General features: G+C 33.5%; 44 protein-coding genes and 1 riboswitch. Of the genes, 7 read left to right on the plus strand and 37 right to left on the minus strand.

What is annotated here, in order from left to right; all coding sequences use genetic code 11:
• On the plus strand, window positions 1–82 hold an 82-nt coding region (locus tag CRN98_RS17510; RefSeq protein ID WP_143331309.1), incomplete at its 5' end, for an IS3 family transposase.
• Window positions 83–185: 103 nt separating this feature from the next.
• Here the strand turns inward: CRN98_RS17510 and CRN98_RS14440 are convergent.
• The gene (locus CRN98_RS14440) at window positions 186–1,142 is read right to left on the minus strand and encodes a MerR family transcriptional regulator (RefSeq protein ID WP_097028135.1); all 957 of its coding nucleotides are present in this window, start codon (window positions 1,140–1,142) and stop codon (window positions 186–188) included.
• A gap of 215 nt (window positions 1,143–1,357) precedes the next feature.
• Here CRN98_RS14440 and CRN98_RS14445 point away from each other — a divergent pair, with 215 nt between their 5' ends.
• Window positions 1,358–1,819, plus strand: coding sequence for a peroxiredoxin (locus CRN98_RS14445; protein ID WP_097028136.1), 462 nt, complete (start codon window positions 1,358–1,360; stop codon window positions 1,817–1,819).
• 125 nt (window positions 1,820–1,944) lie between these two features.
• Here the strand turns inward: CRN98_RS14445 and CRN98_RS14450 are convergent, their stop codons facing one another.
• Window positions 1,945–2,634 carry a Crp/Fnr family transcriptional regulator gene (locus CRN98_RS14450; RefSeq protein WP_097028137.1) on the minus strand — a complete coding sequence of 230 codons (690 nt, stop codon included), beginning with the start codon at window positions 2,632–2,634 and terminating at the stop codon, window positions 1,945–1,947.
• A gap of 153 nt (window positions 2,635–2,787) precedes the next feature.
• Between CRN98_RS14450 and CRN98_RS14455 the strand changes: the two genes are divergently transcribed.
• The gene (locus tag CRN98_RS14455) at window positions 2,788–3,477 is read left to right on the plus strand and encodes a YjjG family noncanonical pyrimidine nucleotidase (RefSeq protein ID WP_097028138.1); all 690 of its coding nucleotides are present in this window, start codon (window positions 2,788–2,790) and stop codon (window positions 3,475–3,477) included.
• Between the two features lie 192 nt (window positions 3,478–3,669).
• Here the strand turns inward: CRN98_RS14455 and CRN98_RS14460 are convergent, their stop codons facing one another.
• Window positions 3,670–5,709, minus strand: a complete 2,040-nt coding sequence (locus tag CRN98_RS14460; RefSeq protein ID WP_143331308.1) for a sensor histidine kinase — start codon at window positions 5,707–5,709, stop codon at window positions 3,670–3,672.
• A 172-nt stretch (window positions 5,710–5,881) separates the two neighbouring features.
• Window positions 5,882–6,688, minus strand: coding sequence for a Gmad2 immunoglobulin-like domain-containing protein (locus CRN98_RS14465; RefSeq protein WP_097028177.1), 807 nt, complete (start codon window positions 6,686–6,688; stop codon window positions 5,882–5,884).
• A gap of 452 nt (window positions 6,689–7,140) precedes the next feature.
• Between CRN98_RS14465 and sstT the strand changes: the two genes are divergently transcribed.
• A complete protein-coding gene (gene sstT, locus CRN98_RS14470; RefSeq protein ID WP_097028140.1) occupies window positions 7,141–8,373 on the plus strand; it encodes a serine/threonine transporter SstT in 1,233 nt (410 codons plus the stop codon).
• Window positions 8,374–8,502: 129 nt separating this feature from the next.
• Here the strand turns inward: sstT and CRN98_RS14475 are convergent, their stop codons facing one another.
• From CRN98_RS14475 to CRN98_RS14630, 32 genes are all read right to left on the minus strand, one after another.
• A complete protein-coding gene (locus CRN98_RS14475; RefSeq protein WP_097028141.1) occupies window positions 8,503–9,453 on the minus strand; it encodes a hypothetical protein in 951 nt (316 codons plus the stop codon).
• A 240-nt stretch (window positions 9,454–9,693) separates the two neighbouring features.
• Window positions 9,694–10,644, minus strand: coding sequence for a 6-phosphofructokinase (gene pfkA / locus CRN98_RS14480; protein WP_097028142.1), 951 nt, complete (start codon window positions 10,642–10,644; stop codon window positions 9,694–9,696).
• Window positions 10,645–10,649: 5 nt separating this feature from the next.
• Complete coding sequence (gene larAH6, locus CRN98_RS14485; protein ID WP_097028143.1) at window positions 10,650–11,900, minus strand: nickel-dependent malate racemase, LarAH6 family; 1,251 nt, start codon at window positions 11,898–11,900, stop codon at window positions 10,650–10,652.
• Window positions 11,901–11,986: 86 nt separating this feature from the next.
• Window positions 11,987–13,012 (minus strand): inositol 2-dehydrogenase, encoded by a 1,026-nt coding sequence (gene iolG / locus CRN98_RS14490; RefSeq protein ID WP_097028144.1) that lies wholly within the window; start codon window positions 13,010–13,012, stop codon window positions 11,987–11,989.
• Window positions 13,013–13,029: 17 nt separating this feature from the next.
• Window positions 13,030–13,926 (minus strand): myo-inosose-2 dehydratase, encoded by an 897-nt coding sequence (gene iolE / locus CRN98_RS14495; RefSeq protein ID WP_097028145.1) that lies wholly within the window; start codon window positions 13,924–13,926, stop codon window positions 13,030–13,032.
• 25 nt (window positions 13,927–13,951) lie between these two features.
• Window positions 13,952–15,892 (minus strand): 3D-(3,5/4)-trihydroxycyclohexane-1,2-dione acylhydrolase (decyclizing), encoded by a 1,941-nt coding sequence (gene iolD / locus CRN98_RS14500; RefSeq protein WP_097028146.1) that lies wholly within the window; start codon window positions 15,890–15,892, stop codon window positions 13,952–13,954.
• Between the two features lie 16 nt (window positions 15,893–15,908).
• The gene (locus tag CRN98_RS14505) at window positions 15,909–16,703 is read right to left on the minus strand and encodes a 5-deoxy-glucuronate isomerase (RefSeq protein ID WP_097028147.1); all 795 of its coding nucleotides are present in this window, start codon (window positions 16,701–16,703) and stop codon (window positions 15,909–15,911) included.
• Window positions 16,704–16,787: 84 nt separating this feature from the next.
• Complete coding sequence (locus CRN98_RS14510) at window positions 16,788–17,759, minus strand: transketolase family protein (protein ID WP_097028148.1); 972 nt, start codon at window positions 17,757–17,759, stop codon at window positions 16,788–16,790.
• A complete protein-coding gene (locus CRN98_RS14515) occupies window positions 17,759–18,604 on the minus strand; it encodes a transketolase (protein WP_097028149.1) in 846 nt (281 codons plus the stop codon). Before CRN98_RS14515 ends, CRN98_RS14510 begins: the two co-directional genes overlap by 1 nt.
• 18 nt (window positions 18,605–18,622) lie before the next feature.
• Window positions 18,623–19,873: a phosphoglycerate kinase gene (locus CRN98_RS14520; RefSeq protein WP_097028150.1), complete on the minus strand. Its 1,251-nt coding sequence runs from the start codon at window positions 19,871–19,873 to the stop codon at window positions 18,623–18,625.
• Complete coding sequence (locus CRN98_RS14525; protein ID WP_097028151.1) at window positions 19,858–20,886, minus strand: type II glyceraldehyde-3-phosphate dehydrogenase; 1,029 nt, start codon at window positions 20,884–20,886, stop codon at window positions 19,858–19,860. The genes CRN98_RS14520 and CRN98_RS14525 overlap by 16 nt, the downstream gene beginning before the upstream one ends.
• Window positions 20,887–20,938: 52 nt before the next feature.
• Entirely contained in the window at window positions 20,939–21,958 is a 1,020-nt protein-coding gene (locus tag CRN98_RS14530; protein ID WP_097028152.1) for an ABC transporter permease, read from the minus strand.
• Between the two features lie 4 nt (window positions 21,959–21,962).
• The gene (locus CRN98_RS14535; RefSeq protein ID WP_097028153.1) at window positions 21,963–23,456 is read right to left on the minus strand and encodes a sugar ABC transporter ATP-binding protein; all 1,494 of its coding nucleotides are present in this window, start codon (window positions 23,454–23,456) and stop codon (window positions 21,963–21,965) included.
• 87 nt (window positions 23,457–23,543) lie between these two features.
• Complete coding sequence (locus CRN98_RS14540; RefSeq protein ID WP_097028154.1) at window positions 23,544–24,536, minus strand: sugar ABC transporter substrate-binding protein; 993 nt, start codon at window positions 24,534–24,536, stop codon at window positions 23,544–23,546.
• Window positions 24,537–24,823: 287 nt separating this feature from the next.
• Entirely contained in the window at window positions 24,824–27,193 is a 2,370-nt protein-coding gene (locus CRN98_RS14545; RefSeq protein ID WP_179632173.1) for a helix-turn-helix domain-containing protein, read from the minus strand.
• Window positions 27,194–27,436: 243 nt separating this feature from the next.
• Complete coding sequence (gene bioA / locus CRN98_RS14550; RefSeq protein ID WP_097028156.1) at window positions 27,437–28,792, minus strand: adenosylmethionine--8-amino-7-oxononanoate transaminase; 1,356 nt, start codon at window positions 28,790–28,792, stop codon at window positions 27,437–27,439.
• 16 nt (window positions 28,793–28,808) lie between these two features.
• On the minus strand, window positions 28,809–29,537 hold the full coding sequence (gene bioD, locus CRN98_RS14555; protein ID WP_097028157.1) for a dethiobiotin synthase: 729 nt from the start codon (window positions 29,535–29,537) through the stop codon (window positions 28,809–28,811).
• Entirely contained in the window at window positions 29,530–30,513 is a 984-nt protein-coding gene (gene bioB / locus CRN98_RS14560) for a biotin synthase BioB (RefSeq protein ID WP_097028158.1), read from the minus strand. Before bioB ends, bioD begins: the two co-directional genes overlap by 8 nt.
• A 24-nt stretch (window positions 30,514–30,537) precedes the next feature.
• Window positions 30,538–31,092, minus strand: a complete 555-nt coding sequence (locus CRN98_RS14565) for a biotin transporter BioY (protein ID WP_097028159.1) — start codon at window positions 31,090–31,092, stop codon at window positions 30,538–30,540.
• A 263-nt stretch (window positions 31,093–31,355) separates the two neighbouring features.
• The gene (mgtE, locus tag CRN98_RS14570) at window positions 31,356–32,699 is read right to left on the minus strand and encodes a magnesium transporter (RefSeq protein ID WP_097028160.1); all 1,344 of its coding nucleotides are present in this window, start codon (window positions 32,697–32,699) and stop codon (window positions 31,356–31,358) included.
• Between the two features lie 238 nt (window positions 32,700–32,937).
• A riboswitch (M-box (ykoK) riboswitch) is annotated at window positions 32,938–33,099 on the minus strand.
• 147 nt (window positions 33,100–33,246) lie between these two features.
• The gene (locus tag CRN98_RS14575; protein ID WP_097028161.1) at window positions 33,247–33,948 is read right to left on the minus strand and encodes an ABC transporter ATP-binding protein; all 702 of its coding nucleotides are present in this window, start codon (window positions 33,946–33,948) and stop codon (window positions 33,247–33,249) included.
• Window positions 33,932–34,723 (minus strand): ABC transporter ATP-binding protein, encoded by a 792-nt coding sequence (locus CRN98_RS14580; protein ID WP_097028162.1) that lies wholly within the window; start codon window positions 34,721–34,723, stop codon window positions 33,932–33,934. Before CRN98_RS14580 ends, CRN98_RS14575 begins: the two co-directional genes overlap by 17 nt.
• On the minus strand, window positions 34,720–35,595 hold the full coding sequence (locus tag CRN98_RS14585; protein ID WP_097028163.1) for a branched-chain amino acid ABC transporter permease: 876 nt from the start codon (window positions 35,593–35,595) through the stop codon (window positions 34,720–34,722). The genes CRN98_RS14580 and CRN98_RS14585 overlap by 4 nt, the downstream gene beginning before the upstream one ends.
• A gap of 17 nt (window positions 35,596–35,612) precedes the next feature.
• The gene (locus CRN98_RS14590) at window positions 35,613–36,485 is read right to left on the minus strand and encodes a branched-chain amino acid ABC transporter permease (protein WP_097028164.1); all 873 of its coding nucleotides are present in this window, start codon (window positions 36,483–36,485) and stop codon (window positions 35,613–35,615) included.
• 108 nt (window positions 36,486–36,593) lie between these two features.
• Window positions 36,594–37,763, minus strand: coding sequence for an ABC transporter substrate-binding protein (locus tag CRN98_RS14595; RefSeq protein ID WP_097028165.1), 1,170 nt, complete (start codon window positions 37,761–37,763; stop codon window positions 36,594–36,596).
• A gap of 79 nt (window positions 37,764–37,842) precedes the next feature.
• On the minus strand, window positions 37,843–38,625 hold the full coding sequence (locus CRN98_RS14600) for an SDR family NAD(P)-dependent oxidoreductase (RefSeq protein ID WP_097028166.1): 783 nt from the start codon (window positions 38,623–38,625) through the stop codon (window positions 37,843–37,845).
• A 20-nt stretch (window positions 38,626–38,645) separates the two neighbouring features.
• Complete coding sequence (locus CRN98_RS14605; protein ID WP_179632175.1) at window positions 38,646–39,623, minus strand: sugar phosphate isomerase/epimerase family protein; 978 nt, start codon at window positions 39,621–39,623, stop codon at window positions 38,646–38,648.
• A gap of 74 nt (window positions 39,624–39,697) precedes the next feature.
• Window positions 39,698–40,885, minus strand: a complete 1,188-nt coding sequence (locus tag CRN98_RS14610; RefSeq protein ID WP_097028168.1) for a trans-sulfuration enzyme family protein — start codon at window positions 40,883–40,885, stop codon at window positions 39,698–39,700.
• Window positions 40,886–40,905: 20 nt separating this feature from the next.
• On the minus strand, window positions 40,906–41,937 hold the full coding sequence (locus CRN98_RS14615; protein ID WP_097028169.1) for a 2-hydroxyacid dehydrogenase: 1,032 nt from the start codon (window positions 41,935–41,937) through the stop codon (window positions 40,906–40,908).
• A 17-nt stretch (window positions 41,938–41,954) separates the two neighbouring features.
• Window positions 41,955–42,608, minus strand: a complete 654-nt coding sequence (locus CRN98_RS14620; protein WP_097028170.1) for a class II aldolase/adducin family protein — start codon at window positions 42,606–42,608, stop codon at window positions 41,955–41,957.
• 20 nt (window positions 42,609–42,628) lie between these two features.
• The gene (locus tag CRN98_RS14625) at window positions 42,629–44,170 is read right to left on the minus strand and encodes an FGGY-family carbohydrate kinase (protein WP_179632177.1); all 1,542 of its coding nucleotides are present in this window, start codon (window positions 44,168–44,170) and stop codon (window positions 42,629–42,631) included.
• 21 nt (window positions 44,171–44,191) lie between these two features.
• Window positions 44,192–45,133 (minus strand): sugar-binding transcriptional regulator, encoded by a 942-nt coding sequence (locus CRN98_RS14630; protein ID WP_097028172.1) that lies wholly within the window; start codon window positions 45,131–45,133, stop codon window positions 44,192–44,194.
• A 416-nt stretch (window positions 45,134–45,549) separates the two neighbouring features.
• On the opposite strand from CRN98_RS14630, the gene CRN98_RS14635 reads away from it, so the two are divergent.
• The 3 genes from CRN98_RS14635 to CRN98_RS14645 all read left to right on the plus strand — a co-directional run bounded on the left by CRN98_RS14635 (window position 45,550) and on the right by CRN98_RS14645 (window position 49,121).
• Window positions 45,550–46,236, plus strand: a complete 687-nt coding sequence (locus CRN98_RS14635) for a response regulator transcription factor (protein WP_097028173.1) — start codon at window positions 45,550–45,552, stop codon at window positions 46,234–46,236.
• An 87-nt stretch (window positions 46,237–46,323) separates the two neighbouring features.
• A complete protein-coding gene (locus CRN98_RS14640) occupies window positions 46,324–47,751 on the plus strand; it encodes a HAMP domain-containing sensor histidine kinase (protein WP_097028174.1) in 1,428 nt (475 codons plus the stop codon).
• 71 nt (window positions 47,752–47,822) lie between these two features.
• Window positions 47,823–49,121: a TolB family protein gene (locus tag CRN98_RS14645; protein ID WP_097028175.1), complete on the plus strand. Its 1,299-nt coding sequence runs from the start codon at window positions 47,823–47,825 to the stop codon at window positions 49,119–49,121.
• Between the two features lie 115 nt (window positions 49,122–49,236).
• On the opposite strand, the gene CRN98_RS14650 is transcribed toward CRN98_RS14645, so the two are convergent.
• Window positions 49,237–50,373 carry a DEAD/DEAH box helicase gene (locus CRN98_RS14650; RefSeq protein WP_097028176.1) on the minus strand — a complete coding sequence of 379 codons (1,137 nt, stop codon included), beginning with the start codon at window positions 50,371–50,373 and terminating at the stop codon, window positions 49,237–49,239.
• Window positions 50,374–50,547 lie beyond the last annotated feature (174 nt).

Below are 50,547 nucleotides of genomic sequence, written 5' to 3' on the forward strand. Positions count from 1 at the left end.
CTATAACAATTATAGGTATCAGTGGGGACTAAACAAAATGACCCCTGTACAATACAGGGATCATCTCCTTAAAACCGCTTAGTCTTTTTTATTGTGTCCTTGACAAAGGGTACATTTTACTATTGATATGGGTTTACTTATGGTCATATTAACAAGCATAGCATAATTCATATTGCTTACTATACTTACTTTGATGAGTTCATTAAATTTTTGAAGAAATCCTCTAAACTTACTCCAAACTCATTTTTAATTTCCTCACTTGCTTCTTTGTTTATTTCCTTACCTATCTCTCTATACCTTTTATAGTCCTCATTTAAAATTTCTAAGTATGCATCGAAAGCATTGTCTGGTGCTCCAATATCATTAAACATATTCTTAGATTTTATAATAGACTCACTAACATTTTTCTTAAGCTCTTCATTTTCATTTATAGATTTTACAAATGAAATAATGGTCTTTTTATATTTTTCCTTAAAATTAATATCTCCATTTAAAAAATTTATGGCATTATTTTTAGACTTTTCTTTATAACCCTCAATTTTATTAATATCTATATTACTCATACCTTTTATAAGTGGATTACTATGGTCTAATTCATCTAAGTCATCCAAAAACTCTACAAGTTTTAGCCATGCATCTTTCTTTTCATTATTATCTATAGTGATATTTAAAAATGGTTCATAACAGCTTACAAATATTTTTCCAAAGTTTCCTGGAAAAATTCTTATGAGCGTATTGGATATGAACTCCTTTTTTTCAGCTATAGAAAGTTCTAAAGTCTCTCTCAGTGTTCTAACTTGCTCACCAATACTATAATAATCCTCTGTTTCTTTATTAATAATATTACTAATAATAAGTTTAGTTTTTTCTAGATTATTTATAGTTTCAGTTACTTTTTTCAAGGTATCGTTCATAACTTCCTGCAGACTTTTATTTCCCTCTACTAAACACTTTATTTCGCTTATTGGTATTTCTATAGCTCTTAATGCACCAATTAAGTTAAGCTTTACAATATCATTATCTGTATACTCTCTATAATTGTTATCATTATTTTTCATAGGATTAATTAATCCTTCACTCTCATAATACTTAATGGCTTTTTTTGTTAATCCAGTTTTATCCGATACAATTTTAATATTCATTAGTAACACCTCCAATAAAATTAAAAGTTAGCTAACCTTTAATTTAACTATAATGCTGCCTGTAAGGTACAAGTCAATAGTTTTTTATAAATTAAAAAACTGTTTATAATACAACATAGATATAATTATTAAAATTCCACAAATTACATAAATCCTACTTATCCAGAGCATCCTATATTAATACACATATATATTATAGAGAGGAGATCAGAATAATGAAGCTTATCGAGGTAGGTAATGTTGCACCAGACTTCACAGTAAAGGATAATAATGACCAAAACATAAATTTGTCAGACTATAGAGGAAAAAAAGTATTGCTCTCTTGGCATCCCCTTGCTTGGACACCAGTTTGTACTGATCAGATGAGAGCACTAGAGAATAATTGGCAAACGTTCCAAAAGCTCAATACGGTTCCACTTGGATTTAGTGTTGACCCCACACCTTGTAAAAAAGCGTGGGCAACAGCAATCCTAATTAATAATGTAAGTCTTCCTTCAGACTTTTGGCCACACGGAAAGGTTGCAAAAGAATACGGATTATTTAACGAAGAGTACGGAGTATCAGAGCGAGCAAACATTATAATAGATGAAAATGGCAAAGTTAAATGGGTAAAAGTTTATTACTCTCAAGAGCTACCTGATATAAATGAGGTTATACAGGTATTATCCAATATGTAGATAACAACAGCTTTCTATAGTTCACCTGCTTTATAAATTTTAAGGGGCTTCTCAAAATGCACAAATCGCATCCGACAAGCCCTTTTTTTATTGCATTTGAAGTAGCCCCTATTTTCCATGCAGCATTAGAGTGATTGCATATACAAGTTTTTAGATAATTCTCGGAGTTTATCCTCATCTAATATATAAATTGTTTTATCTTCACATTTTATAATTGATTTTGATTCAAGTTCATTTAGAGTTCTACTTAAGTGTCTATAAGTAGTTCCTAAAAATTGAGCAATTTCTTTAAAGGATGAATTTAAAACTATATAGTTTTTATCTGTTATATGTTCAACCAAATAGCTAGCTAACCTATTAACAAGCGGATATACAAAGTTATATGAGCTATTATTAATGGTTGCATTAAGTTTTTCGCTTAAAGATTCTATTAAATGATGTAAAAAATTCAGGTTATTTATATACTTTTCTCTAAGTATATTTGAAGGTATTGCAATTAAATAAGTATCTTTTATAGCTTCAGCATTACATCTTATAGGCAAATTCTTTAAAAACTCTAAATCTCCTATAGTATTAAATTCTTTATAAAACTTTAAAAGCATTGATTTACCATTTTCAAAAAGATAAGTTATTTTTATTTTCCCATCTACAAGCAAATAGTAATATTCAAGCTCAGACTCCGCTTCTAATATAACTTCATCTTTTTCATAAAAATGAAGTTGTGCATAGTTTACTATATTCTTATCAAATATATTTTCTATATTATACTTAACAAAATAATGATTCAAGAGATTGTTATTTAAAATTCTTTTCATAAATCCTCCTTAATAAGACATAGGTCCTATGGAAATTCATATCAATATGGTAACTTATATATTAAGCAATGTAAAGCAAGACAAGCTATTTTTCATTATCTAAAATATCAAAAAGTTATAACCATATAAATTAAGTTTATTAGGAGGATTATTATGAAGTACGAAGTTATAATATTTGATGCAGATGAGACTTTATTTGATTTCAAAAAATCTGAAAGAGAGTCCCTTAAAAATACTATGCACGAGTTTAATATAGAATATGATGAAAATTTTCATTTAAAAGTGTACAAGGATATAAATACTGCTATATGGAAAGAGCTTGAGGATGGCCTTATTACTCAGAAAGAATTAAAGGTTGAAAGATTTAAAAGATTATCTCGTAGTTTAAATGCTGAATTTGATGAAATTCAATTTGCAAAATCATATATGAAACATCTATCTTATGCTTCGTTTTTATATGATGAAAGTATAGCTCTTGTAGAAAGTTTATCTAAAGATTATAGGCTTACTATAATTACTAATGGTCTTACGGATGTTCAGGAGAATAGAATAAGAAAATCTATTATAGGAAAATATTTTGACGATATTGTAATATCTGAGGAGGTTCAAGTATCCAAGCCAGACTCTAAAATATTTGAACACGCTTTAAACAATATAAAGTATACTGACAAGAGCAAAGTATTAATGGTAGGAGATAGTTTAACCTCTGATATACAAGGTGGAATAAATTTTGGTATAGATACATGCTGGTTTAATCCTAAAAAAATTGAAAATAAAATAGAAATAAAACCTACTTATGAAATTTCTAGTTTGGTGGAACTTAAGGATATACTTGAAAAATAGATCATTTAAAGTACTATTCTTAAACTATAGATTTAATAACAATTATAAAATAAAAACTATAGAAATTTATCCCCTATAAATTCCTATAGTTTTCTTCCCAAATTTTGTGTCATTTATTATTCACTTTAGTAACGTGTAATCAATTACTACATAATTATAACTTTTAATTTGTCACTTGCCATGTGAGTGGCGCTACTTATATATATCAGAGAATTCAATATCAAGCACTTCCGCATAATTTTGCTTTTTGTTTATACTAGTAAAATTTTTGTTATATTCCTTCAATAAAATATTTACTGGAAGTTCTATTATAAATTCACTTCCCACGCCTACCTCACTTAATACATTAACTGTACCACCATGCATTTCAACAAAAGACTTAACAATGGAAAGCCCGATGCCGCTTCCTTCATTAGTTCTTACCATTGTATTCTCCACCTGAGTAAATCTCTCAAATATATCATTTATTCTATCCTGTGGTATACCAATCCCAGTATCTTTTACTGAAATTATCACGCTTGTCCCTCTGTCATAAACATTTACAAAAACATTTCCATTTTTACCTGTAAACTTAATGGCATTAGAAAGTAAATTTAGAAATGTCCTTTCCAATCTATCTGGATCTAAAGCCATTATTTTCTCTTCAATTTCAGTATCAAATTGTACATATATATCCTTCCCTCTTGCATATTCCGCAACTGAAAGGGTGATATCTTCCACTATGCTTACTACATTTACATTTTTAAGTTTTAACTCAATAAAACCTGCCTCTATTTTAGTTATGTCAATAAGGTTGTTTATAAGCCTCAATAATCTTTGACAATTTTGCTTCATAGCTTTCAAATGTTCATTCCAATTTAATGAATTCATATCTGAACTTTTTTTCAAATATAACTCAAAAAGTTGGATTGCACTAAAAATAACATTTACTGGTGTTCTTAATTCATGGGACATGTTTGCAAGAAACTGGCTTTTTAAAATATTCGCCTCTTCTGCTGCTGACTTTTGTTTTTCTAGTTCCTCTTCCCTTATCTTACGTTCATTAATATCTCGAGCAGATAAAAACACTCCCTTTACCTGTCCACACTCATCCTTATAAACTGAAGCATTACAGATAACTGTAGTTACATATCCATCCTTATGCTTAAGTTCAAGCTCACATTCCTCAATACTTCCCAGCTTAAAAACTTGCTTATGTGCATTCCTCGATTTCTCAGGATTAGTAAAATAATTAAAAATATATTTACCTATAAGCTCTTCCCGTGAATATCCAGTAGATTTCTCTGTTGATGAGTTCACATCTATAATCCTGCCCTCTGAATCAATTGCCACAAGAGCATCCAGACTAGCCTCAATCATACTTCTGTTATAGGCACTTACCAATCGTATTGCTTCTTCAGCCTTTTTTCTCTCAGTCATATCTATGAAGGTAATACAATTCACCTCACCAACTACAGTAGCATGTATACAAACCTGTTTTATGGAGCCATCTTTGGTAGTTATATTAACTTCCATAGGTTCAATTTCTGACTGATTTTTCATTGCTTCTGCAAATCTAGTATCCCACTCCTTTGACACAAATTCACGATACTCAGGATCTGGGTATGCAATAGGCCACCAATCTGATATATTAAAAAGCTCATCAAAAGTATAGCCGAAGAACTCTATAAATCTAGGATTTTGATAAATCATCTTTTGCTCTATTCCCGAAGAAAGTATTATTGCCACTGGCAAACGATCTAGTATCTTACGGCAGTTTACGTCAACTTTTCTAAGCATTTCTTCAGAGTTCTCTAGCCCTCTTTCTGTCTTGCTGCTTTTTTCCTTAGTATTTTTGCCTTCTAAAATATCAGATATGGTCATGTTAAAGTATATCTTTCCATCTATGCACATTTTTAAAAATATTACTTTTGAATCTTTTATGGAGCCATTTGATAATTTATGTGTTAAATAGACTTCAGTATTTTTAGGCTCTAAAGTTTGATTAAAAATATGGTTCATTTCTTCTAAATCATCTATTTTACTTATATCATATATCTTTAATTTTTTTATTTGTTCTTTAGAATATTCATAAAATCCACAAGCTGTTTTATTAGCATTTACAATTTGGCCATTGTCACCATCTACTATAACTTGAATGCCATTACTATTTTCAAATAACTTTTCATAAAAAGAGTCTGTCGTATTGTTTATATCTATCATCATTTTTCCAGCACCTTCTATAATGTTCAAAAATATTCCATATTGCCTTAGATTTATATCAATATTCGATATGGAATTGTTGATTTTTTCTATTTATTACATTTAGTTTAATATGATGCAAATTATATGTCAAAACAAATTATCTGACATAGTTCTACAATAAATGTATTATAGACATTCTTAACAACTTCTTACTACATTTCTACCATTTAACGGGAATAATCACCATGTTTATTGGACTTCCATCCTTCATGCTTTCTTCGAAAATCTCTAACTGTCCCTTCCCCGCTGAGGATGGTTTAAAAGTAAGCTCAGCTTCGAAACCTCCACGTTCTGGAGCACCTGACTCAGCTCTGGTTGAACCCTTGGCTAAAATATTACCATTGGAATCTTTCAGACGAAAGCTTACAAAAGCTTCGAATACTCTGGCATTGCCTTTGATTTTAAAAGTACTTTTTACAGTTTGCCCAGCTATAGGTGAAGTGACCCAGATGGCAGGCTCATATACAGGGCTGAGATTCCTCTTAAAAGGCTGTTCATAAAGACCCACGTGTCCCCACCACCCCATAGCATTTTCAGCTTTGCCTTCCACTGTGAACTTTACCCTTTGGATAGTGGGAAACTCTGTAAGGGTATTTACGATGCTTAAAATACCCAGCATTTCTCCACTAGAACCAACATTAGCCTTAAGCACCTCTTTTGAGAAATCCACTGTTGCCAATCCATTTTCAATTTTGATCCCTAAAATCTTCGTATCTTTCGGTAGCACCTTAAAAGCTCCTGAAGTAAGCGGCTTCCCTAAAATCAATTCATTGAGAGCTGCCCTAGCTACACCCTCGCTTTTCGGGGTCTTGTGTACTTCTCGAACAAGGTACATTTCATTATTGCTATCTTTCAGATAGTACACAATAGCATCCATAGTCTCCACAGATGGAGGAGCAGCCACCTTAGTTTCCGTCACAAGCTGCTTCTGTGATTGACAACCAGTAAATCCTACTAATACAAACATTATTATAAATGAGGCAACTATTCTTAAAATCTTCACAATAAATAACCTCCCCTAAATATTATCTTAAAAAATCTCCTTCTACTTGCTATTTAAGACCTATACTTTTTCCTGTTATTAATACATATGCTGCTCACAGCAATTTTGTTTACTAATTCATGAAAATACCGAAACATATATTTTTTCGCTGGTTGTATTATTTTTATTATATTATATTAAATTTTACTAGTGGAATATATCTACTTAAACAAAAAAATATCCTTTATTTCATCTGCTGAAATCATCTCTTGACTTAATATTTAATTACTTATTTATTATATTGTTGACAAGCTAGTCGAAAAATGTTAACATTTATCGTATTTAGAGAGTGTACAAGTGTATATATGTTAAAAACACAAACAGAATTTTATATAAAAATAATATTATTACCACATTAATACAAGGGGGAAAAAATTATGAAAAACCTAATAAAAAATTGGAATAAATTGAGCCTTGTAAAACGAATAATTATAGGCTTGTTTATTGGTATTATATTGGCTAGATTTCTTCCAGAAACAGCAAAACCAATCGTTATTTTCGGTTCTTTATTTGTAGGTGCTTTAAAAGCCATTGCGCCTATATTAGTGCTCTTCTTAGTAATGTCAGCCATCTCTCAACACAAGAGTGGTCATCAAACTAATATGAAATCTATTATCGTACTTTATCTTTTAGGAACATTCTTAGCTGGACTTGTGGCAGTTGTTGGAAGCTTTATATTCCCAGTAAGCTTAACGCTTGCAGGTGGTGCTCAGAACGTGACTCCTCCTGGCGGTGTGACAGAGGTTCTTAAATCATTACTGTTAAACCTTGTTGATAACCCAGTAAAAGCGCTTTTTAATGCAAACTATATTGGTATATTATCTTGGGCAGTACTTCTTGGCTTAGCTTTAAAAAATGCGCAGGATACTACAAAAACAATGATTTCTAATTTTTCAGATGCATTGTCTCAAATGGTTGTATGGGTTATAAATTTTGCTCCAATAGGAATCATGGGACTTGTATTTGATAGTATTGTTACAAGTGGATTTGAATCATTACTAAGCTATGGAAAATTAATTGTACTTTTGGTTGGTTGCATGGTGTTTGTAGCTATTGTTGTAAACCCAATCATAGTGTACTTATATATTCGTCAAAACCCATTTCCACTTGTGCTTAAATGTTTAAAAGAAAGTGGTATTACAGCATTCTTTACACGCAGCTCTGCTGCAAACATTCCTGTAAATATGAGTTTATGTAAAAAACTAAATTTGGATAAGGATACCTATTCAGTATCTATTCCATTAGGTGCTACCATAAATATGGCTGGTGCAGCTGTTACTATTTCTGTTTTAACCCTTGCAGCGGTTCACACTCTTGGTATTCAAGTGGATATTGGTACTGCGTTAATTCTCAGCGTATTGTCCGCTGTATGTGCTTGCGGTGCTTCAGGAGTATCTGGTGGTTCATTATTACTTATTCCTCTAGCATGCAGTCTTTTCGGAATACCAAATGACATTGCTATGCAGGTAGTTGGTGTAGGCTTTATCGTAGGTGTTATACAGGATTCTTGCGAAACAGCACTTAACTCATCCACAGACGTACTTTTCACTGCTGCAGCTGAATTTGCTGAGTGGCGTAAGGAAGGAAAAGAAGTTGCTATCACTAAATAGAAACTGAATTACGGTGCTTTCTTTACACTTATTATACAGTAAACAGGAGTCGGAAATAAATTTCCGACTCCTTTATTTTTAGAAACCTCTGCACATGCATAAAATTAATCATGAGCTTTATAACTTTATTTAAGAGAATATTAATCCTCTACATGGAGTTATTACCACATCTGGACCTTCAACAAATCCTATAACATTATCAGCTGCATCAACAGCTGTTGCCATATTAAATGAAAATGTTCCTGCAATTGGGAAATTACCTGTTATCATATACATAAACTGCTGAGAAGCACCTGGTGCTTGATTAGTTACAGTGAAATTTCTTATTTTATCATCTAGAGTTACAAACTGTGCATTAACTACATCAGTAATGGTATAAGATAAAGTTTGATTTGATATATTTGTTGCTGTAATTGTAACAGTAAAAGTCTGTACTTCACAGGTTCTACCTGTTAAAGGAGTTACTGTCTTTACTAATCTTACCTTTTCTTCAGATGGTGGTGCACCTCCACATAATGCAGGATTATTTGAATTACCAGGCTTAGTATATGGGGGAGGCAGCTCTTTATTTATATTATTACCGTTAGTTGAGGTAAATCCACAAAATATATGCTGATCATTAAAAAAGTTGTCAGGGAAACAACTAAGAGGAACTCTAAAATCTAAAAAGAAATCTGGATCTCCTCCAAAATTGGAACCAGCCAGACTAACGAATACATTTGTTCCCAATTGTATATTCTGCTGACATATTGGACTTCCTACAAAAGCGTCCTTACTATCATCTGAAAACTCTGCTTCAAATACTTGAACCTTGTTAACATTACCACTTGCATTTACTCTTATGCTAAACAGTGGTATTCCTGCTAAATCTTTTATCAAAATACCCCATGCAAAGTTGTCCAGTTTTGTTGGATCATTATTCGCTCTTGGATCACAATTGAGCCTCATTCTAAAAAAAACAAATTCATTGTTAATATCCATAAAAAGTGCTGGATTTGCATTATTACCTACTATATCTACTGAACATGGAGATACATCCCCAGCTAAAAGTGTATTTGTATTTATAGGTTGAAACGCCATTATCTATCTACTCCTTTTATCATTGCTTTTTTAATTGAAATCCACTAATATCTTTAATTAGTAACATCTAATAATAAGAATCTCTTATTATTGATATCAAAAATCTCATATATATTTAGCATCCTTCTATCTTATAATATGCTTCGGTTTTCACATAGGTGACAAGCTAGAAAAAGCCTAGATGCATACTTAACTACATCTAGGCAAAACTTATACTTATTTTTAGCAGCTTCCACGATATTATAGAAGCTCCTTTAACAAATCATATTCCTTTTGTTTATTATCATTTATATTGTTTATTTCGCTAAAGTCCACATCTATTATTTTATTATCTCTAATTCCTACAAATCTTCCTGTGGAGCCATTTCTTAATAATTCTACAGCTCTAATACCCATTTTACCTGCCAGTACTCTATCAAAAGCAGATGGATTTCCTCCCCTTTGTACAAATCCTAGAACCGTACTTCTTATGCTAATATTAAGCTTTTCCTCCAAGTATTTTTGAAGTTCTTCTATATCATACATTCTTTCAGTTATTATAATTATATTATCATTTTTTCCTTTACTTATGTTTTCACTTAATTTTGTGCATATAGTATCAAAATCCAGCTTCATTTCAGGGGTAGATATTATTTCTCCTCCACCAGCCAAAGCAGAATATAAGGCTAAATCCCCGCAGTATCTTCCCATTACTTCTACAATAGTTGTTTTTTCATGAGAGGAATCTGTATCTTTTATTTTGGCAATGCACTCTAGCACCGTGTTTAAAGTTGTATCAAATCCTATACAGTAATCAGTATAGGCTAAGTCATTATCTATAGTCCCTGGTAATCCGATAGCCTTTACTCCTAGTTTTTTAAGCTTTTCTGCTCCTTGAAATGAACCATCTCCTCCAATTACAACTAGTCCATCTATTTCAAACTTTTTCAATGTTTCTAATGCCTTTTTTCTTCCCTGCTCTTCCATAAATTCTGGGCACCTTGCTGTTTTTAATATAGTTCCGCCCTTTTCTGAAATTCCATCAACATCTGAGCTAAGTAATGGAACTAATTCCTCATTTATTAGACCTTTGTATCCATGTTTTATTCCCATAACTTCTATACCATTATGAATTGCTGACTTTACTACTGCCCTTATTGCAGCGTTCATTCCTGGAGCATCTCCTCCACTTGTTAAAATTCCTATCTTCATCTATTTCACCTACTTATATATGGTAATATGGAACCTCCATGTGGAATTAAAATAACCTTTGCATCCTCACCTATAATTTGCAGTGCACTGTCATAAGCACTTTGTACATCCTGATAGGGTTCTAGAAATATATTCTTTACAAAATCCGCTTGAAGTTCAGATACTAAGAAAACTCTTGCCTTATTAAGTACCATAGCTATAGCCGCTGCCTTGTGCCCTCCAAGCTCAAACTTTGTCTTAACTCTATCTATTAGATCCTGTGGTTTTTCGGCCGCCATAATCCAGTCCTCAAAGACTTTTTCTCCCAGGCCTTCCCTGCAGGAAGCTACAAGTATTATTATTCCTCCATCTTTTACAGCATGTTTAGCATTATCAAGTGCCTTTTGTGCCTGATACAAATTTATATCCTTAGGAAATCCACCTATAGACGATATTACCACATCAGCTTTTTCTCTTAAAGATATTTTGTATAAATTATCAAGAAATCTGCATCCTTCTCTATGAGCATCTATATAATGGCCTGCAACAGCCTTGATTATTTCTTTATTCTCATTTAGCACCACATTCAATATAAAATCTATAGGAACAAACTTTATAGTATCTTCAATGTCTATTCTTACAGGATTTGTTTTTAAATTACCTGCATGGGCCTTTTCATCTACCATTCTGCTGTGATTTGCCTGTATAGCTGCCCTGGTAGAAACTCCTGGCATTATAGCTTTAGCTCCCCCGCTGTAACCTGCAAAGTAGTGAAATTCAATATTTCCTAAACATATTCTTCTGTCAGCTTCTGCCACAGGTCTGAAAATGTCAATAGGAGTATTATTCTTAGTGTATCCAAAATGAACAAAATCCTTTGAATCGCTGTCAATACATTTTATTCTATTATAAATTTCTTCACCTACTAAATACTTTTTTTCCTCTTCAGTATGTTTTCTATGGCTTCCTAATGCGAAGACAATTGTTATATCATTATCTTTTGTACCTGCTTTTTTTAATTCTTCAAGAATATATGGAAGTACTAGCTTACTTGGCATAGGTCTTGTTATATCACTTGTTACTATTGCAACCTTTTCCCCTGGTTTAACTATTTCCTGTAACCCTCTTGAATTTATCGGATTATCAAGGGCTCTTTTTACTTCTTCTCCTCCAGTTAAAGGAGCTTCTACATTATTTGCATGCAGTATTCCTAAAAGATTCTTATCATGAATTTCAACTTCCATAGTGGTTTTAGCAATTTCTACACTATACTTCATTTATATCCCCCTATATAACAAGGTAGGGCGTAACCAAAGTTAGGCCCTACCATATCCTCAATTTATTTTTCTAAAACTACCACTTCTTATACTTCAAATTCATCCATCTTAACTGGTCTTCCTTCTAAGTAGGACTTCTTTGCAGCCATGCCTAATAGTACTGGCTTTAAGCCATCAATACCTGATACTACGGTGTCTGTATCATTTATTATTGCACTAAAGAATTCCTTCATTTCTTCAGCAAAGGACTCCATATATCTTTCAAGGAAGAAGTATAATGGCTTTTCAGATTGAACTCCATTTTCTGTGCTTAACACGACAGTAGAAGGAGTATCGTTTGATGCCTCACAAGATCCCTTTGAGCCAAATACCTCAACCCTTTGATCATAGCCATAAGCTGCTTTTCTGCTATTATCTATAATTCCTATTGCTCCATTTTTAAACTTTAAGGATATTAATGCTGTATCCACATCTCCTGCTTCTCCTATTGCTGGATCCACAAGAACAGCTGCATTTGTGTAAACTTCTTCTACTTCACTTCCACTTAAATATCTCGCCATATCAAAATCATGTATAGTCATATCAAGGAACATTCCTCCAGATACTTTTGCATATTCTGCTGAAGGAGGTTCTGGGTCTCTTGCAGTAACCTTTACTATATGGACGTCTCCAACTTTGCCTTCAGAAACAAGCTCTTTAACCTTCTTAAAGTTATGGTCAAAACGTCTGTTAAATCCAACCTGGAACTTAACTCCTGCTTTTTTAACTGCTTCTAATGCTCCAGCAATTTTTTCTAAATCGTAATCAATTGGCTTTTCGCAAAATATATGCTTTCCTGCATTTGCTGCTTCAACGCTTATTATTGAGTGAGTATTTGTGGATGAGCAAATTATTACTGCATCTATAGTTGGATCATCTATTATTTTCTTATAGTCATCATATATATTTTCTACTCCTAAACCTTTAGCCCATTCCTTTACGCTGTCGCTTAAAAACACATCAGCTATGGCTACAAGTTCTGCCTCAGTTCCAAATCTCTTTGCTATGTTTTCAGCATGAATTTTTCCTATTCTTCCTGCTCCAATGACACCTACTCTTATTTTTTTACTCATTATTATGTCCCCCTATCCTATAATCCAGTTTTTTCGTTTATAAATTTTCTAGCCTTTATAGCATACTCAAGTGGATTTGCCAGTGCAGGATCTTGTTCTGCTTCTACAATAAACCAACCTTCGTAGTTATTTTCCTCAAGTACTTTAAATAATGGATCAAAATTAATCATTCCATCTCCAGGCACTGTGAATACTCCAGCCTTAACACCCTTCAAGAAACTTAACTTTTTCTCTTTAACCTCATATAAAACTTCTTTTCTTATATCCTTAAGATGAACATGTTTAATTCTGTTTACATATTTCTTAAGAATTTCTTCTGGGTTTTCTCCTGAGAATGTGAAATGTCCTGTATCAAATAATAAGTAAACTAAGTTTTCATCAGTCATACTCATAAGCTTATCAACTTCCTCAGTGGTTTGAACTCCAGTACCCATATGATGGTGATATACTATTTTCATGTCCTTTTCTTTTGCCAGTCTTCCAAGCTCCTCAAGGCCTCTTGCAAGTCTTTCCCACTCTTCTTCCGTAAACTCAGGCTTTCCATCAAATACTGGTGTTTCCATTTGGCCTTGAACACTGTGCCCTTGCTCAGCAACAACTATAACCTTAGCTCCCATTTCATGAAGAAAATCTCTGTGCTTTATAAAAGCTTCAACGGTTTCTTCTACCGGTTTAGTTGTTAAGAAAGAGCTGAACCAAGCACTTGCTATGTTTATTCCTCTAAGCTCAAGAGCTTTTTTAAGTACATTTGTGTCTCTAGGATATTTATTTCCAACCTCGCTGCCAGTGAAGCCTGCCAATGCCATTTCACTTACGCACTGCTCAAAGGTATTTTCTCCACCTAATTCTGGCATATCGTCATTAGTCCAAGCTATTGGTGCAATACCAAGCTTTACTTTTTTATTGTCAAACATAATGTTTCCCCCTTCACCTTACCTATTAATATTGTCTAGCTTTATCGATATTTTCTCTTAATTTTTTATATGCCTCTTGTATCTTTTCCTTATTGGATACTTCTGCGGTTCCTACTCTCCACCAGGAATTGTAGCCATGAACCATGGTTTTAGGAAGTACCTTTACATCTATTAATGTAGAAACCTTCTGCTTTTTAGAGTCAATTATAGCTTCCTTTAATTCTTCTATTGTTTTAACGGTATAGGTTTTACATCCATAAGAAGCTGCATTCATAGCAAAATCTATAGGAACAAATCCACCATCAAACTTTCCTGTTTCTTCATTTCTAAATCTAAATTCAGTTCCAAAGCTTCCCATTCCATTTCCTATTTGAAGGTTATTTATACAACCAAAGGTCATGTTATCAAATAGAACTACATTTATCTTCTTTCTTTCTTGAATAGAGGTTACAAGCTCTGAATGAAGCATCATGTAGGAACCATCTCCAAGAAGTGTATATACTTCCCTATCAGGCTCAGCCAGTTTTACTCCTAAACTTGCATTGACTTCATATCCCATGCATGAATAGCCATACTCCATATGATATGTGTTAGCTCCCTTTGCTCTCCAAACCCTTTGCAAATCTCCTGGAAGGCTTCCTGATGCTCCAACAACTATATCTTTATCAGTGAGCATTTCATTAAGTACACCTAATACTCTTGACTGAGTGAGGCTGGAACCAGTAATCTTTTTAAACTCTTCAAATACAGTCTTTTGGTCAAGATCATCATCCACTTCAGGAACAAAGTCTTCACCACTGTGTTCTACGCTGTACACTCTATCCACTTCTGCAATTAATGCATCTTTAGCAGTTTTTATTTCAGTTTCGTATGCTGATTTATATCCTATTTTTTCGAGCTCATCTGTCAAGTCTTCTAGAGCAGCTTTAGCATCAGCTGTAATTCTTACACCATCTAACTTGTAAGCATCAAAAGCTGCTATATTGATATTTAAGAAGCTTACTTCAGGATTTTGGAATAACCATTTTGATGATGTGGTAAAATCCGTATATCTAGTACCTACACCAATAATAAGGTCTGCTTCCTTAGCAATAGCATTTGCAGCTAGGCTTCCGGTTTCTCCTATTCCACCTAGATTCAATTCATGGTTCCATACTATTGCACTTTTCCCTGCTTGAGTTTCCCCAAAGGGTATGTTGAATTTTTCAGCAAAGATTTTAAATGCCTCTGCGGCTTCTGAATATCTTACTCCACCACCGCATATAAGCATTGGTTTCTTTTTATTTGTAATAAGTCCCACTGCATCCTTTAGCATTTCTTTTGTTGCAGGTCGTCTCTCTATTCTATGAATTCTCTTTTGGAAGAAGTATTCGGGATAATCATAGGCTTCACCCTGCACATCCTGAGGAAGTGCTATTGTAACTGCTCCAGTATCTGCAGGATCTGTAAGTACTCTCATAGCATTTATACATGCTGTCATAAGCTGCTCTGGTCTTGATATCCTATCCCAGTATTTGCTTACTGCCTTAAAGGCATCATTTGTACTGATGTTTAAGTTATAAAACTGTTCTACCTGTTGAAGAACTGGATCAGGCTGTCTTGTTGCATACACATCTCCTGGCAGAAATAATACAGGAATTCTATTTGCAGTGGCAGTAGCTGCTGCAGTTACCATATTTGCTGCTCCTGGGCCAACAGATGAGGTACAGGCATAAATCTGTTTTCTGTGTTTTTGTTTTGCAAATCCCATAGCTGCATGAGCCATACCCTGTTCATTTCTTCCTTGGTGAACTATCAAATCACCTGGATTCTCTTCTAGTGCCTGCCCAAGTCCTAGTACATTTCCATGTCCAAATATGGTAAATACCCCTTTTACAAATTTGTTTTCTACTCCATCAAATTCTACATACTGATTATCTAAAAACTTAACAAGAGCTTGTGCCATTGTAAGCCTTATAGTCTTCATATTTTCACCTCTATTTTTATTTATCTGGCCAAATTTTTGCATCTTTATCTGTAAGCCATAAATGCTCTGGAACAAATACTGGAGTTATATATGGATTTCCATCTATGTGTCTTATTACCCATATATAGTACATTGCATATCCCGGTGCACTTACCTGCGGATGAGTTACATCATCTAATATTTTTACTGCATCGTTGTTTTTAAGTTTAACCACGTCTTCGCCAAGCTCTGAAAAACCATATCCATTTTCCGGGTTAAACTTATAGAAATATATCTCTGGCTGTGGATGGTGATGTGGAGGATAACTTGACCACTTACCTGGATAATCTATATCTTCTCCTATAACCAAATTTGAATAGTCCGCAGTTGAATAGTCAAAAACTGTTCTTACCACTCTTGTACAAGCCTCATTCATTGTACCTGCTCCACGATTTTCACTTCTGCATTCTTTGTTTGTGTAAAACTTTGATTCAAATACAGTATCATTGGTAGTTTTAGTAACGCAAATTTCTGTATCAGGAGAAACTCCAGTAATTTTTACTTCTACGCCTTTAGGTACATGAAGCACCCAAGGGTCTTCATCAAAACATGAATTTCTAAGTGCTTGCTGCTTCATATGATTCCATTCAAAAGTTACTTCTCCTTTAATTAGAAGAAAAACTCTTTCTTTTTCATCTTTATCTATGTGAGCTTGATCTTTGGCAAGTCTTAATATTCCAAAGTCCATCATAGTATTGTCTTCTGTTTCATCCATAGTAGTTATTGAATTATATCCAAATTTAAAACCCTCATTCTGTCTAATTCTAAGCATGTTAAAGTCACCTCTTTGTAATAATTTTAGTATTTTCTAGAAATCTCTAATTTCTTAATTGCAAAGCATAATTCTATATGGATTTTATTTTCCTTTTCTCTCTATTACTCTCTTAACCTTTACCATAATATCCTTGTAAGTAAGGTTATATTGCTCTTTTAAATAATCTACAGGTCCAACTTGACCAAATTTGTCATAGACCCCAACTCTTTCTAAAGGTACAAGCATATTTTCTGCTATAACTTCTGCTACTGCAGAGCCAAGGCCATTTATGATACTGTGATTCTCAGCAGTGACTATTGCACCTGTTTCCTCTGCACATTTTACTATAGCTTCCTTATCTATTGGCTTTATTGTGAACATATTTAATACTCGAACTTCAATACCTTCTCTATCTAATTCTTCCGCAGCCTTTAATGCTTCATGTACCATTATTCCTGAAGCAAATATAGTGACATCACTTCCATCTCTTAAAGGTACTGCCTTTCCTATTTCAAAGGTTGAACCTTCTTCATAAATCTTTACAGCATTTTTTCTGAGTAGTCTTGTGTAGAAAACCCCATATTTATCTGCAATTTGTGCTAAAACATCCTTAAGCATAGCATTATCTACAGGTTCTATTATTGATATATTGGGAACGTTTCTGAGTATGCCCATATCTTCAAAGGGCATATGAGTTCCTCCATTGAAGGCTGCGGTAACTCCAGGGTCGCTGCCAGTTATTTTTACATTAAGCTTTGCATAAGCACAGGATAAGAAAATCTGATCAAAACATCTTCTTGTTGCAAAGGGCGCAAAGCTGTGTGCAAAGGGTATTACTCCTACAGCAGACATACCTGCTGCCACTCCAATCATATTTGCTTCTTGAATTCCCACATCAAAGGTTCTTTCTGGATAAGCTTTTTGAAAGGGCATCATTCCCATGGAATTCATTAAATCAGCGTCAAGTGCCACTATATTTTCATTTTTAGAAGCAAGATCCATTAGAGTTTTACAATATATATCCCTCATTGCGGTTTCTTCATTTACTCTTTTTTCAGCTAACTTTACGCTCATTATCTCACCACCTCCTCAAGCTTTTTTTCTAGCACTTCTAAAGCTTCCTGCATCTGATCCTTACTTACATTCATATGGTGGTTGTTTAATACTCCTTCAGCAAAGCCGCACCCTTTTCCTTTTATTGTGTCTAATACTATTACTGATGGCTTTCCTTTATTTTCTTTAGCTTCTTCAATGGCATTGTAAATTTCTTCTACATTATGACCATCAATAGTTTGCTCATGCCACCCAAAGCTTTCAAATTTACTGCCTATATCACCTAGATCATTTATGTTCTTTGTATATCCATCAAGCTGCTGCTTATTACAATCAACGAAGGCTATGAGATGATCTATTTTCTGATGTGCAGCACACATTACAGCCTCCCATACCTGGCCTTCCTGTATTTCTCCATCTCCTAGTATTAAGTAAGTATAATTATCTTTTCCCTTTAAGCGATTTCCAAGAGCTACTCCCAGTGCCGTAGAAGCACCTTGTCCTAGAGAGCCTGTAGTCATATCAATACCTGTAGTTAAATTTCTATCACAATGGCTTGGGAAATGGGTGCCAGGCTTATTTAGTGTTAAAAGTTCTTCTTTATTAAAATATCCCCTTAACGCTAATGCTGAGTATATAGCTGGACCGGCATGCCCCTTTGAGCACACCAGCCAATCTCTATCTTCCCATGCTGGATTCTTTGGATCTATATTCATTGTTCCACCGTAAAGTACTGCTATGGTATCAGCTATAGACATAGCGCCTCCAAGATGCCCAAACCCTAATGTACCAATAGCTTTTAGTGTCTCTATTCTTATATTTAAAGCAAATGCCTCTAATTTTTTTACTTTTTCTTCACTTATCATGCTGCACCTCCAGAGCTTTTATTTAGCATTTTTCATTGCCTCTATTAAAGGAAGTTTTACTCCAGAAAGGAATCTAACCATGGCACCTCCAGCAGTACATACATAATTTATTTTGCTGGTGTCAATGAAGCGTTGTGCTGCACTTACTGTGTCTCCCCCTCCTATAACAGAATAGCCCTTTGCTTCTGCTATAGCATTCCATATGGCCTTAGTTCCATCTTCAGATGTCTTATTTTCATATACTCCTGCAGGTCCATTAACAAAAATTGTTCCTGCCTTAGATAGTTCTTCCTCAAATATTTCTATAGTTTTATGCCCTATATCCATAAACAATTTATTAATTGGCAGAGCTTCTATACTTATTTCTTTTCTTTCACCATTTTCTTCATAAGCTAAATCCACAGGATATATTATTTTTTCTCCATGCTTTTCTAAATAATCTTTAGCTGGTTTTATAAACACATCTAACTTTTTATCCTTAATGAACTTTTCATTAGCCTCTCCTAGGTCATAACCCTTTGCCATTAGCATGATATGTCCTGTTATTCCAGAGCATAGTATTTTGTCAGCACTGCCATTTTCTAAAACCTGTTTCATCATTCCAAAGGCATCAGATATTTTAAGTCCCCCAAGTACAAATACTGAAGGCTTCTCCGGTGTCTCCATAACCTTTGTAAGTGCACTTATTTCGTTAAACATTAAGTCTCCTGCTGCACTAGGAAGTATTTCCTGGAAAGCTACCATTGAAGGAGCATTTCTATGGGCTGCTGCAAAAGCATCATTAATATAACAATCTACAATGGGTGCTAAACTTCTAACTAAATAGGTGTTTAGCATACCCTTAGGCTCAAGCTTTACAGCATCCTCAAAGGTTGATATTTCTTCTGATAAATATCTTAAATTTCCTAAAAGAATGAGTTCTTCAGCTTTTAAATTTTTTACTGCTTCCTGTGCTGCCGGGCCGCAAACATCATCAATATACTTAACTTCTCTTCCAAGTTTTTCTGTCAGTTTTTCTGCATGTTCTTTCATAGATATTAAGTTGTGATAGTCTAAAGTATCGCCCTGATGAGCTATTATAGCAATTTTAGCTCCCTGTTCTATTAGATAGTTTAGTGTAGGTATGCTTTTCTTTATCCTGTTTTCACTAACTATCTTCTTTGTATCAGGATCAATTGGTGAATTTATATCAAGTCTTAAAAGTACTGTTTTGTCTTTATAATTAAACTCTCCCATTGATCTTATTTTAGTTCCTATTTTTCCATCCATTTTCCCAACTCCAAATATTTATTTGTTTGGTAAACACCTTCTGCTCCATCAGTTTGCATTTCCATAGCTGCTCTTATAGCATCTATATTTTCTGGTATAACTACAGCTTCCTGTGGAATGTTTATTGCAAACATTATATCTTTACCTGATTTAACTACAGATTCTTCAAATAGTGCTATTTCGTACATATCTCCTCTTGGATTTCCCAGGTCTCTTGCATATCTAAATAGGGAAGCATTTCCTTGGAATCCATCTGCAAGTCTTACCACTCTTATTCTTGGGTGCTTACTGAAGGCTTCTAATAACTGTTCCTTTGATATATCTTCTTTGGGTGTAGCAACCACAGTAATTATGTGTCCATGTGTTACTGGTGTATGAACTAATATTCCAGTAGCCTGTACATGAGGCATTATTGTCATAAGGTCTAGTGCTTGATGGCTTGGTGCCTTGTCTACTTGAAGTGCATTTGTAAGTCCTCTGTGATAATCTCCTGGGTCAGCCACACGTCTTATGATTGTAATTGCAACTTTTTCAACCCCAACTAGTTTGTCTAAGCAGTCAACTGCTCTTATAAGTCCTGTTGTGTTACAGGATGTTAATTTTAAAAATTGTTTTCCAACACCCTTTTCATAGTTGGCATAGCCATGGAAGAATACATCAGCAACGCTGTTTTTCTCTCCCCCTTGAAATATTGCCTTTTTATTATACTTTGCATAAATCTCTTTATTTTTTGCTCCAATTCCTGCACTGGTTGCATCAAGCATTATATCTACCTTTTGTACTAAATCCTCTAACGTTCCGCTTATTGGTATTCCAGCTTCATCGAATAATTTTTGATTATCTGGAAGGGAATTATATAAAGCATAAGGCATTCCCTTTTCCTTTAATGCTCTTACAGACAGTGTAGGTGCAACATCTGCAACTCCCACAAGTTCCATGTCCTTTTGCATGGCAACCCCATCTGCTAGTCTTTGTCCAATAACTCCATATCCTGCAACTCCTACTTTTATCATATTTCATACCCTCCTAAAAATTTTTATTTATTATTAAACACCTATTTTGGTGCTATGCTGCTTGAGTTTTTGCTTTCTTTTCAGCCTTTCTTCTTAATACATCTACATAAACAGCTCCAATTATAACTACACCAATTGCTATAGACTGAACATCTGCAGATACGCCAAGAAGATTAAGTCCATTTCTTAATACTGCCATTATCATAGCTCCAATAAGAGTTCCCCATACTGTACCTGACCCTCCCATAAAGGATGCTCCACCTATGATACATGCTGCTATTGCATCTAATTCATAATCAAGACCTGCCAGTGGGAAAGTTGCATTAACTCTACCTGTAAGCACTATTCCAGCTATAGCTGACATGGCTCCGCAAAGTACATAAACAAGAACCAAAGTTTTATCTGTGTTGATACCTGAAAGCTTTGCAGCATCAAGATTTCCACCAACTGCATATATATATCTTCCCTGTGCAGTTTTGTTTAGAAAAACTGAAAAACCTACAAACACAATTATTACTAAAATAAAGCTTATTGGTATTGGTCCAATAAAACCATTTCCTAAAAATTGAACTGACTGGGGAAAACCTGATAATGGAGATGCTCCTGTTAAAATAAGTGCAAGTCCTCTTGCTATATTTTTAGTTCCTAGTGTTGATATAAATGGATGTGGAAGTCTAAGTTTTGTAAGCAATATTCCATTTAAGTATCCAAGTCCAGTTCCAGCGGCAAGACATAGTGCCATAGCTAGATATGGATTCATATGCCATTTAATTATTGCAACTCCCATAATGCAAGTTGAAAGAGCAAGATTTGATCCAACTGAGTTATCTATACCAGCGGTTAATATTACTAAAAGCATACCTACTGATATCAAACTATTAATAGCTGATTGTCTGGCAATATTCATAACATTTGTTAATGTAAAAAACTTTTCTGAAGCAATTGCCAGTATAATACATAAGATGATTAATCCAAGTAAGGAACCAAACTTACTAATTATATCTTTTGCTGACTTTTTATCAGAGCTTTGAAATCTCTCTTTTTTTTCATTTTCGAGTCCAACATTATTCATCTACCTATACCTCCCCTGATGCTGCACGCATTATATTTTCCTGATTAGCATCTTTTCTATTTATTTCAGCTGTTATTTCTCCTTCATGCATAACATAAACCCTATCGCTCATTCCAAGTATCTCAGGAAGCTCTGAAGAAACAATGATTACTGCACAGTTTTGCTCTATAAGTGAATTTAAAACATTATAAACCTCAACCTTTGCTCCAACATCAATTCCCCTTGTAGGTTCATCAAATATAAAAATATTAGCTTTTGTGTTAAGCCACTTTGCTATAACCACCTTCTGCTGGTTTCCTCCGCTTAATTGCCTTACAATAAAGTTTTCCATAGGAGGATTTATGTTTAGCTTCTTTATATTTTCTCTAGTTAGTTCTTTAAGCTTCTTTATATTGAGTAATATGCCAGATGAACTTTTATCATAAGAAGCTATATTAGCGTTATAATCTATCGTATTATCAAGTACCAACCCTTGTCCCTTTCTATCCTCAGTCAAAAATGCAATCCCATTTTTCATAGCATCCTTTGGGCAGGTTATCTTAACTTTTTTATCATTTATATATATGTCCCCAGAGTCATACTCATCTGCTCCGAAGATAGCTCTCATAACCTCTGTTCTCCCTGCACCTACAAGGCCTGATAATCCTACAATTTCCCCTCTTCTTATATTAAAAGATATATTTTTAAACGCTCCTCTTTTGCTTAAATTTTCAACTCTTAATGCCTCTTCATTAGGCTCTGTTTCTATTTTTGGATACTGCTGCTCTAAGTTACGTCCAACCATAAGCTTAATAAGTCCATTTATATCCACCTTATCTATGTCTAAAGTTTCTATCTTTCTTCCATCTCTCATTACAGTAACCCTATCACATATTTCCATTATCTCATCCAGTCTGTGAGATATATAAATAACTGCAATCCCCTTATTTTTTAGCTCTTTAACTGTTTTTAATAATTCCTTTACTTCTCTCTCCGCGAGGCTTGAAGTAGGTTCATCCATAATTAAAAGTTTAGTTTTTACGCTGAGTGCCTTGGCAATTTCAACCATCTGCTGCTGACCGATACCAAGCCTTGCAACATTCATCTTTGTATCAATTTTCTGCCCCAGCTCTTCTAAAAGCTGTCCAGACCTTTGTCTCATTACATTTATATCTAAAAGCCCTTTATTTCCATTTTTCTTAATTTCCCTGCCTAAAAACACATTTTCTGCTACAGAAAGCTGCTTTACTATATTAAGCTCTTGATAAATAGCTGTTATTCCATAATTCATAGCATCTCTTGGCCCCTTGATGCTTGCCTCTTTGCCCTCAATAATTATTTGTCCTGCTTCGTTTTTATGAGCACCAGTAAGTATTTTTATTAAGGTTGACTTACCTGCCCCATTTTCACCCACAAGTCCATGTACTTCTCCGGGATATATTTCTAAATCAACTGAATCTAGTGCTCTAACTCCAGGAAAAACTTTAGATACACCCTTTAATTCCAAAAATGGCTGCATATAATCTAACACCCCAATCATTTATTATTTGAACAATTGAATCCAAGTTATTAAAGCTTGGATTCAATTTAGTCAAATTAGTTCAAATTATTTTCCTAGTATTTTGTCAAGTTCAGCTTGAATTTTATCAACATTTTCACTTGTAACCATTGTTGTTCCTGTATCTATTCTCTTATCTATGGTTTCTCCCTTAGCTACTTTAACTGCTGCTTCAACACCAAACTTTCCAATATTGTATGCACTTTGAGCCACTGAACCTGTAAGTTCTCCAGCCTTTATTGCCTTTAATGCATCTGGTGATCCGTCAAAACCTACAACTATAATGCCCTTCTTTCCTGCCTGGCTTAAAGCTCTAGAAGCACCAAGAGCCATTTCATCATTTGAACAGAATACGCCCTTAATATTTGAATGAGTCTGAATTAAATTTTCCATAACTGACATAGCCATATTTCTATCACTGTTTGCTGGCTGCACAGCTACAATTTTTAACCCAGCATCTTCCATAGCCTTTTTAGCTCCATTGGTACGTTCGTCATGAGTTCCATCTCCAAGGGCTCCTCTTAAAATTACAACCTCGTCTCCCTTTTGAAGCTTTCCTGCTATATACTTTCCCCCAACTTCTCCACCTGCAAGATTACCAGTACCTATAAAGGACTTCTTCTTATCCCAATTAGCATCTGTATCTATTAGAAGAACTGGAATTTTTGCTTGATCTGCCTTATCAAAGATAGCTACTGCTGCACTTGGCTGAGATGGAGCTACTACTAAAGCAGATGCCTTCTTAACTATTTGATCTTCCATAATAGAAGTTTGTCCTGCTATATCCGTTTCAGCATTTGGTCCAAGAACGTTTACCTTTACTCCAAGTGCTTTACCTGCATCATCAGCTCCTGCCTTAACTTGTTTCCAATAATCACTGTTTACTGCCTTTAAAACCACTGCTATTGTTGGTTCACTTTTTGCTGTACCCTTCCCGCTGTCTGTAGTAGTTTCTTTTGACTTACCGCAACCTGATAATGAACCTATTATGATTGTAGACACAGCTGCAAGACTAAGTACCTTTAATAAGTTTTTTCTCATTTTAATATATCCCCCTTATTTAATTGAATGTTTTTCACATTTGTTATATCTCCTGCCGTCAATATAATTTTAAAACGTTTTCAAAAAATAACATAGTTCAAATATTTATAAAACATTTAATTTTCTAACTATTTTCCGTATTTAAAATTCGATTATTTGTTTAAAATTTAAAGCATTGTTAAATAAATACCAAAATACCCTTAAAAAAGTTAAATATAGAGAAAGACTTAGTATTAAAGCAATGCTTATACTAAGTCTTTCTCTATATTTATGCTATACTATTTACCCTACTCATATATACTGTTTATATTATTTCTAAATTGATTTGGGGACACACCATAGTATTTTTTAAAAGCTGTGTAAAAATAATTGAAGTTTTCAAAGCCTATTTTTAGTGAAATCTCCTTTGCTGTAAGCTGTGTTGTCTCTAAAAGTTCTTTAGCCTTTTCAAATCTAACCTCATTTATATAATTAGAAATTGACTTACCTTCACTTTCTTTAAATATGCTTCTTAAGTAGTTTGGGGAAAATCTCATTTCACATGCTATAGCCTCTAAAGATAATAGCTGATCAGAGTAGTTTTCAGTTATATATTTTTTTACATTTTCAATTACATCATTTCTTCTGTTGGATTTTTTTTCTTTAATCTGGATTACAACATTTTTATATAGGTTTAAGAAGTAATCTTTAACTTCATCTATGGTTTCAAACTGTGCTAAATTGTCAGTGAGTTCTTTAATATCTATATAAGCATTTTCCTTACCCATCTGATAAATATTATTTATAACCTTTTGAGAGTTAATGCCAAACTGAGTAAGAGAAATTACCATATCACTATAGGACATTTTCTTCATTATATCAAATACTTTATCAAGCTCAACTTCTACATCATCAAGATTCCCTAGCTTTACAGCTCTGAAGAGAGCTTCAGAGAGGGCATCTTCATATTTACTTTCCCTGGAAATATCCTCAGTTATTCGCTCATTGAATAGTATTGATTTAATTCCATATTTAAAGCGATAATTACTATAGTCTTTGGCAGTCTTGTAGGCAATTGGTACTTCCTCAAGTCTTCTTGCATATCTTCCTATTGATGCTGAAAGAGAAATATTTAAGTTATTAGCTGCTTTTTCTTGACTTTCTTCAATTAACTGGGCTATTTCATTTGTTAATCCCTGGTCTATTTTCTCTTTAACCTTTATAATAAGACATATCTCATCCTCCTCCAAGCCTACAACTTCAGAGTCAAAATATCCTTGAGATATATTAGAAAGTTCCATATACAAATCATATTTTAAATTTTTAAGTTCCATGTCTCCCTTTTCTTTTAAAAGCTTTTTATAAAAATCTATCTTAAATAATACTATAGCCATACTGCTTCCATCTGCATCAAATTTAGCTTCCTTTAACTTGACTTTAAAGCCTTCAAATTCTATAACCACATTTAAAATCAGAGCTTTTAGCAGCTGATTTCTTATAAAATATAAATCCTTATCTGCAAGTTTTGCAAAGGATATAGGCTTATTCATAAGAGTATCCACTACCTTTGTAACATATTCCATTTCATTGCTTGCATTCTCTTCAATACCTAATTCCTTACTTATATCTTCATCAATATCTAAGTATCTTTTAACTGAGCTTACTGTTTCAGCAATTGGTTTGTATATTTTTGTAGAAGCAAATATTGAAAATACCACTCCAAGTAAAAACAGCATAATAAAGGTTAAAACCAAAATTTTAATCATCCCTCTAATACTTTCAAGCAAGGTATCATACTTTACTATGCTTAAAAAAAACAGATCCAATTTCTCACTATATCTATAGGTTACTATTGATGGCTTTCCTTCAATGCTGGATAAAAAACTTCCTTCTTTATTTTCTGAGGCTATTATTTTATTAACGTAATCAAATTTTGATATATCCTTCAAAAACATATCTTTATCTGAATTCAAAATTACTTGTCCTTTTTTATTTATAGCCATTAAATTATAATCATTTTCTGACATATTATTAAAGTAAGCTTGTACCCAATTAGCATTAAGATTTAAAACTATAGCTCCATATGGAGTCCCACCTGCATCTGCCTTTATATTTGACAAAAATAAAGTAAGTACATTCTTTTTATATTCCTTTCCATCTATAGGCACTGTTATCTGCCTTGAAATAAACTTTGTGCTAAATGATTCATTGGACTTTTTAACAATCTTCATTACATCACTATCGTAAAACAAAGAATAATAAGATGAGTTCCCATCTGATGAATATATCATCTTGGTATTGTTATTATAAACGTATACAGATTGAATAGATGGAATCATGGTGGCAGCTTGCTTGATTTTTAAATATGGAGCAGAAACTATGTTTGAATTGCTACTGGAATTAAACATTAAACTATAAACCTGTTCATCTAAATACAATTGATATATGTAAGACTTAGCCCAGTCAAGAGTATATCCAGTGTAATACTCTGCTTGATTTATGATATTTTCAGATACTCTGCTGGATTGTTTAACAATTTGCTTTTTATAACCTCGATACAAAACAAGCATGGTTGTTAAAAGAAAAAGAACTATGAAAATAACGTAGGAAAGCATTAATTTATGAAAGGTATTTTTTACTTTTATATTCTTTTTAAATTTTTGATATATATCGTCCATATATATCCCCCCCATTTAGCATTAACATATAACAATACAAAACCCTTCCCCTAAATTCTCGAAAATGTTTACATATATTAATATTATATTAGTTTATTTATAATTTTTCAATAAATTGTAATAGTATAACAATTCATTCCACAAAAATTGATAAAAAAAGAATAGGTTATTAGGACTTTACTCTAAATACCTATCCTTCTATTTATTCTTAGTTCCCATTCAATTAGTTCATTCACATGCATATTATAACTTATTTTCTATGAAATATTCTTCTATACTCTGGAAACAGGTATTTACCATAAACTCTATTTCCTCTTTGTTAATAATATATGGAGGAATAAAATATAACACATTTCCCATAGGTCTTAGTAGTAATCCTTTGCTAAGAGCAATTTTATAAATTTCATAGCCTACTCTCATTTGCCAAGGATAGCTTTCTTTTGTGACTCTATCTTTTACTATTTCAATGGCTGTTATCATGCCTATACTTCTTACTTCCCCTATATGTTTTGAAGCCGCTGCCTTTTCAAGAGTAAGTTTTCTTATTAGTTTACCCTTTTCCTTATTGTTTTCTATAATATTATCTTCCTCAAATATTTTTAGGTTTTCCAAAGCAATTGCACAAGCCATGGCATTGCCTGAATAAGTATGACTATGAAGAAATGATTTTCGCTCATTATAATCACCATAAAAACAATCATATACTTCATCCGTTGTTAAAACTGCGGACATAGGCATATACCCAGCAGAAATCCCCTTTGAAAGGCACATGAAGTCAGGACTTATTCCAGCATGATTACAAGCAAACATCTCCCCAGTTCTGCCAAATCCCATTGCAATTTCATCTACAATAAGGTGTATATCATATTTATCACAAAGCTCACGCAGCTTTTTTAAATAAATGGGTGAATAAATCTTCATACCTGCTGCTCCCTGAACCATAGGCTCAACTATTACAGCACTTATTCCCTCATGGTTTTCCATTATGCACCTCTCCATAACTTCAAAGCACTCTGCATTACAATTATCTCTAGTACAATTGTATTTGCATCTATAGCAATCAGGTCCATCCACTCTTATAGTATCTAAAAGCAAAGGCTTGTATACCATATTAAATTCATCAATATCGCAAACTGACAAAGCACCTAAGGTTTCTCCATGGTATGCATCACTTAGAGCTACGAACCTTCTCTTTTTAGTATTTCCCTTTTGCATGTTATAATGAAAACTCATCTTTAAGGCTATTTCCACCGCTGAAGATCCATTATCAGAAAAAAATACCTTCTTAAGCTTGTTTGGTGTTATATTTACGAGCTTTTCTGCTAACTCTATAGCAGGCTTATTTGAAAAATTAGCAAATATAACGTGTTCAATGCTATCTATTTGCTTTTTTATAGCTTCATTTATTCTCTTATTGCTGTGTCCCAGGGTATTTGTCCACCAAGATGATATGCAGTCTAAATATTTATTTCCGTGAATATCATAAAGCCAAACCCCTTCTCCCTTTTCTATAACAATAGGGTTAAGTTCCTCATAGTCCTTCATTTGTCCACAAGGGTGCCATATATACTTTAAATCTTTTTTTATATAATCATTCATATCCACACCTCCCCCTTTATTTAAGTTCTTCCATACATTCTATTATCTTCTCAATTTTAAAAGTCTTTTCAGCATTTGCTTTTATAGCTTCTGTCATATTATCATCTAAGTTTTCAATATCTTTAAGCTTGCCTATAATAGGTACTTTCGTAATCTTTTCTATGATTTTAATATTATCATCACAAACAAGATCTTCTTTATAGTTGTTTATTATAATACCTTTAATATTAATTCCTAAGTTTTCTATAGCTCTTACTGTAAGCACTGTATGATTTATTGTTCCAACACCAGCCCTTGCAACAATAATAACGCTCATATCTAAATCCTTAATAAGATTCTCCAGGGTATATAACCCTCTTTCGTCATCTATCAATGGACACACTATTCCACCGCTGCCTTCAGCAATTATAAAATCATACTTTTTCTTTAAAAAAGCATATTTTTCTCTTACTATATCCAAATCTATAGGGTTACCTTCTAGTTTTGCTGCAAGATGAGGTGATACTGCTGTCTTATAAATATAGGGTGTGATGTTTTCATAGGACTCTTCTAATTTACTCACTTCACTTACAAGCTTAGTATCACCTGGAATAAGTTTATCCTCTATTTCTAAAGCACCGCTTAGTGCTGCTTTAAAATAAGTAGCATTATATCCATTGCTTCTAAGAACATGCATAAGTCCAGCAGTTACAACAGTCTTTCCAACATCAGTATCTGTTCCAACTATAAATACTCCCTTAGCCATTTTTTCTAACCTCCAGCTTTAATTCACTTACCATTTTCTTATCATCACATATTTTATTGCCTGATGTTGTCAGGTAATTTCCTGTGATTGTAGCATTGGCCCCTGCATTAAAACAATTTTTGCCGTATTCATCAATGAGGTTTCTTCCTCCAGCAAGTCTTATAAGAGCCTTAGGATCCACAAATCTAAAGATGGCAATAGTTTTTAATATTTCATCTTGACTTAATCTTTCTTGATTTTCTAAAGGTGTTCCTTTCACTGGATTTAATACATTTATAGGAATGGACTTAACCTCTAAGTCTCTCAGCTGAAAAGCTAACTTCACTCTGTCCTCTAAGCTTTCTCCAAGCCCAATAATTCCCCCTGAACAAACAGCCATACCAGCTTTTTTAGCTGCATTTATAGTATCTATTCTCTCATCATAGCTGTGAGTGGTACATATTCTTTCATAATAATCTCTGCTGGTTTCCAAATTATGATGATACATAGTTATTCCAGTTTCTCTTAGGCTGAGAAGCTCACCATATCCTAGTATTCCTAATGATGCACATAAGTCCATTTTTACTTCTTTATTTAGCTCTTCGTAAATCTCTAAAACCTTCTTAAAATCACTGCCAATAATTCCTCTGCCGCTGGTCACTAAGGAAAATCTATTCACTCCCTCATTTTCATTTTCCTTAGCAAGCTTTAAAGCTGCTTCCTTTGAAACTAAATCATATACATCTACATCGGTTTTATAGTGGGCAGATTGGGCACAAAATTTGCAGTCCTCAGAGCAGTGTCCTGACTTTGCATTCATAATACTGCAAAGATCCACTTCCCTGCCACAAAAAAATTCCCTTATGTTATTAGCACTGTTACATAGTTCTGCTATATCCTCCTTTCCTTCAATGCCTGCTAATTTCATAGCTTCTTCAAAACTTATAAACTGTCCTCCTAAAACCTTTTCCTCTAAACCCTTAATAAACTCTTTCATTTTATACTTCCCCCTTATTATTTTTTAAACAATATGTCCACTTTTTCTTAATATAGGTAATATCTTTACTGAAATATAGGCCGCAAATACTGTTAATACTAAATCTCCGCCTATACAAACTACAAATCCATAAAAAAATACAAAATAAAATGAAATGCTTTGTCCTAGATATAAATTATAACTAATGTACAAATATATTACTCCAAGCAGGTATATAAAGAACAGACCAGAAAGCAGCATAAATATTGCCTTAGTAAAAGTCAGCTCCTTAACATTTTCTCTAATTTTACCTATAACATAAGCCGCTATGATAAATCCTATAAGATATCCAAAGGTAGGTTTGAATACATAGTTAAAACCACCACCTTCAGTAAACACAGGTACTCCTAAAAGTCCAATAGATACATAAACTATTTGTGATAAGGCCCCTAGTCTTGAACCTAAAATCACACCCGCCAATGCGCAAAATAGATATTGAAGAGTAAAAGGTACATATGGTACTGGTATCTTAATAAATGCTCCAATTGCCGTTAAAGCTGCAAACATAGCCACCAAAATTAAATTTCTTGTATTTCTCATAAAATATACTCTCCTTACAATATTTGCTTTCTTGTATCAATAATAATAAAAAAATTTTCTATTGTCAACCTAATAATTGAATTCAGTTTACAATTAACTTGCAAAAAAGAAGCAATGGATTGCCCTATTGCTTCTTTTATTTCTCACATTATAAACTGATAATGATATTTATTGGAACATCACTTTTACCAAAGGTCCATACAGCGGTTCTTATATATTTCTAACTGTATAGCATTTTGAAATAATGGTATTATAGTGTATATTTACATTAAAAGAGGTAAAAACATTTTTGATAATCCTAAAAAGATAAAAAAACCAAAAACATCCGTCGCTGTTGTTAAAAATATAGCCGAAGCTAATGCTGGATCTATACCAAATACCTTTAGTGATAAAGGGATTAAAAAACCAAAAAATCCTGCTATCACTAGATTTCCAATCATGGCAGCAAAAATAATTAATCCAAGATAAGGGTTATTATACTTCATATAAAGTATAATACCTGTTAAAATCCCTGTGGCTGCACCATTTATTACCCCCAGGGCAATTTCTTTAAATACTAGCTTCCAATTCTTTTTCAGACTAACTTCTCCAAGGGCAATACTTCTAATTACAACTGATAAAGTCTGAGTACCTGCATTTCCTCCCATTCCTGCAACAATAGGCATCGCAGCAGCTAAAGCTACTACCTGAGCTATAACATCTTCAAATAACCCTACAGTAAAGGAAGCTAAAAAAGCAGTTCCCAAATTAATAAATAACCAAGGTAGCCTCTTTTTAATAGAGGTTTTGAGTGTACCATCCACTCTCTCTTCTTTACTTACACCACCTAACCTTAGCATATCCTCTGTTTGTTCTTCAACAATAACATCAATTATATCGTCAACTGTAATAATTCCTAAAAGACAATTTTTATGATTAATAACTGGAATAGCCTTTAAATCATATTTTGAAACAAGTAAAGATACTTTTTCTTGGTCCACTTCAGGATTAACAGAAATTACATTATCATTCATTATATCAATTAACCTTTTATCTTCAGATGCCAGCAATATATCTCGTAAATCTGCTGTTCCAATTAACTCTTTATTTTTATCTACTACAAATATAACTTCGATTATTTCTGTTTTAGGGCCAATTTCTCTAATCTTTTTTAAGGCTTCCTCTATGGTCAAATCGCTTTTTAGTGCAATATATTCCGTTGTCATGATACCACCAGCACTGTCTTCATCATAACCTAGCAATTCTTGAAGTTGTTTGGTATCATCTTTCTTCATCATTTTTAATAAATCTTTTCTAATTTTAATGGGAAGGTTTCCTAAAATATCAACGATATCATCATTGGACATATAGGAAAATAAATCTACAATATCTCGAAAATTAACCAGTTTAATAATTCTAACTTGCAACTGATAACTAGATTGTTCCATAATCTCAGCCATAAGCTCATTATGTATTAGTCCATAAAATTTGAATAAGCTTTCATCATCAAAATCTTCTAAAACTAGTGCAATGTCTATGGGATACATATGATTAATAGTTTCATATATTTTGTCCTTATTATTTTCTAATAAGCTATTTATTAATGCGTCTTGTTTTTCTTGGAACATATTTCTTCACCTCTGTCGTATTTCAGCTTTATTTGATAGTTCATATTAAATTATCTTATCCCGGTGAAGAGATATTAGTACAAATAATTACGTTAAGTAAGAAGAATAGAAAATAAACTTTATATAACTAAATGCATTATTAATCTCTCCATCCATACTACTATCATCGTCTTCCATTCTTCTCACCTCCTAAAACAAAAACCTCCGTCACAACTTGAATATGACGAAGGTATTATCTACAAATACTTTCTCGTTCAAGTTTTAGCTCTACTAGGCAGTGAAGTTGCATTAGATTAAACCTTCTTTGTTCGGCAAAATCTGTTGGCCAGTGCAGAATGTTTCCATTCTTTTACGGCAGCAACCCATATCCTTATAGTAGCCTCACCTACCGAGGATTATTTAATTTCAATAAAAGTATATTCTTTTTACATATCAATGTCAACGCTTTAAAAATCAGAACTGGCTCACTTTTACATTTTTAAAATTCCTAAGGTGAATTTTACAAACACACAAGCGCCTATGGATTATTCTATTGCTTCTTTTAATTTTACTGCCCAAGATAATGTTTTGCTAGATCTTCTTTCTCCAAGAGTTCATTTCCTGTACCTGTAGCTTCTATCTTACCAACATCTAACATGTATGCTCTATCACATATCCTTAGAGCCTTATATGCATTTTGCTCAACAATTAATATTCCAGTTCCCTCTCTATTTATTTCCTTAATAATTTCAAAAATTTGATTTACAATTATTGGAGCAAGTCCAAGGGATGGTTCATCAAGAAGAAGTAGCTTTGGTTTTGCCATGAGTCCTCTGCTAATTGCAAGCATTTGCTGTTCTCCGCCGCTTAAGAGCCCTCCATACTGCTGTTCTCTTTGTTTTAATATTGGAAAGAGCTCATATATATGTTTTAAATCCTTTTCTATTTCACTTTTTTTATTTCTAAGAAACGCACCTACCATTAGATTTTCGTAAACAGTAAGATTAGGGAATATCTGTCTTCCCTCTGGAACATGAGAAATTCCTACTTTAACTACTTCATATGGAGATGAAGGAACTTTATTGCCATCAAAGGTAATACCATCAGACTCACATTTCATAAGGCCTGTAATACATTTAAGCAAGGTTGATTTTCCTGCTCCATTAGAACCAAGAATGGCTACTATCTCATTATCATTAACTTCTATACTTACTCCTCTTATTGCATTAATTCCACCATATCTCGCTCTTAAATTATCTACCTTTAACATCGCAAATCTCCTCCTCTCCAAGGTACGCCTCTATAACCACCTTATTATTCTTTATTTCATCTGTATTTCCACATGCAATAGTCTTACCAAAGTTTAATACTGTTACATTTTCACATAATCCTGAAACCACATCCATATGATGTTCAATCATCAGTATTGTTAAATTAAATTTTTCTTTTAATTCCTTTATAAAATTAACAAGTTCCTTTGATTCCTCATGATTCATACCCGCTGCTGGTTCATCAAGAAGGAGCAGCTTTGGATTTAATGCAAGTGCTCTAGCTATTTCAACCTTTCTTTGATCACCATAAGGAAGACTTCCAGCTAAATCATTTAACTTATGATCAAGTTCAAGTATTTTAAGTAAGTTTATTGCCCTTTCTCTTAGATTTATCTCATTTTTTTTATAATTACCTATATGAGTTACGGCAGTAAAAAAATTATATTTTGCATCCATGTGACTTGCAATTAAAATATTTTCAAGAACAGATACCTGTGAAAACAATCTTATATTTTGAAAGGTTCTTGCTATACCAAGCCTTGCAATCATAAAGGGCTTTTGTCCAGTTATATCATTACCATCAAAATGAATAGTTCCTGATGTAGGAGCATAAATGCCTGTGATATTATTAAATATTGTTGTCTTACCGGCACCATTGGGACCAATTAGCCCATGAATTTTACCTTTCTCAAGCCTCACTGAAAAATTATCGATTGCCTTTACTCCACCAAACTGCTTATTTACATTTTTCATTTCTAAAATTGTTTCACTCATTTTTTATTCACCTCTGTAGTATGCTTTTTTATAAAAAGCCTTTTAATACCTGAAAGTGAGAATTCTTTATACCCCATAAGTCCGCTTGGCCTTAGTGTTATAACAAGAACAACTGCTAGTCCATAAAATAACATTCTATAGCTTGCAAAAGCTCTCATAGCCTCTGGAAGCACTGTAAGTATTATTGTTGATATAATTGAGCCTGTTAAGCTTCCAAGACCACCAATAACAACTGTTATTGTGAGTTCTGATGATTTATCAAGATTAAACATTGCAGGTGTTATAAATGTATAGTAATGAGCAAACAATGCTCCTGCCCATCCTGCAAGAAACGCACTAATTGTAAATGACATTTGTTTTGCCTTTACTACATCAACACCAGACGCAGCCGCAGCTACCTCCTGTTCCCTAACTGCAACTAAGTTTCTTCCATACTTTGAATGAGTGAAATTCCAAGCTAAAAAGGCCGCAAGCACAACAGAAACTACAACCACTGTTATAGTAGTACTTTGCTTAATACCTGCAAATCCCCTTGCTCCCCCTGTGTACTTATCCATATACTCCATAAATACCCTTGTACATTCTCCAAAACCAAGGGTTGTAATTAAAAAATAATCTCCCTTAAGATTTAATGTAAGTTTTCCAAGACCGTAGCTTAAAATAGCAGCCATAGAAGCACCTAGTATCACTGCCATAACAAATGGAACATGAAACTTAGTTGTTAAAATTGCAGAAGTATATGCTCCTATTGACATAAAGCCTGCATTACCAAAGGAAAACAGTCTTGTAAATCCTGTGAGTATTGATATTCCAAGAACAGCTATTATGTTAATACCTACAAGTATAATTATTCCTCCAATATATCCTGACATTTTTTCACCAACTTTCCTTAAGCTTTATCTTCCACTTCTTTACCCAAAAGACCAGTAGGTTTAACAAGAAGAATTAATACGAGAAGTCCAAAAACAAACAAGTCTCTAAGTGTTGTGTTAATATAAGCAGATACAAATGTCTCCATTATTCCAATAATAAAAGCACCAATTATTGCTCCAGGAACACTACCAAGGCCACCAAGAACTGATGCTATAAATGCCTTTAGCGAAGTGTTTCCCATCAGTGGATATACGGTATATTTCATTCCAAGGAGCATTCCAGCTGCTCCTGCAAGTGATCCAGAAAGAAAGAATACAAGCATTATATATTTATCAACGTTTACTCCAAGGATTGAAGCTGTTCTCATATTTGAAGATACCGCTCTAACTGCAAGTCCAAATTTAGTTTTATTAATTAAAAATGAGAGTAAAATTAATGCCGCAAGTACAATAAGAAGTGAGAATATATCAAGAACTCCTATTTTTGCGTTTCCTAAGGATAATGCCTTTACAGGAAACACTGGAGGAAATGTCTTAAATTTTGGTCCAATTAATAACATAACTGCATTTTGAAATGTTATTGATAGTCCCATGGCTGCTATCATTAAAAACATTGTAGGTGAATTATTATTTCTAATGCGCCTATATGCAATTCTTTCGTTTAATATACTAATTATTCCTGCACCTAGTACTGCAAGAATAGCAGAAAGCCAGAATGGCATATGTCCTGTGGTAACACTTAATAGTCCCATATAAGCACCAAGCATGGCAACATCACCGTGGGCCCAGTTAGAAAATCCAAGTAAACTATATATAAGTGCATAACCTGTAGCTAGTAACGCATAAATTCCACCAATTGAAATGCCATTTATAATCTGCTGAAGTAACATCTATGCCCCTCCTCCTTTATAATTTGGTGGGACTATCTCATAGTGCTTAAAGGCACATTATGATTAGCCTCCTTCGAGACAATCCCACATTCTTAAAACAACTTAAACTTATTTAAAGTCTCCAACATATTCAAATTTAGAATTTTTAACTTGATAAATACTGCATGGTTTAGATGGGTTATGAGTTTTTGGATCAACGCTCATGCTTCCAAGAAGTCCATCAAATTTTTCGGTATTTTCTAATTGATCTCTTAATGCTGTCCTATCAACTTTGCCTGCTCTCTCTGCTGCATCTTTTATCCAATAAAGTCCGTCATGTGCAAAAAGCGCCTCTGTTTCAGGAACTAAATTATTAAATTCTTTCACATATTCATCATGATATGGTTTTGTAATAGGTCTTGCAAAGGATGGCTGTGATGTATAATAGCAGCCTTCAAGTGCTGGACCAGCCATGGTTAAGATCTCCTTTGAGTCCCAGCCATCTCCACCAAGAAATACTGATTTTATTCCAAGCTCTCTTGCTTGATTAACAATTAAAGCAACATCTTTATAAATCCATGGAACCAAAACAACATCTGGGTTCTTCTGAGCAATCTTACTTAGTTGAGCACGGAAATCATTATCTCCTGAGTGTCCTGTAGCTTTTTCTACGATAGTTCCACCACTCTTTTGGAAACTTTCAATGAAGTATGATGAAAGTCCTGTGGAATAATCGGAACCAACGTCAGTCATAACTGCAGCAGTTTTAGCTTTTAATTCTTTTGATGCAAAGTTTGCAAGAACTTCTCCTTGAAAAGGATCAATAAAGCCTATTCTAAATGAGTATGGATGTAAGTTTCCTTGTTCATCAACAGTAACCCTTAAATTTGATGCTGCTGTTGCAATTAAAGGAATCTTCTTTGAATCTGCAATAGGTGCCATTGCAATATTACAGCTTGAGAAGTTTGTTCCAATAACTGCAATAACATCCTTTTGATCTGCTAGTTTATTAAAAGCATTAACTGAGTCAACTGGTTGACCACGACCATCAAGAGACACTATTTCAACTTGCTTACCAAGTATTCCACCTTCAGCATTGATTTTCTTTGCTGTAAGTTTCATGCCATTTAATCCAGCTTGACCCCAAACAGCTGTATCACCTGAAAGCGCTCCAACATATCCTACTTTTATGGTTTCAGCCTTATCACCTTTGCTTGACCCACAGCCTGAAAAAGATACCAAAGCCATCCCCAAAACTAAGGACATACTTATAATGTTTCTGAGCTTGCTTTTTTTCATTTTACATCCCCCATATAAATTTATATTTATTTTCAAAGGCAAGATAGTTAGTTATAATTGTTTTATTTTAAAAATATTATTAGTTCATTGTCATTCCGCCAGTCACATTTATTCCTTGACCTGTCATGTAATCTGAATATTTAGAAGCCAGGAAGATTACCACATTAGCTACATCTTCAGGCTGTCCTGTTCTTCCTAATGGTACCTGTGAATTATCTTCATTTTCTATGTCTTTAGCTTCCATCTTTCTTAACTCTCCGCCCCAAACTCTCTCTCTTCTTTTCATATCGGTTTCAATTATCCCTGGACATACTGCATTAATATTTATACCATACTTAGCATTTTCTACAGCCATAACCTTTGTAAGTCCCATTACCGCATGTTTTGAAGCACAATAATTTCCCATACATCTATAGCCATTTTTCCCCGCTTGGGAAGCTATATTAATTATTTTTCCTTTTATGGACTCTTTTTTCATAAACTTCAGCACTGGTTGGGAGCATAAAAGTACCCCTTTTGCGTTAATATTCATTATCTTATCCCAGTCTTCCTCCTTAATGTCTTCAACATAATCCATAGTAGAAGTTCCTGCATTATTTACTAATATGTCTACTCTTTTAAACTTTTCTATGACTTTCTTCACCATATCTTCAGCATCTTCTTTTTTAGTTACATTTAAGCGTACTGGCAGGGCTATATCTTCACCTATTTCTCTGCATACCTTTGATGCTTCTTCAAAGTCTATATCAGCTACAACAACCTTTGCTCCACAATCTACAAAAGCTTCTACAATTCCTCTTCCTATACCTCTTGCTCCCCCTGTAATAATTGCTACCTTTCCAGACATGTCCATACAATACATAATTCTCCCCACTTTCACCTTTACTTAAATAATTTATCCCATAAAAGCCTGTGACTTCTAAGAGCATTGGTGTCCTTAAGAGCTTCAGTTAATTCTTCGCCATCTATTTCATCCACATATCTAAACATCTTCTCTACTATTTCTATAGAATGCTCAACAGCTTTTATTTGATCTTCTCTCCAAGGAGACATGTCAAAGCCTATCCAGCCATTGTAATTACATTTCTTTAAATAATATAAGAACTCTAATGTTTCCCATAGATGATAAGAAGCTGTAATTAAGTCATCATCCCAATCTCTCGTATTATCATTTAAGTGCACATGAAATAATTTATTGAATCTACTTAAGAAAGCTGCTGCTTCAGCTGGACTTTCTTTTGCCGCAATGGAATGACCAAAATCCAAAGTAACTCCCAAATTTTCTTTAGAAATTTCATTTGTAACGGCTAAAGCCTTGCAAGCTGTTCCGATAGTTGATCTCATTCTTGGCTCTCTTAATTTATATTCTAGAGAATACTTAACATTTGGATTAGCTTCTGTAACTTGTCTTATAGAATCCATTAACAGCTCATATTCTCTTACAAAATCTATTTGAAAGGAGTAATCAAATCCATCAGCTCCTGGCCATAAATTCACAAGAGATGCGTCGAAATATTCTGTCATTTCACCCGCTGCTTTAACAATGTCTATGGCACTTTGTCTTATCTTAGGATCTGTTGAAGTTAAAGCTCCTTTAGCAAAAATTCTATTTCCAAAGGTTTCACAATTTATTGCGGATACTCTGAGCCCTGCATCTTGTATTATCTTTCTAGTTTCTTCTGCATTTGCTTTTGTAAAATCTCCATTATAATGTATTTCTATACCAGAAAGCCCCTTTACTTTGCTTGCACATTCTACCTTTTCTTTAAAAGTTCTGCCTTCATGATATCCACCTTCGCAAAATCTATCACTACAGGAACCGAAAGCCCATATGCCTACTGAATACAAACGTTTTCCCATGAATATTAACCTCCTATTACTCATTTCTCGGACATAATAAATCCGAGAAATGTTTAACTATTCTTAGATTCATATTAAATTTTCTCAAAAGCCTCTTCTAAATCGTTAATGATGTCTTCTGGGTCTTCAATTCCTATTGAAAGTCTTATTAATCCATCGGTAATTCCACTTACCTTTCTTTCTTCCACTGGTAAGGATTTGTGAGTCATTGCAGCTGGATGCTCTATAAGTGTTCCTACATCTCCAAGGCTTACTGCTATTTTTATCATCTCTAGGTTATTACATAAAGCCTTAGCATTTTCAAGTCCACCTTTAACCTCTAAAGATATCATGGCTCCAAAGCCCTTCATCTGTTTCTTTGCAAGCTCATATTGAGGGAAAGACTTAAGTCCTGGGTATATTACCCTTTCAACCTTAGGATGATTCTCAAGATACTCAGCAACCTTCATTGCATTTGATAAGTGTTTATCCATTCTAAGAGTTAGCGTCTGCATTCCTCTTTTTACGAGATAAGCTGTAAAAGGAGAAATTAATGCTCCAAGTTTTGTAATTCCTTCATGAAGCCCCTTTGTTATAAATTCCTTTGATCCTACTATTGCTCCTGCAATACAGTCCCCATGACCATTTAAATACTTAGTAGCACTATAAACTACAATGTCTGCTCCAAGTTCTAAGGGCCTTTGAACATAGGGTGTGCAAAAGGTATTGTCTACAATAAACTTTAAGTTATTTTCTTTACAAAACCTTGAAACTTCTGCTATATCAGTTATTTTCAAAGTAGGATTTGCTGGAGTCTCCACATGAACAACCTTTGTATTAGGTCTTAATGCCTTTTTTAAAGCTTCTATATCTGAGGTATCTACATAAGTCACATCTACTCCAAAGGCTCTAAGCATCTTATCGAATAGTCCATAAGTCCCCCCATATACAACAGCTCCGCATATTACATGGTCTCCTGCTTTTAATAGAGCCATATGTGCATTTGCAATAGCAGCCATTCCAGATGCAAAAAACTTACATGCTTCTCCCCCTTCTAAGGCTGCAAGCTTTTCTTCTAGTTGACATTCCGTTGGGCTATGATCTCTTCCATAAAGATATCCAAACTTTTGTCCTGTAAATACCTTTTCCGCTTCATCTGTGCTTTCATAAGCATAGGTAGAAGTTTGGTATATAGGCGCCACTAGTGCTCCTGTAGCTGGACAAGGTTCTGAGCCAACGTGTACTGCCTTTGTACATGGCCCCCATTTTTCAAATTTGTTCATTTCATATCCCCCTAATTTGCTTATTTATATTCATGTAACATCCTGTCACCCTTTAAGAAACTTTTTATATCTTGAGCAATCATTATTGAGTGATTATCTATGGCATCATAGGTTGCTCCCGCAAGATGAGGTGTGATAACTATATTGTTAAGCTCCTTTACAAAAGGATGATCCTTAAATAAAGGTTCTGCGCTAAATACATCCATTGCCGCTCCTGCAATTTTCTTTTCTCTTAGGGCCTCTATTAAAGCTTCTTCATCAACTATAGCCCCTCTTGAAGTATTTATAAAATAAGCTGTATTCTTCATCATATCAAAGGCTTCTTTACCCATAATTCCTCTCGTGCTTTCATCAACTTTACAATGGCAGCTTATAAAATCTGATTCCTTAAGTAGTTTTTCAAGAGAAACCTTTGTCTGTGCATTATCATTTAATTCTACTTCTGATATAAAAGGATCATATATATATATCTTCATTCCAAAGGCTTTTGCAATGTTTGCCACTCTCCTGCCTATGCTTCCATATCCAAGTAATCCTAATGTATGCCCTTTAAGCTGCGTTCCTTTAAACTCTACATATGGAGTTCCTGCTCCAAGAGCCCAGGTTACATCCTCTTTCAATCCCTCTTTTGCTTTATTTTCTATCTTCTCATCTGATAAGTACCTTCCATCCTTTAAGCTCTTATAGGCCATAGGTATTTTTCTTCCTATGCAGAGCATTAATGCTATTGTAAATTCTGCTGTACAATCTGAATTTCTTCCTGGTGTATATATAACAGGAATATTTCTTTCCCTTGCACAATCTATATCTATATTCACAGGATTAGCACGAGTGCAGGCTATTAGTTTTAAATTTGGACACGCCTCTATAACTTTTCTTGTAATTGGATCATAGCTTGTAATTAAAATTTCTTTATCTTTAAGAAAATAAATCATCTCATCCTCTGTAAGTTTTCTTAATTCTTTGCCCCAGCCTTCGAAGGTAAGCTCCATGTAATCCTTAAGTTCGCTTATTATGTCTTCATTTATTTCAGCAGTAACCAAAGCCTTCATTATATAACCTTCTCTCTTTATTTATTTTCCTTTCCATAGGCATTTAAAAAGAAGTTTCTCATAAAGTCTACCTGATCTTTTGAAAGTGTTACTGGACTTCCTATACTTTTTGCTAAACAATATGATTGAAGAGAGACTTCCACAACCTTAGTTATCTTATAAACTTCCTTAATGTTTCGTCCAACACACACTCCTCCATGGTTTGCAAGCAGCACTGCCATTCTATCTCCAAGAGCTTTTACACAATTTTCAGCAAGCTCCTGAGAACCTGGCAGTCCGTATTCTGCAACCTTTATTCCTCCACCAACTATTTGAGCCATTTCATCTAATACTGGAGGTACTTCTTCCCTTGTTGCTGCTATTGCACAGGTATATATAGAATGTGAGTGCATAATTGCATTTATCTCAGGCCTATTTTGGTATATAGCAAGATGGAGTCCTGTTTCAATTGAAGGTTTTTTACCTGAAACTAAGTTTCCTTCCATATCAACTACTGACATTATCTCAGGAGTTATGATTTCATAATCAACTCCACTTGGAGTTATAATCATATATTTTCCATCATCTGAACGAACGCTTATGTTTCCCCAGGTTCCAACGGTATACCCTTCATTTAGCATAGCCTTACCAGCCTGTATAACTTCATTTTTTTCCTTTAAATAACTTTCCATTTTAATCCCTCCATAATACTTTAATTCCCATGAAAAATTTCACTTCTTAAGTTCCAGTAATATGACTCAGCTTCCCTTAATCCCTTGTATAATTTATAAATCTTCTCATATGTAACTTTATTTTTTTCATCTGGTAAAAAAGTTCTTTTTATACGGAGAGTTTTTAAAGCTGCTTCCCTTATATTTTTATAAACTCCTACTGCAACACCAGCAGATAACGCTGCTCCCTTTGCTGCATATTCCTTTCCTTCTTGTATTACTACCTCTTTACCTGTACAATCTGCTATTATCTGTGCCCAGTAATAACTTTTTGCCCCTCCTCCGCCTAGATATATCCTTCCTTTGCTTTGAACATCTTGAAGACAATCTTTAATGGATAAAGCCACTCCCTCATACACTGCTTTTAAAATATGGTATTTAGTCGCATTAGATGAAATGCCAAAGAATTGTGCTCTTGCGTTTGGATTGAAAAATGGAGCTCTTTCTCCTCCAGTACTTATATATGGATGATAAATTACTCCCCCTGACCCTGCCTTTATGTCTTTTACTAAATCCTCTAAAATCTTATATATATCTTTTCCCTGCTTATAGGCTTCTTCTTTTTCCATTTGAAAGAATGTGTTTATTGCCCATTCTAAATTAGGTGCTCCAGCCATAGAAGCTATTACATTTAAATAAAGCCCTTCTACTGCATGGCATTCAAACCCTGAAGTATTTTCTCCACTTGAGTCACAACTTTTTCTGACCACACTATTGCAGCAAGTTGTGCCTAAAATAGTGCAGCTGTCCCCCTCTTCTACTGCTGCCATGCCAGTTGCAGATGCTACAATATCCATAAGACCTGCTGATACTGGAGTCCCTTCTCTAAGTCCTGTTAAATCTGAAGCTTCTTTTGTAACCTTGCCTATAAGTTTGCAGCAATTAGAAAGGGGATTGAAAAGAAATCTATAGTCGTGAGTCCCCAGCAGTCTTAATAAATTTTCTGATATCTCTCCTGTTTCTAAATCTAATAATGATGTTGAAGCATCTGTGGTTTCAAGACACATATCTCCCGTTAATTTGTACCTTAGCCAATCCTTGCAAAACATGCATCCATAAGCTTTATCTAAAGTTTCCTTTTCATTTACAGCCAGCCACTTTAATATAATTGAAGTAGCCCCTGGAAAAGGATACGAGCCTGTTATCTTTTTTATCTTAAGTGTCATCTCTTCATCTTTTTTTATATCTTCAACAATATTTACGGCTCTTCCATCGGACCATAATATTGCATCTCGCACAGGATTTCCTTCTTTATCAATAAGCCAGCATCCTTCACCCTGTGCTGTTATTCCTACAGCTAATATACTTTTAGGATTTATCTTATTTTTATTTAAAAGTTCCCTTATTATAAAACAGAAATCCTTCCATAATAAGCTCATATTTTGTTCTGTCCAGGTTCTGTGCTTTGTAATAATAGAATTGCTTTTTCCCTCTACAAAAACTTCTTCTCCTTTGAGGTTAAATATAACTGCTTTTATTTTCGAAGTGCCTGCATCAATTCCCAAAAGATAATTGTCACACACCTGCAATCCCCCCAAGTTTTACTACTCTTCATTTTTAATCTTTAATATGTTTTCTGCAGTTATATTGTCAGTTACAAGTACATCTATAAATCCTCCTCTTAAAGCTCCAAGTATAGCTTTGCTTTTTTCCTTTCCTCCAGCTATACCTATTACCCTAGGAATATTCTTCAAATCATCTGCTCCTATACCTATAACTCTATTACTTATGTCATCTTTAATTACTTCCCCACTAATTTTATATGGCTGCAGACATATATCTCCAACACATTCTTGCTCTTTTAACTTTTGCAAATTTCCCTTTGTTAAATAACTTTGTTTATATATTGTAGAGTCTTCAGTTAAATTTCCTATTCCTACTACTGCTGTAGTGCAATTTTTTATAAGATTAAATATGTTCTTTATACTTTGTTCATTCATCATGTCTGTTTTTAACCTTTTATCTTTGACTATAGCAGGAGCATACATGAGATAAGGTGTGCCATTAAGTTTATTTGCAATGACCCTTGTAATTTCATCTGCCTTTAAAGATGGATCTTGTAAATTTTCCCCGCCCACTATTTGTACAACAGATATTTCCTTTTTTCTTAAGCTTTTTAATTTAGCGGCAGTGCTTGAAAGCGTAGTTCCCCATGAAATTCCTATTATTTCGTTATTTTCTATGGTTCTTTCAAGGTATAAAGCTGCAGCATCTGATAATTTATCTATTAAAACATCCTGACTATCTGCTGAAGTTACTATAACTTCCTTAAGAGAAAACTCCTTTTCTAGAGAATCCTCAAGACCGACATAAGTCTCATCATATCCATTAATCTTTATTGTTACTACCTTTTTTCCTCTGAGACTTTTTATTATTCTGTTAACCTTTTGTCTTGACATTAAAAGCCTTTTCCCTATCTCTTCTTGAGTCATCCCTAACTCATAATAATAATGAGCTATTTTAACAAGCATTCTTTTTTCTCCCATAAGTTAATCATCCTTTCCCATCATGCCATCTGCTCATTATTTTTCTTTTGTAACATATTTGCTTTACTGCATTTTTTCACTCTTTGTATTAAAAACGTATTCATTATCTTTTGTAAAATTTTTATGCTATTTTATATTTTAAACATATGCTCATTTTGGGATTAGTATGCTTAAGGTTACAAAAATACTTTTAAAACAAAAAGCAATAGATGATTCTATTGCTTCTCTAATGATAAGTAGCTATTAAATTATTACATTTTTACATTGAAACTAGGGTGCCTTATGCTCAACTTGCCACTTGCCACGTGGGTGGCACTTTTATCCTATATTTTAATAAATTTTGGAATCACTGAGAAATATGTTATAACTTCGTAATAACTGTATTGTATAATTATTGGAGTAAGGGAGGGTATACTGTGAATAATAATATACTTATAATTGAAGACGATGAATGCATAAGAGAAATCTTGACATACTCACTTAAAGAAGAAAGTTTTAAAGTATTTGAAGCTTCAACTGGTGTAGAAGGATTAAAAATCTTAGAAAATCAATATATAGAGCTAATTATACTGGATTTAATGTTACCTGATATAAGCGGCTTTGAAATATGTAAGAAAGTATCATTGGAATACAAAATACCTATAATAATGTTAACAGCCAAGAATGATATTATGGACAAAGTAGTAGGCCTAGAGCTTGGAGCAGACGATTATATTACCAAGCCTTTTGACATACGAGAGGTAGTTGCAAGGGCAAAGGTTAGTATAAGAAGAATAGAACAATTTAAAGATATTAAAGATAAAAATAATGCTATAAAGCTAGAAAAAAATATAACAATATTTAAAGATAGCTATGAAGTATTTCAAGAGGACAAATTGGTAAATTTGACAGCGAAAGAATATGAGTTACTATATACACTTGCAGAGAATAGAGGAAAGGTATTTTCACGAGATAAGCTTTTAGAAACTGTATGGGGATTTGATTTTGAAGGTGAAAGCAGGACTGTAGATGTTCATATTCAAAGGTTAAGAAAAAAACTATCCAGCGATAAAGATACCTCTGTTATAAAAACCGTATTTGGAGTAGGTTATAAAGTTCTGTAGGAAAGGAATGTATTTTTCTTGAAAATATCTATAACGCGTAAATTTATCATTGGATTTTTACTTATATTTTATATAGGATATAACACTATGAGCTTTTTCATGAATAAGCTTATTGTAGAAAATAATAAGCTTATAATAAAAAAAGAATTGTTAACCTTTGAAAAGGATCTGGCCACATATTTAAGACAGTATTTTGAACTGAAAAATAAGGATATGAATTCTAACAACTTTAATGATTCTAGTAAGGATATAGCTTCAAATTTATCAATAAAAGTCGGAAGTAGAATAATGATTTATTCCTACGAAGGAAAATTTTTAATTGATTCAGCAAATGCAAATGGACAAGTATTGAATTATGAAGATATTGATAATAAAAAAAATGATAGTAATGAAGATTTGAAGCTATCTATTGATAACAAATCTGCATTTACAATAGTACCTGTTAAAGATAAATATCTAGTTGTTTTTTCATGTCCTATTATAAACAACAACAAAAGTATAGGTATTGTTAGATCTGTTATGGATTATTCAGAAATATTTAGTTCTAGTAAAAATCTATTAAAGCTAACTAATACCTTTGTATTATTAGTTTTTGGAGTGATTTTCTTATTTGTAGTATTATTAGCTACAAAAATAACCATACCAATATTAAAATTGAGTAAGGTTACAAAAGAGGTTGCAAAAGGTAATTTTGAGGAGGACATAAATATTAATTCTAAAGATGAGATAGAAGAACTATCTTTAGATTTTAATAAAATGAAAGATAAGATAAAAAATCAAATAGAAACTATAAAAAATGACAGAGATGATTTGAAAAAGATTGCAGGTCATAGGAAAGTTTTCTTTGATAATATGACTCATGAGATGAAAACTCCTTTAACTATAATATCTGGATATTCTCAAATACTTCTTAAACAAGACTTTAATGATAAAGAATTTGCTAGAAAAAGTGTAAAAAAGATAAATGATGAAAGCGAAAGAATGCACAATATGATAATTGAACTCTTAGAAATATCAAAGGTTGAGTCAAATATAACCTCAGATATAAAAAAAGACATTAATATATCACAAATTATAGATGCAGCCTGTAATGATATGAAAATAAGAGCAGATAAATATGAAATACATATAGAAAAGGCTATTGATAAAGAGGTTACTGTATTAGGTAATCCAAATGAGCTTAGACGAGTAATTATAAATATAATAGATAACGCCATTAAGTATGGTAATATTAAATCTACTATAAATGTAAAATTGTTTAAAGAAAATAGTACCTGCAATATAATTGTTAAAGATAAAGGCCAAGGAATACCTTCTGATAAATTAGAGATGATATTTGAACCTTTTTATAGGGTAGATAAGCAAACTTCAAGAGAAACAGGAAGCTCTGGACTAGGACTGTCTATAGTAAAAAAAATTATAGATAAACATAATGGACATATAAAAATAATTAGTGAAGAAGGTATAGGTACAGAAGTATATATAACAATTCCTCAAAAGTTTACAATATTGTAACATCATGTTAAGTGAATGTGATAACTTTTGTTTATGATTAATATACAGATTTTAGTTTAGGAGGAAAAGTTATGAATCACGAAAATAAAAATTGGAAAGCAAAGGCTTTAGTAGGAGGATTACTAGTGCTTGGTGCAGTGAGTATAGCATATTCGTACTCCAAGCCTTTAATGACAAGTAATAAGTCTGTGGTAGTTTCAGATAACAAATCAAAGGCAGTCAACTTAGATGAAGACAAGCCTCTTCAAGTAGTAAAGAGTGAAAAAACAGATGGCATCGAAGGTTTTAATGCAATGATGGGACTACTAACAGAAAATGAGGCTGTTATTAGAGTAGGAATGAATAGAAAGGATATAGAGGAAAGACTTAAAAAACTTCCTAAAAATAATCAAGCTGAAGAGGTCAGGTTTATTAATGATGTTAGAGGTGAAACCTATAAACTTAACTTATCTACTTTAGAAAAGTCCCCTATTAATTTTGAAGATTGGAGCATAATTTCTCCAGACAAGACAAAGTATGCATATGTTACAAATGAAAATGGTAAACAGGCTTTTTATATAGTTGACATAAAAAGTAATTCTAAAAAAAGAATTAATATGAATGGAACTATATCGCGTCCAGAGTGGGATAAAAATAGTAAATATATAGTAGGATTAGGCTTAAGTGACCTCCTATCTATAGTTGTATATGATGTGGAAAATGATAAAATAAAAGAATTTAAAGATGATAGTATTAATATAAACCCTTTATCAGGTGTTTATAGCAGTAATGGAAAAGATATTTATTTTGTAGGCACCAATTTTGTAAAAACCAACAATGAAAATAACAACAAAAAAACTATTGTAACAGAAGGTGTTTACAAGCTGAATACGGCTGACGGAAAAATGGAGCCTATAATGCTTTTGCCAGCTGCTGAAGCATCTTCACTTAAAAATCGTATATCTAACCAAGGGTTTGCTGTTATTGATGAAGGTCAAAAGGTAGTTTTTGATGGGGATTTAAATGGAGACAATGGGTTATTTATTTATGATGTAAAAAGTAAAAAAACAAATAAAGTTACAGAGTCACCTGGAACTCACTTTGTACCCTTTTGGCTTTCTCCAGATGAAAATAAAATCATCTATGCAACATATAGTGGTAAAGATAACACAGGAGTATGGAGTATATATGCAGCAAAGATTAAAGGTAATGAGCTAGTTAATAAGATTTTACTCATTGAAGATGTAAATTATTATAATATGATTTCTCAAAAGCCAGTATGGTGGAATAATGACAGCAATAAAGTTACAATTTTTGAATCTAAAAACTTTACTTTAGATACTAGAGTTTTTGCAGAAAAAGGAATTGTTCATAGTATATATTTTAAATAAAAAACTAAAGATAAAGAAGCAATGGATTATTCTATTGCTTCTTTAATAATTTGAAGTTTAATTTTACACAATTTCTACGTATATTTGTGCGGACATGCTTTGCTGTCCCCACTTGCTACACAAGGTAAGGATGCTCTTTAATCACTGATATTGACTTTGATATAGTTTTTTCAATACTTCTAAGACAATCTCTTTCTTCCCTATCACAAAAGGAAATTGCAATTCCTTCTGCTCTAGCCCTTCCAGTACGTCCTATTCTATGAACATAGGTTTCCGGTACATCTGGCAGGTCAAAGTTTATTACAAGAGACAATTTTTCTATGTCAATTCCCCTTGCAGCTATATCCGTTGCTACCAAAACTCTTATCTTCTTTTCCTTAAAGTTAGTTAAAGCACGTTGTCTTGCATTCTGTGACTTATTTCCATGAATAGCTTCAGCCTCTATTCCCGCTTTAACAAGGTCACCAGTTATTTTATTTGCACCGTGTTTTGTTTTAGAAAACACAAGAACGGACTCTATAGATTTATCCTTTAGCAAATGAAGAAGCAAAGATTTTTTGTTTCTTTTTTCAACGAAATATACTGCCTGCTTAATAGTATCAATAGTTGATGAAACAGGAGTTACTTCTATCTTTACTGGTTTTATCAGAATAGACTCTATTAATTTTGAAATTTCCTTAGGCATAGTTGCAGAAAATAACATTGTCTGCCTGCTACTCGGAAGCTTTGCTATGATTTTTTTCACATCATGACCAAGTCCCATGTCAAGCATTCTGTCCGCCTCATCAAGGACAGCAAGTTCTATGTGTTCTAGGCTTATATATTTTTGATGCATTAAATCCAGCAGTCTCCCTGGTGTTGCAATTAAAATATCCACTCCTGCTCTTAATGCATTTGTCTGCGCTCTTTGAGAAACTCCGCCAAAAATAACAGTATTCTTGAGCCCCGTATATTTTCCATAGGAAGTAAAGCTTTCTCCAATCTGGATAGCTAATTCTCTAGTAGGAGCTAATATTAATGCTTTAATATTACGGGGTCCCTTTAGAGCTTTTTGTTTACTATAAAGAAGCTGCAATATAGGTATGGCAAAAGCTGCTGTCTTTCCCGTACCCGTCTGAGCACATCCTTCCAAATCATTTCCTTTAAGTATAGCAGGAATAGCTCCTTCCTGTATTGGAGTAGGACTAGTATACCCTTCGGTTTTTAAAGCTTTCAAAATAGGTTCAATTATATTTAAATTTTCAAATAACATTTTTTTCTCCTTTATAAGTGACTATCAATTTTACGATTTATTGCTTACGCATTTGTCCGATGGCAACCATCCGTAATACTCCCATCACACTCTGTGAAAGCGACTATCACCAAATCATAGATTTGGGATATCTGCTTTTCTTAGGTGGGAGATAACGGCTGATACGCCCCTGGA

Origin of the sequence: Clostridium peptidivorans (assembly GCF_900205925.1) — a bacterium.
GTDB classification, from domain to species: Bacteria; Bacillota; Clostridia; order Clostridiales; family Clostridiaceae; genus Clostridium_AK; species Clostridium_AK peptidivorans.

Excerpts from the sequence above, each read along its gene's own strand:
- CRN98_RS14440 (WP_097028135.1), bottom strand. The coding sequence starts at position 1,142 with ATGAATATTAAAATTGTATCGGATAAAACTGGATTAACAAAAAAAGCC.
- CRN98_RS14445 (WP_097028136.1), top strand. The coding sequence starts at position 1,358 with ATGAAGCTTATCGAGGTAGGTAATGTTGCACCAGACTTCACAGTAAAG.
- CRN98_RS14450 (WP_097028137.1), bottom strand. The coding sequence starts at position 2,634 with ATGAAAAGAATTTTAAATAACAATCTCTTGAATCATTATTTTGTTAAG.
- CRN98_RS14455 (WP_097028138.1), top strand. The coding sequence starts at position 2,788 with ATGAAGTACGAAGTTATAATATTTGATGCAGATGAGACTTTATTTGAT.
- CRN98_RS14465 (WP_097028177.1), bottom strand. The coding sequence starts at position 6,688 with ATGTTTGTATTAGTAGGATTTACTGGTTGTCAATCACAGAAGCAGCTT.
- sstT (WP_097028140.1), top strand. The coding sequence starts at position 7,141 with ATGAAAAACCTAATAAAAAATTGGAATAAATTGAGCCTTGTAAAACGA.
- CRN98_RS14475 (WP_097028141.1), bottom strand. The coding sequence starts at position 9,453 with ATGGCGTTTCAACCTATAAATACAAATACACTTTTAGCTGGGGATGTA.
- pfkA (WP_097028142.1), bottom strand. The coding sequence starts at position 10,644 with ATGAAGATAGGAATTTTAACAAGTGGAGGAGATGCTCCAGGAATGAAC.
- larAH6 (WP_097028143.1), bottom strand. The coding sequence starts at position 11,900 with ATGAAGTATAGTGTAGAAATTGCTAAAACCACTATGGAAGTTGAAATT.
- iolG (WP_097028144.1), bottom strand. The coding sequence starts at position 13,012 with ATGAGTAAAAAAATAAGAGTAGGTGTCATTGGAGCAGGAAGAATAGGA.
- iolE (WP_097028145.1), bottom strand. The coding sequence starts at position 13,926 with ATGTTTGACAATAAAAAAGTAAAGCTTGGTATTGCACCAATAGCTTGG.
- iolD (WP_097028146.1), bottom strand. The coding sequence starts at position 15,892 with ATGAAGACTATAAGGCTTACAATGGCACAAGCTCTTGTTAAGTTTTTA.
- CRN98_RS14505 (WP_097028147.1), bottom strand. The coding sequence starts at position 16,703 with ATGCTTAGAATTAGACAGAATGAGGGTTTTAAATTTGGATATAATTCA.
- CRN98_RS14510 (WP_097028148.1), bottom strand. The coding sequence starts at position 17,759 with ATGAGCGTAAAGTTAGCTGAAAAAAGAGTAAATGAAGAAACCGCAATG.
- CRN98_RS14515 (WP_097028149.1), bottom strand. The coding sequence starts at position 18,604 with ATGATAAGTGAAGAAAAAGTAAAAAAATTAGAGGCATTTGCTTTAAAT.
- CRN98_RS14520 (WP_097028150.1), bottom strand. The coding sequence starts at position 19,873 with ATGGATGGAAAAATAGGAACTAAAATAAGATCAATGGGAGAGTTTAAT.
- CRN98_RS14525 (WP_097028151.1), bottom strand. The coding sequence starts at position 20,886 with ATGATAAAAGTAGGAGTTGCAGGATATGGAGTTATTGGACAAAGACTA.
- CRN98_RS14530 (WP_097028152.1), bottom strand. The coding sequence starts at position 21,958 with ATGAATAATGTTGGACTCGAAAATGAAAAAAAAGAGAGATTTCAAAGC.
- CRN98_RS14535 (WP_097028153.1), bottom strand. The coding sequence starts at position 23,456 with ATGCAGCCATTTTTGGAATTAAAGGGTGTATCTAAAGTTTTTCCTGGA.
- CRN98_RS14540 (WP_097028154.1), bottom strand. The coding sequence starts at position 24,536 with ATGAGAAAAAACTTATTAAAGGTACTTAGTCTTGCAGCTGTGTCTACA.
- CRN98_RS14545 (WP_179632173.1), bottom strand. The coding sequence starts at position 27,193 with ATGGACGATATATATCAAAAATTTAAAAAGAATATAAAAGTAAAAAAT.
- bioA (WP_097028156.1), bottom strand. The coding sequence starts at position 28,792 with ATGAATGATTATATAAAAAAAGATTTAAAGTATATATGGCACCCTTGT.
- bioD (WP_097028157.1), bottom strand. The coding sequence starts at position 29,537 with ATGGCTAAGGGAGTATTTATAGTTGGAACAGATACTGATGTTGGAAAG.
- bioB (WP_097028158.1), bottom strand. The coding sequence starts at position 30,513 with ATGAAAGAGTTTATTAAGGGTTTAGAGGAAAAGGTTTTAGGAGGACAG.
- CRN98_RS14565 (WP_097028159.1), bottom strand. The coding sequence starts at position 31,092 with ATGAGAAATACAAGAAATTTAATTTTGGTGGCTATGTTTGCAGCTTTA.
- mgtE (WP_097028160.1), bottom strand. The coding sequence starts at position 32,699 with ATGTTCCAAGAAAAACAAGACGCATTAATAAATAGCTTATTAGAAAAT.
- CRN98_RS14575 (WP_097028161.1), bottom strand. The coding sequence starts at position 33,948 with ATGTTAAAGGTAGATAATTTAAGAGCGAGATATGGTGGAATTAATGCA.
- CRN98_RS14580 (WP_097028162.1), bottom strand. The coding sequence starts at position 34,723 with ATGAGTGAAACAATTTTAGAAATGAAAAATGTAAATAAGCAGTTTGGT.
- CRN98_RS14585 (WP_097028163.1), bottom strand. The coding sequence starts at position 35,595 with ATGTCAGGATATATTGGAGGAATAATTATACTTGTAGGTATTAACATA.
- CRN98_RS14590 (WP_097028164.1), bottom strand. The coding sequence starts at position 36,485 with ATGTTACTTCAGCAGATTATAAATGGCATTTCAATTGGTGGAATTTAT.
- CRN98_RS14595 (WP_097028165.1), bottom strand. The coding sequence starts at position 37,763 with ATGAAAAAAAGCAAGCTCAGAAACATTATAAGTATGTCCTTAGTTTTG.
- CRN98_RS14600 (WP_097028166.1), bottom strand. The coding sequence starts at position 38,625 with ATGTATTGTATGGACATGTCTGGAAAGGTAGCAATTATTACAGGGGGA.
- CRN98_RS14605 (WP_179632175.1), bottom strand. The coding sequence starts at position 39,623 with ATGGGAAAACGTTTGTATTCAGTAGGCATATGGGCTTTCGGTTCCTGT.
- CRN98_RS14610 (WP_097028168.1), bottom strand. The coding sequence starts at position 40,885 with ATGAACAAATTTGAAAAATGGGGGCCATGTACAAAGGCAGTACACGTT.
- CRN98_RS14615 (WP_097028169.1), bottom strand. The coding sequence starts at position 41,937 with ATGAAGGCTTTGGTTACTGCTGAAATAAATGAAGACATAATAAGCGAA.
- CRN98_RS14620 (WP_097028170.1), bottom strand. The coding sequence starts at position 42,608 with ATGGAAAGTTATTTAAAGGAAAAAAATGAAGTTATACAGGCTGGTAAG.
- CRN98_RS14630 (WP_097028172.1), bottom strand. The coding sequence starts at position 45,133 with ATGGGAGAAAAAAGAATGCTTGTTAAAATAGCTCATTATTATTATGAG.
- CRN98_RS14640 (WP_097028174.1), top strand. The coding sequence starts at position 46,324 with ATGAGCTTTTTCATGAATAAGCTTATTGTAGAAAATAATAAGCTTATA.
- CRN98_RS14645 (WP_097028175.1), top strand. The coding sequence starts at position 47,823 with ATGAATCACGAAAATAAAAATTGGAAAGCAAAGGCTTTAGTAGGAGGA.
- CRN98_RS14650 (WP_097028176.1), bottom strand. The coding sequence starts at position 50,373 with ATGTTATTTGAAAATTTAAATATAATTGAACCTATTTTGAAAGCTTTA.